Below are 57671 nucleotides of genomic sequence, written 5' to 3' on the forward strand. Positions count from 1 at the left end.
AGCATCACAGCCGTAGCAATCGCTACCTCAAAATGATTGCTGGCCCCAATCAGCGCGGCAGGTGCTGAATCTTCGTAGCACAGGTTGAGTTTTAAAGCTGCTACATAAGAAATCAGGAAAATAAAGTTGGTCTGGATAAACAGAGGCACAGCAATTAAAAGAATATGCAGAGGATTGTTGACAATCAACTCTCCTTTGAAGGCAAACAAAAGAATTAGCGTAATCAAAAGGGCAGCCGTAGCAACTGGACTCAGATATTGCATAAACTCTCGTTCAAACCATTCTCGCCCTTTATGTTTAAAAATCCAGAAACGGCTATACATTCCGGCCGCTAAGGGCAAACCGACATAAATCAATACAGACAATACTATTGTCTGCCAAGGAACAACTAAATCATTGGCTGCTAACAGCCATCTGCCTAGTGGTGCATATAAAAACAGCATTGCTAGGGAATTAATGGCAACCATAACGAGGGTATGTCCTTGATTGCCGTAGGACAGATATCCCCACATTAAAACCATCGCCGTACAAGGGGCAATTCCTAATAATATTGTACCCGCAATGTAGGAACTAGCGATGGAGACTTCACTGCCACGAATTATTTCTGTGCCGGTAATGAGGGGGCGAAATAGCCAACCTAAGAAAAACTGAGAAAATGCTACCATTGTAAATGGTTTGATGAACCAGTTGACGACTAATGTTAAAATCACTGGTTTGGGCGTTCGCGCTGCATTAGCGGCTTGGGTAAAGTCAATTTTTACCATGATGGGATACATCATAAAAAATAGACAAATGGCAATAGGAATTGACACCTGATAAAAGCTGAGAGCATCAAGGGTGACGGCGACGCTGGGGAATAGTCTACCGAGAATAATACCGCCTAAAATGCAAAGAAATACCCAAATGGTGAGGTATCTTTCAAAAAAACTGAGCTTGCTTCCTGCTTTGACAGGTGAGTTAGTTGCTTGAGGATGGTTCATTTTAGTTAACTGATAAGTGAAAGTTTATGAGAAAAAATTAAAATTTTGCCTCTTTTCGTAATAACTCTCCAATGGTTAAGTCAAACCTAGCTTGACCCTCGAAAAAAGTCCCAACTTTGCCATTGTAGAAATTCTTGTAAATCAGTTGATAGCCTTCGCTTGGTAGGGGAATGTAACCGACCGACTCGACTAAAGTTGGTGCTTTTTTCATGTAGAATTGCACAAACTCGCCCACCTCTGGTTTATTTTGGACAGCGGTGTAACTGACATAGATAAAAAGAGGTCGGCCGAGGGGTTGATATTGAGCGTTTTCTACAGTTTGTATGCTGGGTAGAACAGGCCCTTTACCATTGTCTATTCCTAATGCTTTTAATTGAGTTTGATTGGTTTCGTAATAGCTTAAGCCAAAGTAACCCAAGGCATTTGGATCTTTGATAACTCCCTGGGCTAAAACATTATCATCTTCACTAGCTGTATAGTCGGTACGGCTGGATTTCGCAGTACCTACTGTTGCTTCTGTGAAGTAGTCAAATGTACCGGAATCTTTGCCTGCACCGTAAAGGGTTATAGGTTGATTTGGCCAATTAGGTCGAATCTGATTCCAGCGGGTAATTTTTCCTTGAGCGGCGGGTTCCCAAAGTTTTTTTAGTTCGGCTACTGTGATGTCTTTTGCCCAGCTATTGTTGGGATTGACTACAACTGTAAGCGCGTCAAAGGCGACTGGTAATTCGTAGTAGCGGATGCCTGCTTTGTTGCAGGCTTCCATTTCCCCTGGGCTGATGGGTCGCGAGGCGTTGCTGATGTCAGTTTCGCCCGCACAAAATTTTCTAAATCCTCCACCAGTACCGGAGAATTCAACAGTAATTGATGCTTTTTTGGAATTGGTATTTTGATATTCTTTGGCGATCGCATCCGTAATGGGATACACGGTGCTGGAACCGTCTATTTTAATGCTTTGCGATTCTGGCGACTGGACTTGTCCGCAGGAGTTGAGAAGCCCGATCGCACCTATCGTCAAAGCAATTATACTTAGTGCGGAAACCTTGGGCTTTTCTGCTCGGTTCATTGACCTCACCCAATGCCATAACTAAGGGGTACATTGGAATCATATCAAGAAAATTTGATATGTCAAGTATGAGAGAAGACAAACAGGCAATAAATACATTAAGAAATGTTGATGGGTTAATCTGTGTCAGAACAAGGGCGTGCCGGCAGGATCTGGCTGAAGCGGCGGTATTCGGCGAGGTACTGTTCGAGGGCGACAAACTGAGCTAAATTGAGGCTGTAGTAAATCCAGCGACCTTCTTGGCGGCTGCGGACTAAAGCTGCATCCTTCAACGCTTTGAGGTGAAAAGAGAGTTTAGGCTGAGGGACAGAAAGTCGATCGCACAATTCGCAAACGCACAACTCCTGTTCTCGCAGCAACTCCAAAATCTGAATCCGCAGGGGGTCAGAAAGAGCGTGAAAGCCAGCAGCAATCAATTTATCTGCAACAGGTGGCGCGATCGGAGAATTTTTAACCATAAATTACCCTTAAATTTTTATTCAAAAACTCCCGGCGCGATTTCTTGTTTTTACCGTTAGATTTCATAACGTTATCCTTTGATGGCAATCCCAAATCAACTGCGAACTCATTCTCTTCTAGGACTAATATCATGTCCGGTTAAATAGTTATAATACTTTTGTCCCATCATGCCCGATGCCCGATGCCCGATGCCCGTATAGGATTTATAAGTAATTAACCGGACTTGATATAACGATTAATTCTCTTACCGATGCAACACCAAGTAAGCACAGCCGCTGATTAGCGCAGCAATTGGCAAGGTCAAAATCCATGATAGTAGAATCTGATAGAAAACGCCCACATTAGCTTTTTTTGAAATCAATCCGACCCCAAAGATTGAACCTACCGAAACATGGGTAGTAGAAACTGGAAGTCCATAGCGACTGGCAGCAATAACTAAAAATCCCGTCACTAAGTTTGCCACCAGCCCTTGACCAGTATTCATTGCTGTCAGCTTTTTGCTCATTGTTTCTGCAACTTTTTTAGCATTCAATAAACCGCCGATCGCCATTCCCAAAGCAACTGCTAAACTTCCCCACTGAACTGATATTGATTGACCGACCAACATGAGCGAAACAATTTTCGGCGTATCGTTCAATCCTCTGGCAAAACAGACGATTCCCGCACTCATAAAATGGCAAATATCTACTAACTTTTGGCTGGGAATTTGTAGGAAATTTCCCTGGTATCTTTGCGTGCATTTATCTAGAGAATCGACGGCAACATCAGCGGTCGTGATGCACTTCAGTATGTTAGTTGCATCGGGCTGGGGAATGGGAATAATCTGTTGAATTTGACCAGCGCAAATACACCATTCTTTCTGAATTCCTAAATAAACTCGCAGGTAGCGAGACAGCCCATAAATTAAAGCTCCTAATGGAATCGCAATCATGGGAGTCAGCAATAAAGGCATTAGAAAAGTTTTCTGCAATGCTGTAAAATTAACTTCAGTAGAAATTGCTACTAAACCTGCACCGACAAGCGCACCTGTAAGACCGTGAGTTGTGGAAATAGGGAATCCAGTTAAGGTAGCAAGAATAACGGTTAAACCCGCAGCGATCGCGACTGCCAAATGAAAATCTGAGCCATTGGCGATCGCGTCTGGAACTAGCCCTTTTCCCGAAAAGCTTTTTACCAGCGTTTCTGCTAGAAAAATAGAAAATACTGAACCTGCAAAAGTTGTAATCGTGGCCCAACCAATTGCTGTTTTATAATTCGTCGTCTGACTACCAAACAGTGTCGCCACTCCTTTAAAATTATCATTAGCACCATTGCAGTATGCTAAAAAAAAGGTGGCGATAAATAGCGCAATAAGTAACATTCTATTACTCAGAATAAGTATGGTTTATTTGAAACATTTTTTAGTTCAAGCCCCTACAGCACCGCATTTGATTGTAGAGACACAGTTGCCTCAAATAAAATAATTAAAATATTAAGATTTGTTTGGAAGGCGAGCGATCGCGTCTTAATTTCGCGCAAGCAACATGGGCGCGATATTGAACGATACTATAATTAAGGATCGGCGATCGCTTCCGGTACGCTCAACCCACCCATTCACTTAGGATTCTGTACCCTTGCCGGCACATCAGTGAGTCCGGCTTTCTGCATCAGCGAAATCACCCCTATAGATAGAATTCCCCCAATAATTGCCCCGACAACTACCAGGATAATAAAGACTTTTTGCAGAGTTTTTTTAGTGGCCGGGTGGTACTGTCTCGGCAATGCTTCACCTTGATCGTCAACTTCTTGCTCCAAGGGGTCTAGCGGATTGGAGGGATTTGAGTTAAAGGGATTGGGTGCTTGATTCATGGGTAGTTTGGGTTAAAGGAGATCGACAACTATTTTAACTTGGGATTTAGCCTCGCAGCTTAAATAATACATTCTGGTTTTACTGAATACTCTATAAATTTTATTAAGATTGCTAACATACGGATTAACCCGGTTTATTGAATAAACCGGGTTTTTCAACATACTAAAAGTTTTATGTCACGCTTCTGCTTTTGACAGGCGATCGAGAGAAATTGTTGCCGCCTCAGATACTTGAGAATTGCTATCTTTTTCTAAGTATTTCAAAGCCGAAACGCTCTTAACACTCGGTAAATTGCCCAAAGCTTCAGCCAGCCGCTGACGGATCAGCCAATCTTCCGACTGAGCAAAATTGAGGATGCGATCGATCGCCCCAAGATCTTTAATTTCCCCCAAAGCCGAAATTGCCGCCTGCTGGATCACCACTTGCTCGCTGTCGAGAGCTTTCAGCAGCACATCGCGGGCCCGGGGATCTTTGAGATTTCCCAGAGAAACAGCAGCGCTGAAGCGCACCAGCCATTCAGTATCTTCGTAAAAAGCGCGCACCAAAGCATCAAAAGCTCTGATATCTTCCAGATAGCCCAAAGCGCCTGCAGCGTCAGCGCGAATGCCGTAATCCGGGTCTGTTTCTAGCAATTTGACTAGAATAGGATAGCACTCTGCTGTCGGTTTGACCCCAAGAGCAAACACAGCCATCGATCGCACCTGCAAACTTTCGTCGTTCAACACCTTTTTAATCAAAGGCACCGCCTCTGCAGCAGGCACATTCCGCAAGTTGGCCAAAGCCACCATTCGATCGGCTGAATTTTGGCTTTCTAACTTGGCTGCAATTTGCTCTAAGCTTAAAGTTGTCATTATGGATAAATCTTGTAGTAAAACTTTACATTCGGGTTATTTTGATTATAGGGGAGTCTCAGGGGAAAAGCAGGCAGTAAAAACCGCCCTGCGTATTTGAGATGAGTAAGATTGCGGATTAGTGAGACGATTAATCTAAAGCTCAGATTGCGTGGAAATAATCAATGAGAAAGTTTATTATTTAAATCCCAAGCACAGGCGAGGTGTTTCTGCCGTTCCCTAAGGCTTTGCCCGATAGTTAGCCGCCCTCTGACAACCTGCAATCCACTATGCCGTTCTACCACCCGCCATTTTACTCCTCAGCCTTAGAACAAGCGATCGATCGCTACCCCCTCACTGCCGGGCCAGAAACTTCCTTAGCAGTGGCGATCGCCCTGATGAGTCAGTTGCAAAACAGTTGTCCCCTAGTCAAAACACCTGTACCCTCAGACCGGGGGGCGATGACCGAAACATCCGCGCCGGAAAAGGCGCGGGCCCGCTGCGTGTTCGTCGTGCAGAACCAGCAGACTATTACCACAGGCAACTTATCCGACAACCCCAGCCGCGGACTGTTAATGGGCATATTAACTCCCGCCGACCTAGTGAGGCTGATAGCTTCTGGCACAATAGACAGCCAGCACAAAGTAGCCCTGCACAAAATACCAATCTCCGAAGTGATGTCCCCGGTGTCGGTCTCCCTCACAGAATCCGATGACCAAGACGTGTTTACCGCCTTATCCTTATTTCGCCAGCACAAAATTCGCTATTTGCCGATCGTCAATCAATTTCGCCACTTGGTAGGAGTGCTGACACGGGAAAGAATTCGCCAAGTATTGCAGCCTTCAAACATTCTTAAATTGCGGCGGGTAGCAGAATTAATGACTACGCCAATTACAGCGCCTCACACCGCCTCGCTGCTGAGCATAACCGAACTGATGTCAGAGCATCAAGTCAGTTGCGTAGTGATTACAAAAAACAAAGAATTAACAATGGAGAAGCCCAAAGATGACTATACCTCCATTTTTCACTATTCCTTTCACCAACCCCTGGGAATTATTACCGAATATGACATTGTGCAGGCACAGTTTCTCGAACTAAATTTCAAGCAAACCCCAGCTCAAAAAGTCATGAGAACTCCCCTGCAATTTCTTCAACCCTCCGATTCCCTATGGACGGCGCACAAAGAAATGCAGCAGCAACAAGTGCAGCGCTTGGTCGTGTGCGGCGGGCGCGGAGAACTGTTGGGAATTATTACTCAGACCAGCTTGCTCAGAGTCCTCGACCCCACCGAAATGTACCGAGTTGTCAAACAGTTGCAGCAGTCGGTTTATCAATTGCAAGCCGAAAAAGTGGAACTGTTGCAAAGCCGCAACGCCAAACTGGAACAGCAGGTGCGGGAACGGACTGCAAAACTCCATGAACAATTGCAGCGTGATCGGCTGTTAACTCACATTTCCTTGCGGATTCACCAATCCTTAAACCTCGAAGAAATTCTTAACGCCAGCGTCGATGAAGTCCGCCAAGTTTTGCAAGCTGACCGAGTAGCAATCCTGCATTTAGAGTCCAGCAATTACGGCATTGTAGTGGCAGAATCCGTTGCCGAAAATTGGCCTTCAATCTTGGGAGAAATCATGCCGGATAATATTTGGCAAGAATCTGCTTCCGTGATCGAACAGGAAATTTATGCGGTTCCGGATCTCGACCAAGCCTGTTTGAGCGCCGAAAAATATGCACGGTTCCAGCAAGCGCAAATCAAAGCTTATTTGATTGTACCAATTTTGCAAGACGGCAATTTGTGGGGGATGATGTGTGTCCATCAGTGTGCCCAATCCCGTCAGTGGCAGCCTTCGGAAGTGGATTTGCTGCTGCAACTGGCAACTCAAATCGCGATCGCCATTCAGCAAGCCCAACTCTATCAGCAAGTCCAAAATCTCAACACCGACCTCGAACGCCAAGTCCAAGAACGCACCGCCGAATTGCAGCAAAAAGTTCACGAACTCCAGCATTTAAACGTCCTCAAAGATGAATTTCTCAGCACCGTTTCTCACGAACTGCGGACGCCTTTAGCTAATATAAAAATGGCTATTCATATGCTGAGAATTTCTCCCACACTAGATCGACGCCAGATTTATCTAGAAATTTTAGAAACAGAATGTACTAGAGAAACAGATTTGATTAATGCTTTGCTAGATTTGCAGCGGCTCGAAGCTGCAACTTGTCCGATCGACCTCGAACCAGTAAACTTAGAAGTCTGGCTGCCTACTATTATCGACCCGTTTTATACCCGCGCCCACGACCGCCACCAGGATTTGCGAGTAGAGTGCGATCGTCACCTCCCCACGATCAGTTCCAACCGCGCTAGTTTGGGACGAATTTTAGCCGAGCTCCTCAATAATGCCTGCAAATATACTGCCAATGACGGCGAAATTTTTCTGAAAGTTGAGTGCAAAAACGGAGACTGGGAACAAGGAGGACAAAGGACAAATTCGCGACAAGCAAGTGCTGTGGCTTCAGAAATCCAATTTACACTCAGCAATCAATCGTCCATTTCCATAGAGGAATTGCCTCGAATTTTTGAGAAATTTTATCGAGTTCCCAACGCCGATCCTTGGAAACAAGGAGGTACAGGTTTGGGTTTAGCTTTGGTTCAAAAACTTGTGGAACAGTTGCAGGGAAAAATTGAGGTTGAAAGCAGGAATGGCTGGACTAATTTTATCGTCACATTTCCTATCAACCCGGAAGGAAATTAGTCCGCCATCAATCAATTGTAGATTTAAAATTTTAGATTTTAGACTTCGACCTAAGAGGTTCGACAGAGCGCGAGCGTCAAGTCGCGCTCTGTCGAACGATTTTAGATTTTCGATTTACTCCACAGACGAATCTGGGAGATTGAACAAGAGTCTAAAATTTTTGGATTTCCATGACTCCTTTCGGGGGCTAGTCTCCATTTTTTTGGGGTCATCTTTGTTGGATCTCACTCTTTTTTAGGAGCTAGTTTGCGGATGGGAGACGGTGCTGGTGTCAAATTCAAATATTCATTTTTATCTTCAACAACTGAGGATCTCGATGCTGGATACTTCCTGCGTTTAGGGGCATGATTCGCAACTGTGCCCAAGCATGGTATGCCAAAATTTTCTAATTGACTGAAAACTTTTTGGACTAAAGAAAAGGGAACCTGCTGAATTCCTACAACCATCAGTATGCCATCGGTGCGCGCCGCTAAAAAATTAGTATCTTTACTGTCCGCCAGCGGCGGCGTATCGTAAATAACTAAGTCAAATTTTGCCTGAAGTTCTTCCATTAAATACTGCATCTGAGATGATGCCAGCCGTCTGGCAGTACCAGGATTCGGGATACCAGCAGTTAATACAAAAAGATTATCTGCTAGATGCGATCGTTGGATAATGTCATGGGGTTCGTTTTTATGGTCGAGCAAGTTGCTCAATCCCTTGACATTAGGCAGTTCCAACAGCAAGTGCAGGCTGGGCGAATGCAAATTCGCGTCTACTAACAACACTCGCTGACCCGCCAGCGCTGCCACGTAAGCTAAGTTTAAAGCAATGGTAGATTTGCCTTCGCCAACTGTAGCCGAACCAATTGCCAAAGAGCTAATCGTTCGATTTGAAGAAAGAAAGCGGATATTAGTATAAAGAGAGTCAAAAGCTTCTATAAATTCCGCAGCATTTTTCTTATTACCCTCTTTTCCTTCAAGATAAGCATAGGCATTAGCAATAGAAGGCGCCAATTTTCTAGCATTTTTGTCAAGAGGAATTGCTCCCAATAAAGGTGCTTCAACCGCATCTTTAACGTCATCAGCACAGTAGAAAATATTGCGGAACTTTTCAATGAGGATAGCAGCTCCCAGACCCAAAACTAGCGCTCCAAAAACTGCCATGATCAATTTGTTTTTAGCTTTCGATGGAACTGTCATCACATTGCCCTTCTCATCTCGCGGTATGGCTGGTTCAGAAATTATTTCCCAAGGTACTTGGCTTTGAGCTGCTTGGACGCGCAGAGTTTCCCGCTGACTTAAAAGTTGATCGCGGGTGCGGGCGGCTACTTCTAATTGCTGTTGCAGTTCGTTGTAGCGGCGGGCTATGGTGGGGAATTCTGTTGCTTGCCTGTTTAAATTGTTTTTAGTTTGGGTGATTGCTTGAAGGCGAGCTTCTAAGACTTCAACTTGGTTAGCAGTATCAACCAATTGTTTAATCAAGCCTATGCGAATAGAATTTTGAAAATTCTGAACTTTAGAATTAGCTTGGGTTCCTACTAAGTTTTGCCCCAAAATTCGCTCAGTTTGCTGGTTGAGCAAAGCTACTAAATTTGCCCGCTTGCGCTCTAAAGCTTCCACTATAGGGTTAGCAGATTTAAAACGAGCGGTTTCTACAGCAATCTGACCTTCTACTTCCTTAACCTTGGTCAGCAACTCTTTATATTGAGGTTCTTCGCTTAAAGCTGAAGCGGCAATAGCTTCATTTGGTGTAAAATCTAATTGTTTTTGCAAGTTAGCGTACAGCGTTTTCTGTTCTTGCAGTAGCCTTTGATTTTCTAACTCTAAAGTTTCTACTGCCCGAACTTGCTCGATTAATTGCGCGCCTTGTTCTTTAGGATCGGTAATCTGTTGCTCCTGCTGTATAACCTGTAACTCTGATTTCAGCTTGTTTACGCGGTTATTGAGTCCCGGAAGCTGGTCTTCAATAAATTTAACACCTTCACCAATCCGAGTCTTGCGTTCCTCAAGACTGTACTTTAAATATTTCTTTTTAGTTTCTTGTAAAACGAACTCAACTAATTTAGGGTCATCCCCCATGAAGCGAACTTGCAAAATTTTAGTGAGCGTCATCATATCTTCTCCCATCCGCAAAACGACTAATTCTTTTTCAAGAATTTTTTCGGTAACTTTTGGATATCGTTTTTGGACTTGTTTGGCAATAGCAGAAAGCATCTGAGGACTCTTGAGAATTTCAAGTTGAGTTGCGTAGTCCAAACTAAAAAAATCTCGATTAGGTACTCCTCCCCCCTCGCTGCGATTGGCTAGGGCAGAGGGATCAGCAATTCTGGCCTCCGTTGTCACGGGTTCCACTAGCATCCGAAAATCGCCTTGATATGTTTTCTTGCCTCCCTTGATCTGATAAACAACTCCACCGCCTACTAGAGCTATAATCCCAATAATGATGAGGGATTGTCGCTGAAAAGTCCTCAAGAACGGCTTTAGATTCAATCCTTTCTGAGGCTGCGCGCTTAACTCTTCTCCCTCGTCAACGGAAAATTGCTGCACCTGTCTGCTCTGGCTGCTAATGGGTACGATATGAGCGTCCTGTTCTCTTTCCATGTTGACCTCTTGGATATTTTGTGGGTAAAATCAGCTTTCTTCTGCGATCCTTCGGGTTGATACTTTGAGCATTGGCTTAAGGATATCACACGAAATTATTGGTTGGTTGAGCCAACTTCCTTCTAATAGTTCTCACTACTTTCACATAGTATACAAAAATAACTAAATCCCTGTGCTATGCCGGTGGCAAAAGTTCTTTTACAACTGCTGGAGAGTTATATCAGACTGCATTTGGGTCTGCTGCGTTGTGCTTGTATTTAGACTTTCCGGGCGACGAAGCAAACTTTTTCAGGTGTCGCTTAGCTTCGCAGCAGGGGGTTCAATAACTTTACCAAACTTTTACAATTGACCGTAACACATCAGCCGCCGCTTGCGCTGGTATTGGTTTGTCGTCTATGCCATTTTTGGGTTTGGAGTCTACGGCAGAAGCACTTGTTAACTTACGCGCTAACTGACCGGCTAAAAGGTTTTGCATTTCCCATGTAGATATAATTAGCCACATTCTGCAGATTTTTGGGAACGGCAACTAATCTAATCAATTTCCGAGAAAAATCTGTTTCTTCTTTTAATTATAAACTTTTTGAGGAACTGGATGATTGATTAAGTATATATACTTGATGAACCGTAGCAATTATATCACAAACTTATCTCTATAGTGCGCCAGAGACATAAAATTTAATCATTTGTGTTCTCAAGCTCGATCGACATCTCGAACAACTCAAGCATTCGGGGTTTGTCTACCGGGGCGAATGGCGCGGCGCTATTTATGTATTTTCGTAAAAAAAACTAGGTTTCTGGGTTCCGGGGCTATTACTAAAACTATCGCTTTTATTCGCCCTCCGAGCCAGCTATAGCAATCCTTTCGGGAAACGCGCAACTGGCTTTTTTTGAATTAACTGATGCAATAAGAAGATGACACATTGTTAAATAAAGAAAAGAGTTCGCACAAGATGGGAGGATTGCTATTAATCTCGCTCGGATTAGCTATTGGTAGTGGTTATTTTTCGAGTTGACTAATGGGAGCATCTCAATGAAAGCAGCAAAGCTCGAAATTGGAATTAGGAGTCAGGAGTCAGGAGCCAGGAGAAAAGAGTCAGAAGGAAGAAGAAAGAAGTGTTTTTGCAAATATGAGATGCTCCCTGACTAATGACCAACTACTCCTTATTAAGGATTACTGATTTTGTGCTTTTCTTTCTCGCAGTTTCAACAAGATTTCTGCATGAACTTCGCGGGTTATAGGATAAAAATATGTAAGAATCATGCCAGCAATTAAAGCAATTGTGGGCAGCGGCCCGATCGCAACTCGAATCGCAAACAGTGCCGACTCTGGCTGTACGGGTGCAGGCTGTCCCGGAACTGTAGATAAAAATCCAGCTCCTTCTAATGCTTGGCCTACCAACCACAAACCCCCTGCCAATCCGATTTTTTGCAGCAGTACCATAAACGAATAGAAAACGCCTTCGCGTCTTTCTCCTGTTTGCAGTTCGTCTAGTTCGATCACATCCGGTATCATCGACCAAGGTATTAGATAAGCCGTGGAAACTCCGACACCTGCCATGACTGCTAATACGTACATTTGCAATACTTGTCCTGGTTGCAGGAAAAACAGTCCAGCTTGGGCAATAATCCACAAACTCATGCCCATAAAATATACGGCTTTTTTGCCGTATCTCTCGCTAACTTTACTCCACACAAATAGCATGATTAATGCAGTGCCTTGAACTGCGATCGCAACCAAGCTAAAAACGTACTGTGGCTGTTGCATCCAGTTAACAACAAAGTAGGGAATAATAGTAGCCGTCAACTGCACTCCCAGCCAAGAAAAAAGATAAATTCCAATGACGTACAAAAAAGGGCGATTGCTAAATGCAATCTGCAACTGTTCTTTTAGTGGCAAGGATGTAGAATTATCTAGATCGGCGTTTTCTAATAGTTGGGCTGCGACGTGCTTGCGAGTTCCCAAAACGCACCAGTACAAAGGCAAGACAGAGATAACTGCAGAGATTGCACCTAATACTAAATATTGTTGATTCGGGTCCTTTTCAAATACACGAAAGATAATTAGAGCTAAGATTAATGAAAAGATGCTGCCGCCAATAGAGAAAGCAAAGCGAAAACTATTAAGGCTAGTGCGTTCGTTGTAGTCTTGAGTAAGTTCTGGAGTCAGGGCAGTGTAGGGAAGATTGACAGCGGTGTAGGCGGTGTTGAACAAAATGCTGATCGCCACATAGTACCAAAATAACACTGTGTGATCCGTGCTAGGTACAATCCACTGCAATAAGAAGAATATGCCGAAGGGAATGCCACCATATATTATCCAAGGATATCGGCGGCCCCAAGGGTGAGAAGTGCGATCGCTCAAAACCCCCACAATCGGGTCATTTATGGCATCCCAAATCTTGCCAACTACCAAAATATTGCTGGCTAAGCCGGCAGGTAAACCAGCGACATTGGTAAAGAAAACTAGGAGGTAAAATGCCAAAACATTAGCGGTAATTGCCGGGCCGAGGTCGCCGGCACCGTAAGCTAATTTTGTCGATAAACTGAGTTTTTGTGTTGCGGGATTGTTGGCGGCTGGTTGAGGCGGGGAAGTGTTGCTCATAAACTTTGATTTCGAGATTTTTTGGCAGTCACAGTATTTCCAGTAGGAGTATAACTCATGCTACGCCCTAATACTAAGTTTTTTGTAGCGATCGGGACGACCCTGAAAATTTGGTAATTGATAATTGGGTAATTGGTAATTGATAGGTTGGTGGGGGCAGGTTTACGAGATTATTAGTCTTAAGCCATTATTCTTAGTAAAACCTGCCCCTACTTAAGGAAACAGTTGCGAAATCTGAACTTCTATTTCGGGAAATGCCAGCATTGACAAAACATCATCTTCATTAAATACTGTTTCTTGTCCGTATTTTGCCTCGCCCGGTTCGCGAAAAACATAAACTTGCCGCGTGTTAACATCAAGTATCCAATAATCAGTAATTTCCCCCTTAGCATAAGCCGGTGCTTTCCGCTGGCGGTCTGTTTCTAAAGTCGTGTCAGCTATTTCTATTAATAATAAAATATTGTCGGGTGCGGGATGAAAATCTTGGTAAAGCCGAGAGTCGATTTGCACTACAGCAATATCGGGTTCTGGTTCTGAATTTATACTTAGAGTAACCGGGTTTTGGATGCGAATTAAAGCAAGTCCTGGCAGCAGATTTCTCAGATAGTCGGCTGCACAGAGATTAGTGGCTGCGTGGGGAGGATTTTTTGCACTCATTGAAATAATTTGCCCGTCAATTAATTCGACTCGTTCATCGGGATTGAGAATGCCAGTTTCGGTCATGCGGCGGTATTCGTCTACAGTCCACAAGCGTAAATCTGTTACAGTCATGGTACAATTTCCTTTGGGGATATTATCTATTATCGATGCACATTCTAGTTTTATATTAAATTGCTAGGTCAACAATCTCGATTTAGCTGTAATTGCTCCCACACACCACAAAATGGCATTGACAATTTCCGATCGCTGAATATCTTCTGCGTCTAAAAAACTTGCAAACTCTTCCTCAATATTCAAATGGTCGGCAAAATCATAAAGTATGCGCTTGTATTCAGTTGGCATCGGTATTAAAGTAGCTTTCACTAAATCGAAAAGCGCGTTCAAACAGTTGAGGATAGTAGCTGACTCGTCAAAATCTTCGGCATCGAGCAAGTACAGGGTTTCTGCAATGTCGCAAATAGCGTCTATTTGTGTGGGTGGCTTTCCCAGTTCGCTGACATCGATATTGCACAATTGGAGAGCGTTAATCGCTAGTTCTGGACGGGTAAAAAATACAAGTTGACCGCCGGCTACTAAGGGCGGCTCTTGTTCTCCATAGACAATTAGAGTATATAGATTTGGTGTTTCGGTGCCGGGGTCGATCCGAAAACCGAACAGCCACAACAATTTTTCTGTATTTGGGTTTGCTGTTTGCAGTGTTGTTGGGAAAATATTTGGTTCTGACATGAATGTTTAATCCCTATAATAGGCTGTTAAACTCGGTTTCTACGCAAATTTTTTGTCTTTTAGGACTTACGCAATCATTCCAGGTATGGGGGCAACCACGGGGGGTTTGCCCCTACAAAACACTATATATTGAGGCGGTGCGTAAGTCCTGTCTTTGTGATAAATCTAGAGATAAACCGGGTTTATAAGGCAAGAGTGCGTAATCTTTTTCCTATAAATTTTGCTGAATTATGTTGCAGCATTCGGCAACTGTTGCTCTTTCTTCCATTGCTGCTACTAGGGCTTCGTAAGCTGATTTGTGGCTTTCGATCAGGTTTTTTGCTCGCAGCAAACCCCAGTTTTGTTTGAGTTGAATCTCGGAACTTGGACGGCGCAGTTGTGTTAAAATTGCACTGATTTTGGTGCGGTCTTCTGCTCCTCCTTCTGCACGGCCGTAAACAAACTTTTCGGCGACTATTCCGGCCATCCAGACGGTACAATATTGGTCTAAAAGTTGGGCTGAAAGTGTGCCGTTTTGGAGTTGAGATGCTAATTGTTCGTCTTCAAATCGGACGCCGCCTTGGGCTGTTTGACCTTGTTTAAATGCTTCCCAAGCGTTGAGGGCGTAGCTGGTTACGGGAATTCCCAACAGGTACGCGACTAGGAAGTGTCCGGCTTCGTGGTGAAGGATACGATCGCGCTTTTGTTTGGAAGTTCCCCCCAGCCAATCTAATAAAATAGTACCGCCTTGACCTTGCCACTGGAAACTGTCAAGGGTGGCTAGCCCCAATAGGCAAAAAGTGGCGATCGCAGGTACGGCTTCTGGCAAGTTGAATAGGGGCCCCAACAATATTGAAACGGTGATGGCAAAGATAGAAATAGCGATAATATTCAAAGAAGTGTCTTTCATAATGGCGAATGGCTAACAGGGAATTGGTAATGGGTAATTTGTAATAGGGAATTGGTAATGGGAATGGGTTTTAGAGGTAAACTCAGGTACGATCGCGCGATCGGTTTGGCAGCGTCGGGTTGATCGCAGCAGCCGGGACTTCCGACCAAAACACCACTTTCCAGTTTGACTGAAAATTGTCCCTCCGAAGCCACCGATATTAAAAAGATATTAAAATAAATCAAAGTCCAGTAAAAGTGTTAGTGGAATCCTTCATGTCAGTTTTGGCAGCGATCGCAGTTTTAGGTATCTTGATTGTCGTTCACGAACTCGGCCACTTCTTGGCGGCGAGACTTCAACACATCCACGTCAACCGCTTCTCTATCGGTTTCGGGCCCATCCTCTGGAAGTACCAAGGCCCAGAAACTGAATACGCCCTCCGCGCCTTTCCCCTGGGAGGTTTCGTGGGTTTCCCGGATGACGATCCAGACAGTACAATTCCCCCAAATGACCCGAATTTGCTCAAAAATCGCCCCGTGTTCGATCGGGCGATCGTCATTAGTGCAGGGGTAATTGCCAACTTAATTTTTGCTTATTTCCTGCTGGTGGTGCAATTGACCACTGTCGGCGCTGCACAAATGAACTACCTACCGGGAGTTAAAGTCCCGGAAGTCGCCGCAGAAGTCAGTTCGGCCGCGAAACAAGCGGGAATTCGATCGGGCGACGTTGTTCTGTCTGTTGACGGCAAGGAATTGGGGGCTTCCGCTGAAGCAAGCAAATTATTGGTCGCAGCAATCGAAAATCATCCCAACCAACCCCTAGCGTTGGAAATTCAGCGCCAAGAACAAAAATTTGTGGTGACAGTGACTCCTGAACTGTCGCCCGAGGGTAAAGGCCGCATTGGGGTGAAGCTAGTTAATAACGGCACTGTCGTGCGGGAGAGGGTCGGAATTGTAGAGGCGTTTAGCAAGGCTGCTACAGAATTTGAGCGGATTGTGGTGCTTACGGTTCAAGGTTTTGGGCAGTTATTTAGCAATTTCAGCCAAACTGCCGACAAGTTGTCCGGGCCTGTGGCGATTGTGGCGATTGGTGCAGGGATTGCCAAATCGGATGCTGCAAGTTTGTTTCAGTATGCTGTGCTAATTAGCATCAATTTGGCGGTGATTAATATCTTGCCTTTACCTGCTTTGGATGGCGGTCAGCTAGCTTTTCTGTTAATAGAAGGACTGCGGGGTTCTCCTCTGCCGAACCGCATTCAGGAAAATTTTATGCAGACTGGTTTGGTGTTGTTGCTGGGTTTGGGAGTTTTCTTGATTATTCGCGATACTGCTAATTTGGCTGGGTTTGATTTGCGAAATTTCATGCAATAGTAAATGATATCAATTCCGGTTGCACCGAACTGATTGTTGACGGTTGACTGTATTAGGTAGTGCGAGCGTCCTCGCTCGCTAACAAAATCGCGAGCGGGGACGCTCGCACTGACCTTATCCAAATATACTATTCCGATGCAACCGGAAACGATTTAACAAATAACTCATAACAAATAACTCATAACAAATAACTCATAACAAATAACTCATAACAAATGACTAAAAAGTTAAGTTTAAAACAACGATCGCTCGAAATTCTGATTCGCCTCAAACGCCTCTATCCAGAAGCTCCTTGCACTCTCAACTACGAAACTCCCGTGCAGTTGCTGGTGGCGACGATTCTCTCGGCTCAGTGTACGGACGATCGAGTAAATTTGGTAACGCCGGCTTTGTTTAAGCGTTTCCCCGATGCGGTGGCTTTGGCAAATGCTGATTTAGAAGAATTGGAAAGTCTGGTGCGATCGACTGGTTTCTACCGCAATAAGTCTAAAAATATTAAAGGTGCTTGTCAGGCGATCGTCAATAAATTTAACAATCAAGTACCGCAGCGGATGGAACTGCTGCTAGAATTGCCCGGAGTTGCCCGCAAAACGGCTAATGTCGTTCTCGCCCACGCTTTTGGTATTAATATGGGCGTGACGGTAGACACTCACGTCAAACGTTTGACTCAACGGTTGGGATTGACCGAACATACCGATCCTATAAGGATCGAGCGGGATTTGATGATATTGTTGCCGCAGCCGGATTGGGAAAATTGGTCGATTCGGTTGGTTTATCACGGCAGGGCAGTTTGTAATGCGAGAAATCCGGCTTGCAATATTTGCGAACTTGCAGATTTGTGTCCTTCTGCTAATAGTTTGGTGTTGCACCAAGGTTAAGTACAGGCAAGATGCCTGTATCACAAAAATGTTGAGTTATTGCAGATTTGTACCCTTTTGCTAATAGTTTGGTGTTGCACCAATGTTAAGTACAGGCAAGATGCCTGTACCACAAAAATGTGGAGTTATTGTGGAACAGGCATCTTGCCTGTTGCTAAAAATGTTGAGTTATTGTGGAACAGGCATCTTGCCTGTTGCTAAAAATATTGAGTTATTGTGGAACAGGCATCTTGCCTGTTGCTAAAAATGTTGAGTTATTGTGGAACAAGCATCTTGCCTGTTGCTAAAAATCTTGTTGACAAAAGAAATAATTCAAATAAAAGCGATCCGAAATCACCAAAATATAGTAAAATAGTAGATTGTGATTAATCTAAGGATATCAACAGATTATGGCTAAGAAGAGCATGGTCGAGCGCGAGAAAAAGCGCCAGAGACTCGTAGACAAGTACGCCGACAAGCGGGAAGACCTGAAAGACCAGTTTGACCAAGCTAGCAATCAGATGGACAAAATGGCGATTCACCGCCAACTACAACAGCTACCCCGCAGCAGTTCGCGGACTCGCTTGCGGAACCGCTGCTGGGCAACTGGACGGCCCAGAGGTTACTATCGTGACTTCGGACTGTCTCGCAACATGATGCGAGAAATGGCTCACGAAGGTCTTTTGCCCGGTGTTGTGAAGTCTAGCTGGTAGCACGAGAAAGAAGGAAGAAGGAAGAAGGAAGAAGGAAGAAGGAAGAAAAAAACTCACAATTAATCGGCAGGATTAGGTTTGGGGTTGATTTTTGTTTCAGACTTATGAGTTAAATTTTCCTCCTTCTTGCTTCACTGGCCACAGCATTTATCGATGCCGAGACTTTCGAGTAACAAGTCGCTGACGGCATTGGCGATCGCAAATTCGCCGTAGAAGCTTTTAGAAAAATCATAAGCCTGCATTTCGGTGACGATCGCAATTACGAGGCTGCCCACGTCATTTTCGCCTTCCATGCGCTGGCGGACATAGATTTGGGCAGCTCTTTTAGCTATTTGCTGGTTGGCTGCTTCTGGGATAAACTCGGAGTCTAGCCATGCCAGCAGCGTTTGTTGGAGCCATTGGCCTTCTTGTTCGGGGTTTTTGGCGGGCGGTAAGGTAATAGGTTCAATGATTTCAGACATGATTATTCCTAATTGCTAATGTTGACTTTGAAAAGTTAACTGAGAAATGACAACTGATAAATATATGCAATATGATATACCGACAATTATACAAGGATACGCGCAAGGCTATTTCTTGATGGCAAATGAGGGCGAGGAAAGTTTGGGGTGGTATTCCAGCCGGCAGCGGGCGCTGATTCCCCTGGATGAAAGATTTACCTATCCGAAATCCCTGCGTCGCCAAATCAATCAAAATCGATTTTCGGTGGCTGTGAACCGCGATTTTGGCGCGGTGGTTGAGGGTTGTGCCGATCGCGAAACGACTTGGATTTCTAAGGAGCTCAAGAAGATTTACTGGGGTTTGTATGAGGCCGGTTGGGCTTACAGCTTCGAGACTTGGTGCGGGGACGAATTGGCGGGTGGTATTCTCGGATTGTCGATCGGCGGTGCGTTTATTGGGGAGTCGATGTTTTACCGAATTCCCGAGGGTTCTAAGGTGGCGATGGTGAAGTTGGTGGAGAGATTGCGCGATCGATCTTATCTGCTTTTCGATGCTCAAATGAACAACCCGCACTTGGAAAGATTCGGCGCTTATACTGTTAAGGAAAAACTGTACAACACTCTTTTGCAAGCAGCTTTGAAGCGTCGCTGCACGCTATTTTGAATATTCTGTTATTAGGGAAATGGCAATGTCATTTTCGGCTCTAATAGTTCCTTCAAACAATAGTCTAATTAAGCTCAGATACTTCTCGGAGACAACCACTATGCAAGTCACAACCGAAGAACTTATTTATCCATCCAGCGACGGTCAACCGATGGCAGATAGCACAATACAATACAAATTAATTGTCACAATCAAAGAAGGTTGCGAATCGCTGTTTGAAGATGATCCCAACGTGTTTGTAGCCGCCGATTTACTTTGGTATCCGGTTGAAGGTAGACCAGATATTTCTCAAGCGCCGGATACGATGGTGATATTTGGTAGACCAAAAGGCGAGCGACGTTCCTACATACAATTTCGCGAAGATAATATTGCTCCCCAAGTCGTCTTTGAAATTCGCTCCCACAACGATAGTAACACAAAAATGAACAAGAAACTTTCATTTTACTATCGTTATGGAGTCGAGGAGTATTACCTTTACGATCCAGAAAAAAATCAGTTAGAAGGTTGGCAAAGAATTGAAGGAATCTTAGAACCAATTGAACCGATGGAGGGATGGATAAGTCCCAGACTGGGAGTTCGGTTTGAGTTACCAGAAGAAGGGTTAGAAATCTATCGCCCTGATGGAGAAAAGTTTCTTTCCTATTCCGAAATAAATGCAGAGCGGCTATTAGAGCGACGGCGCGCCGAACAAGAATTTCAGCGTGCCGAAGAAGCCTCGCAGCGTGCCGAAAAAGAAGCTCAAAAAGCGGAACGTTTAGCCGCCAAACTGCGCGAATTGAATATCGATCCTGATAGCATCTAAGCTCGAACTAGGAGAATAAACCCGGTTTGTCAAAGAAATCGGGTTTCTGGGGATTGCAGTTATTTACTTTTTTCAGGGCGAACGGCGATATTTGGTCGATCGCCCCCAGCTCAAATTACATATACTACAATGTATAATACAGAGATTAGAGCCAAAATCCTTGGAGCTCAGAAAAATCCTAATCGAGGCCCCTTGAATGTGTAAAAATACTGAAGCAAACATTAGTAAATCCTACACGGAGCAATTGTTGTGGATTCCAGATATAACCCCCAATCCATAGAAGAAAAATGGCAGCAGACATGGGCTGAGCAAAACTTAGACCAGATGCCAGAAGATACCCAAAAGCCTAAATTTTATGCCTTATCCATGTTCCCCTACCCGTCGGGAAACTTGCACATGGGCCACGTCCGCAACTACACAATCATCGATGTAATTGCCAGACTCAAGCGAATGCAAGGCTATCGGGTATTGAATCCGATGGGATGGGACGCTTTTGGTTTACCCGCAGAAAATGCAGCCATCGAGCGAGGAATTCCCCCCGCACAATGGACTTATCAAAACATTGCCCAAATGAAAGGCTTATTTCGCCGGCTGGGTATTTCTTTCGACTGGACAAAAGAAGTTACAACTTGTTCTCCCGATTATTATCGGTGGACTCAATGGATTTTCTTGCAATTTTTAGAAGCAGGATTAGCATATCAAAAAGAAGCGGCAGTTAATTGGGACCCAATAGACCAAACAGTCTTAGCAAACGAACAAGTAGATAACGAAGGTCGTTCCTGGCGTTCCGGTGCCAAAGTCGAGCGCAAATTATTGCGGCAGTGGTTCCTCAAAATTACCGATTACGCCGAACAGTTATTAAACGACTTAGACAAATTGCCAGATTGGCCAGAAAGAGTCAAATTAATGCAAGCCAACTGGATCGGCAAATCAGTCGGCGCTTACTTAGAATTTCCGATTGTCGGAATGGATGAAAAAATCGCCGTTTTCACCACACGTCCCGACACAGTTTACGGCGTCAGTTACCTGGTTTTAGCGCCGGAACATCCACTAACTCAGCGCGTGACAACCGCAGACAGAAAAGCTGCCGTAGAAACCTTCATCAAAGAAGTCGCCGCCCAAAGCGAGATCGATCGCACAGCGGAAGACAAACCAAAGCGCGGCATCCCCACAGGCGGCAAAGCAATCAATCCTTTCAACGGCGAAGAAATTCCCATTTGGATTGCCGATTATGTGCTGTACGAATACGGCACCGGCGCAGTTATGGGAGTCCCCGCCCACGACACGCGAGATTTCAAATTTGCCAATCAATATCAACTGCCAATTAAAGTAGTAATTGTGGATGATGATGAAGTTCCGCTGACGGAAGCTTACACAGAACCCGGAATTATGATTAATTCCGAAAGCTTCAACGGCATGGATTCAATTAAAGGCAAAGCAGCGATTATTCACCATGCCGAAAATGCAGGTTATGGCAAAGCCCGAATCCAATACCGCTTGAGAGATTGGTTAATTTCTAGACAGCGTTATTGGGGCGCTCCGATTCCCGTAATTCACTGTCCCACCTGCGGCACAGTACCCGTACCCGCATCGGATTTGCCCGTCTTGTTGCCGGAAAATGTAGAATTTACAGGCAAAGGTTCGCCCTTGGCAAAGATGGAAGAATGGGTAAACGTTCCTTGTCCGAGTTGCGGCACTGCGGCGAAGCGAGAAACAGATACGATGGATACTTTTATCGATTCATCGTGGTATTTCTTGCGCTATCCCGATGCTCAAAATCAAGAGCAAGTCTTCGATACGGCGAAGACCAACGATTGGATGCCCGTAGACCAATATGTGGGCGGCATCGAACACGCAATCTTGCACTTACTGTATTCGCGGTTCTTTACCAAGGTTTTGCGCGATCGGGGTTTGATCAATTGTGACGAACCATTTAAACGCCTGTTAACTCAAGGCATGGTGCAAGCAATGGCCTATAAAAATCCTGTTACTGGCAAATACGTTCCCCCAGCAGATATAGACCCCGCAAATCCCAAAGATCCTCAAACTGGCGAAGCTTTGGAAGTCTTCTACGAGAAGATGTCCAAATCAAAATACAATGGTGTTGACCCCTTGGAAGTTATGGGCAAATATGGGGTAGATACGGCGCGGATGTTTATTTTATTCAAAGCGCCGCCAGAGAAGGATTTGGAGTGGGACGACGCCGATGTGGAAGGGCAATTTCGCTTTTTAAATCGCGTTTGGCGCGTGGTTACAGAGTTTGCTGGACGAGTCCCTGCCACCCCCGCTCAAGCAGGAGAGAATGCTGAATTAAGTAAACCTGAGAAGGATTTGCGGCGGGCAATTCACACTGCAATTAAGGAAGTTAGCGACGATTTGGAGGGTGATTATCAGTTCAATACTGCTGTTTCGGAAATGATGAAGCTCAGCAATGCTTTGAATGATGCTAAATTTAAAGATTCGCCAGTTTATGCAGAAGGAATTAACACTTTGATTCGATTGTTAGCGCCTTTTGCGCCGCATATTGCTGATGAATTGTGGCACAATACTGGTAACAGTGAATCGGTGCATACGCAAACTTGGCCGAGTGTCGATCCATCTGCATTAGTTACCGATGAAATTACGCTGGTAATTCAAGTTATGGGCAAGACTCGCGGCACAATTCAAGTTCCTTCGGGTGCTGATAAAGCTGCTTTAGAAAAGTTTGCTCGCGAGTCGGAATTGGCCAAGCGTCACCTTGAAGGTAAGGAGATTAAAAAGGTAATTGTAGTGCCTGGAAAATTGGTTAATTTCGTAGTATCTGGATAAACATGAGAAACCCGGTTTATTAAATAAACCGGGTTTCTGAGACTTGCTGTTAAGAAGTAGCAATGCCAAAAATGAGCAAGCTAAACAAGACAAAAAAAACTTTTTTGAGAGGGCTATCGTCTTTAGTGAAAATTTTGGCGATCGCCTACATTGCTTCCTGTATACTCTTGTTTTTTCTGCAAACTCGTTTGATCTTTCAGCCAACACCTACAATCGCCAAAACACCGGATGCTTTTAACATTCCTTACCAAGAAGTTTGGTTGCCAATTAAGGGTCGATCGCCCAAAATTGAAAAACTTCACGGTTGGTGGCTGCCCGCCGCAAATCGACAATCATTAGGAACTCTATTGTACCTGCACGGCAGGGGTTTGAACATCGGTGCGAATATCAATCAATCTTACCGCTTTCGGCAATTGGGTTTTTCTGTATTGCTGATTGATTACCGAGGTTACGGCCGCAGTCAAGGCAGTTTCCCGAAGGAATCACAAGTATATGAAGATGCTGAAATTGCTTATAATTATTTAGTTAAGCAGCGGCAATTATCACCCAGAGAAATCTTTTTGTACGGTCATTCGATGGGAGGTGCTGTTGCTGTGGAATTAGCGATCGCACATCCGGAAGCTGCGGGATTAATTGTTCAAAGTTCGTTCACTTCAATGCTGGATATGGTAGAACGCTACAGTATGATGCGGCTGTTTCCGCTGCGGCTGCTGCTGACGCAAAAATTTGATTCTTTGGCGAAGGTTAAATTGCTGCGAATTCCGGTTTTGTTCGCCCACGGGACTGCTGACCCTTTGATTCCCAGTGGGATGAGTAAAAAGTTGTATGCTGCTTCTCCTGAACCTAAGCAAATTTTACTTGTTCCTAATGCTAAGCACAATAATGGAGATCTTTTTTTTAACATGAGCGAATACCGCCAAACAATGGTTGATTTTGCAGAGAAATATAGAATGAGATGAAAGCGGATTACGAGTTCTATCTGTAAATTATTTGTACTTTATCTCCAAATTCTAGCTGCAATACTGATTGAGCGCTGCCGCGATTAACGGCAATTTCTAGCCAACCGTCAGAACCATTTATGGCAATTAAATCGCCCGGTTCGCTGTCGCTGTAGGTTTTACCGCTGGGGATGCGAATTGGATCACAACTATTGCTAATTGTCAATGACCAATTGTTACCTATAATGCAATTATTGGGGATATTAGTAATTAGATTGCCAAAGCGATCGACATATTGAATGCAGCCTGCTGCACCTGTGGCAGTAACGGCACAATTTGGTATCTCTAACTGCACTAAACTTGCAGGGTCGATCGCCCCTCCCAACTCTTCCAATGCCACCCCGTTCGCCAAGTGAGCGCCCGCTGCTGCAAAAATATCGCGACCGTGAAAAGTGCTGCTGGGTTGAGGTGTGCGCCAGTATAGGGAATTCGTGAGCTCGACAGATGCGATCGCACTTTCCCGACTCAACACCCCGCTAAACAACCCGTTATCCGGCCCCACAAGCCAGCAATTAGCACATTTAATCGCAACAGGGCGTCTCTTGCTTCCCACCCCCGGATCGACGACAGCAATATGTACGGTTTCCGGCGGAAAATAAGCAAAAGCAGTCATCAAACAAAACCTCGCCGCTGCAATATTTTGAGATGGTATTTGGTGCGTAATGTCAATGACTTTTAACTGCGGGTTAATTTGGGCGATCGCACCTTTCATCACTCCCACATAAACATCGCTTAATCCAAAATCCGTCAGCAGAGTTATAATTCTATTTTTAAACATATATCCAAAGGTAAAAACATGGTATCACAATGGGAAAACTTTCTGCAAAACTTGGGAGAATGGCACGGTTCCTTCACTCAGCTATCGCCGCGAGGAGAGGTACTTCAAGATATTCCTAGCATTATTTCTCTCGAAGGTTTCAATGACAACAAAACTGTGCGATTGAATCTCCGTCGGTTTTACCCAAATCCTAGCGGTGTCGGCGAACCGGAAGTCAACGAACTTATTAGAGAATTTCAAGCTTTGGGACGAGATACCCTATTTTTTGAGAATGGAGCTTTTTCTCAGGGTACTATTCAACTAGCGCCTTTTTCTGAGTGCGGTGCCGAGTTGGGTTTTATCTACAATTATCGCCGGTTGCGCTTCCCTATGATATACAATACCGACGGCAATTTATCCAAACTTACCTTAATTCGGGAAAAGCAGCTTGATAAAAATGTCCCCGAACGTCCGCCTTTAACTGTTGAAGATTTGCTGGGAGAGTGGCAGGGCGAGGCCGTGACAATGTATCCAGATTGGCGTTCTCCTGATTCCTATTCTACCAATTTACAATTGCATTTGGATGGAGCCGATCGCCTACAGCAGAAAATTACTTTTGGCAGTAATGCTACTGTTATCAGTTCTAGCGCCAGCATTGACGGTTCAGTTCTGCACTTTAACGAAGGTGCTTTGCCCGTGCAAGTTGTGCTGCTTCCTGACGGCGGTTCTTGTACTTTACCTGTCAAAATTGAATCCAGAAAACCTATATTTTTCGAGGCCGGTTGGTTGGTAGAACCTGACTTGCGGTTTCGGATGATTCGGAGTTACAACGATCGGGGTGAATGGGTAAGTTTGACTTTAGTTACTGAACGGAAAGTTAGTCATTAATCCCGATCAGTTGTTGATGATTAAGATTGAGTTTTTTGGGCGGGCTATAAGCCCAACCCTACTCCCCACAATAAACTTAATGTATTGTGGAACGGGCATCTTGCCCGTTCTAAAAATAGTACAACATCTCAGAATTACAAACATTTTTCCGATTTAGGAACCGGATTTTGTTTCCTGGGTTTGCGAGTGAATCACAGCACTCCAGTCATCATTATTAACAGCCGCTTCCAAATCCTTAGCCTGTTCGCCATCACTTTTGGCGGCTGTTTCTAACTCTTTGGTAAGAGTGGAATCTGCCATTGCTTTCCGCAATTTCAGCTTCTTTTCCTCATAAGCTTTTTGTTCTTCCGCAGACATAGCAGCGCGCGCTGCTTGGCCTACCGTAGCCGCCCACATTTCGCTTTCCGCACCGTTTCCAGGTGGAATGCTGCCAATTTCTGCTATCCAAGCATCCCGCAAACTTTCCATTTCTTCCCGCTTCGGGAATTTGAAAGTTTGCACGCGCAGGAAAGCACAATTTTCAACGCCATTTTGGGCGATGTGACCGTTGATTGAAAGCAGGATATTTCGCGAATAACCTATAAACTGAGTGTTGCGGGAAGTGTCCATTACAGCGTAAACGCCGGCGACTTTCGCGTTAGTTGCCAAATCGCGCCACGTATCAATCGACATTACTTGCGTGCCGTCATTTTCTAATTCAGAAATAGCGGCTGCTGCGCTGTGTTCTGAGTCGGAACTGTATAAAAAGTTGTGCAGTCCTTCATGGGCGACTGGTACGTTTTGATGTTCAATTGCTACGTCTCGATCTGCATTCATTTGATTAGCTTCCATTAAATTAAATTCCTCAAAAAATGTCAACTTTACTCATTAAATCCCACTTTCAAGGGCGGGTTTTTCAACCCACCCCACAATTAAGTTCTCTTTGTGGAACAGGCATCTTGCCTGTTCTATTGTTTTTTTTGCCCTTATATACTTAACTTACGGCAATTTGTTGCAATTCCTCGTCAGTCAATTTAACTTCGAGCGCCCGCACAGAGTCTTCAATACTCGATACTTTGGTCGCACCGGGAATCGGAACGATGCAGGGGGATTGGGCCATCAACCAAGCTAATACTATACAGTAAACTGAAACGTTTTTTTCTGCGGCTAATTTGGCGATCGCGGGCATATCTTGCAAGCTTGTGGCGCGGCGGCTTCCTCCTAAAGGGCTCCAAGGAAAAAATGTCAGTTTTTCGGTTTCGCAATATTCCAGCACGCCGTCTGATTCTGGCTGTCGGTGCCAAGGATTATATTGATTCTGAACTGAGACAATTTCTACTGTATCGCGGGCGCGTTTGATCTGCTCTACAGAAAAGTTGGAAACTCCAATAAATCGAATCATTCCTGCTTCTACTGCTTCTTTTGCGGGTGCTAGGGCTGCTTCGATGGTATAAGCGGGATCGGGTGAGTGATATTGCCAAAGGTCGATCGGTTCCTTGCCACCCAATGCTTCAAAACTTTCGCGAATTGTCTTGCGTAAATGGTGGGGGTTGCCGTTGCGCGTCCAAGCACCTTGAGGCCGCATTAATCCGCCTTTAGTAGCCACAGTAACGGCCCTAACATCTCCGCTGTACTGTTCCAAAGCTTTGGCAATCAGGTGTTCGTTGTGGTGTTTGTCGGATTGATCTTGGCAGTAGGAATCTGCGGTGTCAATTAGGGTGACACCCAAATCGAGGGCGCGGTGAATTACCGCAATTGATTGATCTTCTGGCGGCCGGCCGCTTAAGGACATTGGCATACCTCCAAGACCGATCGCGCTGATAGTAAAATTACTGTTACCCAGTTTTTTTCTTTTCATTGGTTTTCCTTCGTTTGCGTGGTTTATTTCCAGTTTACATTTCAAGGATAGGTTGAAATCTTAAATTTATTTAACTATCTAAGTAAATAGAAAAAATATTTTTAGATAAGCTGTTTTGCCTTGAAAATGTACATTTCAATTCCCTATTACCCGGTGTCAAATCCTCTCCCTCTCAAACATAATAGACAATCTAGATGTGCAGCAGCTTACCTACCGACTTAACTAGCTGGAAGCGCTGGTGTAAAAGCGGAGGGCAAATTGCCAGAAATAGCGGGAGAAAAATAACAGCCCGATCGCCAATATTCCCGCCCCTGCGATCCAAACGATTTCACCTCTACCCAGCATGGCTTCTGCAGGCACAGTCGTCAAGAAGGCAACGGGAACTACGAAAGTGAAGAAAAATCGATAAGCTGCAGGATAAGCTGCCATTGGAAATCTACCCGCTTCTAACAATCCTTCGAGAACTTCGGTAACATTGTAAATTTTGACAAACCAAATGCTGGTTGCCCCTAACATAAACCATATACTGTAAAGAGTAATAGTTCCGAAGAACAGCGGTATTGCTGTTAAAAAATAGTTGCCGATTGCTACTCCCAATTTGTTGGCAGCATACAGCAGCAATACGGTGCCCAAGATTAAATCTGGCATTCCCCAAGGCGACACTGTGTTTGCAGATAGCCAGAATTGGGAACTGATGGGTTTGAGGAGTACGAAATCGAGAGTACCTTGCTGGACTCGATCGACAATACGGCTGAGATTAGGTGCGAGAAAGGTTGACGAAAACCCCTGCAAAATCGTGAAAATACCGAGTACAACTAAGGCCTCTTCCCATTTCCACCCAGAAAACGTGTAACCCGTACGGTAGAACAAAAACAGCCCAAACAAGCTGCCCGCAAGATTGCCGAGGCTGCTGATAGCCGCGAGGACAAAGTTGATTCGGTATTCTAGTTCCGCTGCGATCGCCGCACCCCAGAACAATTTCAGTACGTGCAAATATCGTCCCATGTTTGTCGCCATTTTTTGCCGTTAAAATACTTAGATTTCATCCTATTGTAAAGCTTGTGTAACGTTAACTGCTGTAATGGCTGCTCTTTTCACTATAATTTTAAATTATTTAGACCGCTTAGTTAAGTAGTTTTACTAACACGCAGTATTAACTTATCTAACAATATTTAAACAAAGATTACAATTATTAATTTCTGTTTATATTAAGCCCATATCTTTTGGCAATTATTAAGAATAATTGATATTTTTACACCAATAATCGCTTGATTGATTGGAAATATTAATGTGTTACAAGTCTTAATCTTATAAAGATTTGACAAATATAGCAATCCTAAAATTTATAACTCCTGCAAGGATTGCTATATGATAAAAGTTGAGGGTAAAAATACAAGATTAAGGCACCCGGATAGCGCGTATAAACGAAAAATTCTTGTTATTCTAAATTAGACAACAACTTTGATATTCAATTCAATTACTAATTCACTATCTAAAATTTGCAGATGTTCTAATTCCGTATCAAAATCAAAGAAATCATTTTCTGCGTCCGCGATCTCATTATAAGTTTATCATACCTTGATTCAGCAACGCCTAATTTTAATTAACATCCTGTCCCTCCCTTAAGCAGGGCTGGGGGGACAGGATGAAACGGGAAACGAGACTTAAAGCGATCGATAAACGCGATAGTTAATTTCAGGGAAAATATTATCAATCTCCTCAACCTTCTCCAACCAACCCGAATCAACTTTCCCTTCTTTCACTTCATCGTAAAGCTTGTGAAAGCGCATTAAGTGCGATCGAGTCCGCCGCACTGCATAGGGCACCATCGTTCCTGTACGCATGATAAATGCCCAGTCAGAAGATTGAGCTAGCAGCACTTCCCGCGCCGCCTGGTTCAAAGCCCGCCACTGCAACTCATCCGCAGGTTCCATGCTTCCCAACTCAATCATCCGTTCCGCAGCTTTGTGCAAGTGCGGGTAAATCCAAGCATTGGTATCGTTAAGCCAATATTCGTGGAAACCCCGGAAACCCCAGCTAGACTGAGACGGGCGACACACTTGCTGAGTCGGATTTCCCCGCAAATAATCGGCTAAGTGCGTCATATCGTAGGTATTTTGGTCGTACCAACTCTTGCGGAACAGGTAATCTAAGAACCAAGGCCCTTCGTACCACCAGTGACCGAAAAGTTCGGCGTCGTAAGGCGAAACAATAATCGGCGGACGCTGCATAATGCCGTTGAGGTGTTCGACTTGGCGTTCGCGGTTAAAAGCAAAGTTGCTGGCGTGTTCGGCTGCTTTTTCCCGTGCCCAGTAAGGATCGTACAACTGTTTATCGCCTAAACCCAATCCGCGACCGGTGATTTTGTGATATTTAATCCCGGTATTTTTCCGCTGACCGTTGGGCATGATGTAGGGCTTAATGTAATCGTAGTCAGCTTCCCAGCCCAAATCTTTGTAGAATTCGCGGTATTCGGCGGCGCCGGGATAGCCGACTTCGGAAGACCAAACCTGCTGCGAGGATTCGTGATCCCGGCCGAAGGCTGCGACTCCGCATTCGGTGAAAATTGGGGCGTAGCTGCCGTAGCGGGGACGCGGGCGGGCGTAGAGGATGCCGTGACCGTCTGTGAGAAAATAGCGGAGGCCTGCGTCGGCTAACATCCGTTCTAAGCCTTCATAGTAGGCGCATTCGGGCAGCCAAATGCCTTTTGGTCGGCGGCCGAAGTTTGCTTCGTAGTTGTCGCAAGCTACTTGAATTTGTGCCCAAACTGCTTCGGGGTACATTTTCATCAACGGTAGGTAGCCGTGGGTGGCACCGCAGGTGATGATTTCGAGGTTGTTGGTATCTTGGTGTTCTTTGAAGGCTTTGACTAAATCTCGATCGTACTTTTCCCAAAAGTTGCGGACTTGAGAGAAATGGGCGGCGTAATGTTCTGCCAAATAGCGGAGGTGGCCGTTGCCGCTATTGTGTTCGATTTCGAGATCCGCTAATTCTTCGAGTTTAGCCAAGTGGTCGTCGAAGCGGTCTTGCAGCAAGGGGTCGCGCAGCATGGCAACCAAGGGCGGCGTCATGCTCATGGTAATTTTAAAGTCGATGCCGTCGCGCTTGAGCCCTTCAAAGACTTGCAGCAGGGGAATGTAGGTTTCCGCGATCGCCTCAAACAGCCATTCTTCTTCTAAAACGTAGTCGCTTTCGGGGTGGCGGACAAAGGGCAAGTGGGCGTGGAGAACGAGGGCGAGGTAGCCAATAGTCATAAAAAAAAAATTCCGTAAGTGGGAAACTCAGCGTCTTTAGACCTGAGAGGGAAACGGCTAGGCGGTTTGAACCGCCGTGAATCTTTCCATTACACGAGGATTGCTAGATGGGAGTGTACTTTTGTAATGTACTTTCAGTGGGACAATTACCACTTCCAACCTCGCAACCCGCGATCGCATAATGTTCGCTCCATCAGGAGCCCCTATAAGATGGGTAATGTTAGCTTGCGCCTTAGTTAAGGGCCGATACTATATTTAGGACACTGATTTAACCCAATAAGTCTATTTAATCCTAAATTTCGCTTGGCAAGGAACTAGCTTCGCACTCCCTGGTAGGTCTTTAACTCTTACCGTTAACGTAGTACGCAGCTACACATTTGGTCAACTATCGTTGAAGTCTGAGGCTGGAAGCCCAGTATCTTTAGATATGGGTCGTTGACATTGATTTGGATGCCGTAGTTATTAACTGACACCAGTTAGGGACTGTTTTAAAATATTTTAAGATTTTATGCTGAAACGGGACTCACAAAATGCCGTGTTTTTTTAATGGCCTTTCTCTAACAAACTAAATGTCAGCAAATTCTGATTTTCTGCTTGCTGTCGGATTAGGGCTGCTGCTGTTTGAGAGTCTACTGCCTTTGAGAAAAAGAATCCCTGGGCATACTCACATTTTAACCCTTTTAGTATAGATAGTTGCGAGGCTTCTTCGACTCCTTCGGCTACTACATCCATGCCTAAATTGTGGGACAAAGTAACGATCGATCGCACAATTTCTGTCGGATCAATCCCTCCTTTACTGAAATCGAACTCACCTCCCATCCTGCTAACAAAAGAGCGGTCTATTTTTAAGGTATTGGTGGGGAAGCGGTGCAGGTAGGAGAGCGAGGAATACCCGGTGCCGAAGTCGTCAATGCACAAGTGTATGTTTCGGGTTCTGAGCTGCACCAGCATTGCTGTTACTGATTCGGAATTTTCTATGAGTACGCTTTCGGTAATTTCTAGTTTTAAACTGCTGCCGTCGAGGTGAGTTTCTGCGAGAACTTGGTCGATGTATTCGATTAAATCTGGCTGAGAAAATTGTTTGACAGAAATGTTGACGCTAACACTTAAGGGGGGATTGCTGGGAAATAGCTGCTGCCACTGGCGGATTTGGTGGCAAGCTGTGCGAAGTACCCAGCGGCCCAGCGGTACGATCAAGCCGGTTTCTTCGGCGATGGTGATGAATTCACCGGGGGAAACTAAGCCGCGTTCTGGATGCTGCCAGCGCACTAGGGCCTCAAAACTGGTAATTGTGTTATTGGCGATCGACACGATCGGCTGGTAGTGAATAATAAACTGGGGCGCTGGGGATAAGGGAGGTAAGACTGATTCGGGGGATGGGGGAAAGTCTTCTTCTCTCGCCGGCTCTCTAATTGATTCGATCGCCCGCCGCAGGTCGTTTTCTAGCTGCAACAGGCGCAAAGCGTGGGCGTGCATGGAACTGTTGAAAACTTCGTGTCGGGCTCTGCCAAGTTCTTTGGCGCGGTACATTGCTGTGTCAGCGTCGCGCAGCAGGGTTGTCGGTTCCAGGTATTCGCCAGAACTCAAAGCTATGCCGATGCTGGCGGTGATAAATACTTCGTGTCCGTCTAGAAGGAGAGGGGAGGTGATTTTCTTTTGCAGGCGGTTGACAATGGTGGTAGCTTCATTGATGCCCTCGATGTCTTCTAGCAACAGCACAAACTCGTCTCCTCCGAGGCGGGCCACTGTATCTCCGACCCTCAGACAAGCTTCCAGACGCCGCGCGATCGATACTAGCAGTTGATCCCCGATGGCGTGGCCGAGGGAATCGTTGACTACTTTAAATCTATCTAAATCGAGAAACAGTACGGCAAACAAGTAGTCTTTGCGGCGTTTTGCCAGCCTCAGAGCGTGTTCCAGCCGATCGGTAAATAGCGATCGGTTGGGCAATCCGGTGAGGGCGTCGTGAAAAGCATCGTGCAGCAGTTGTTCTTCGGCGAGTTTGCGTTGAGTGATGTCGTGACAGTTAATCACGATTCCCTTGACTGCGGGATCGTACAGCAAGTTGGTGGCTACAGCTTCTACATAACACCAGGAACCGTTGCGGTGGCGGACTCGGTACTCAACTGGGCACTGGCTTCTTTTGGGGTTTTTAATGGCTTTGTGGAGGGTTTCGGTGATCGTGGCGCAGTCGTCGGGGTGAACTATTTCTAAGGCGCTGCGGCCGATCGCCTGGTGGGGCGCGTATCCTAAAATTCGCTTGACGGAAGGGCTGATGTAGCGGAAGATTCCTTCGGCGTCGAGAATGATCGTGATGTCTGTGGCGTTTTCAATCAGCGATCGAAATCGCTGTTCGCTTTGGCGGAGGGCTGATTCTGCTTGTTTGCGATCGCTGATGTCGAGGGCTACTCCGTCTATAATTACGTCGCCGTTTTCGTTTTTGGAAAATTTAGCGCTGTCTTGCACCCACTTTACCTCCCCCGATCTCAGAACGATGCGGTACTGGCGATCGCACGGCAAAAGAGTCGCTTTCGATGCTGCTACGCGGCTGTCAGACGAGCTTTTGTCCTCTGGATGGATGATTTCGGTCAAGAGTTCTGGGTGCGAAATCACTTCTTCGGCCCCGAACCCAGTAACTTCGCGCACGCCCGGACTGATGTAGGGCATGGACATTGTGCCATCTGGATGCAGCACAGTGCGGTAGACTGAGCCGGGAATGTTGGCTGCCATTGTGGCTAGCTGCTGCTGGATGCCGCAGACTGCTGCTTCGGCGCGCTTGCGTTCTGCGAGTTCGGTTTGGGCTTGTTGGTAGAGTTCGGCTTGGTGGATCGCGATCGCGCACTGATCGGCTATGGCTGTGAGTAGGGAGAGTTCTTCGACGGTCCAAGAGCGCGCCCGATCGCACTGATAGAGGCTAATTCCTCCCAAAAATGACTGCTGGTAGAGCAGTGGGGCGATCGCGACGGAGCGAAACCCTACCAACTGTGCTGATTCTTGCAGCGACGGGCACAGGGTCGATAAATCGTCGATAATCAGGGTTTCTCCGGCCGCGAGTCCCGATCGGTAGTGCTCGGCCACTTTGCAATTTAGCCCGACGAACCGTTCTCTGTGGGATGCTTTGCTGATGTAGCGAACTCTGATGCCGTCTTCAGCATCTGGCTGCAAGATCGCGCAGGCGCTGATTTCGAGAGCTTCGTGCAGTTGATCTGCGGTGGTTTGCAGCACTTCGTCGAGTACAAGGGTGAAGCGCATGGCTTGGAGGATGCGGTTGACGATCGCTTCTCGCTGAGCTTGCCGCTGAATTTGGGAGATCGCTTCTTGTTGCTGGCGCCGCATTTTGTATTCTTGGAGCGATCGTTCTAAGACTGTTGGCAACCTAAACAGTCGCCCTTTTAATACGTAATCCGTCATTCCGGCTTTGATGCACTCTACGGCAGCTTCTTCTCCCAAACTTCCCGTTACTAAAATCAAGGGTATGTCTTGCCCTAATTCCTGCATTAATTTCAACACTTCTAAACCGTTGAAGCCGGGGAGGCGGTAATCTGAGAGTACAGCATCGTACTTGCAATTTTCGAGCAGTTTTCTGCACTCTGTTGCTGTTTCGGCCGTGTCGCACTTAAAATTTACCCCCCCCGCTTCTAAGGCGAGCACTATTAATTCCATATCTTCTGCCATGTCTTCGATAATCAACAAGTTTAATGTTGATTCCGCTACCATTTTTAGTAGATAGTTGGTCTGATTTATATCTAACATAAGGTATTGGGGATGTTTTCAATTGGTTATTCGTGTTTTTGCTAGTAATTTTTTAGACGGAATTTGGTTGTTGATTTTATCTCGATATTTTTAGCAAAATCAATTATATACTCTACTCTCAAAACCTTTATTTAGCATCGACCGTCGAGGGCTGACCGAACCGATTGGGGATCATCCCAATTTTTTAAAGAGCTTTTTTTAGGAGTACGAGCATCTTGCACATCTAGCCTATATCTTTCGCTTCCATCCCTGACAGTGAACATTCCTGTCATACCAAAATTCTGATGATCTCACCGATTGTGACTTATTTAAGTGTATAAGAGTTTTAAATTATCAATTTAAAACTCTTATACACTTAACTTACGAATCTATACTACCGTTTGAGATTGTTTGCCCTAGTTTAAAGTAAAAGGTGGCTCCTTGACTAGGTAGGCTTTCGGCCCAAACCGTGCCGCCGTGGCGGTGAATAATCCGCTGGACGATCGCCAAACCGATGCCCGTACCTTCAAATTCTCTCTGGGAGTGCAGCCGCTGAAATGCTCCAAACAGGCGATCGGCATATTCCATCGGAAAACCCACCCCGTTATCCTTGACAAAAATCGTCCCATCCGGTAAACCCTCAATAACTATTGTAGCCGGAGTGCGTCCGCGACTGAACTTGACGGCGTTGCTAATCAAGTTGCTGAACACCTGTTGCAGCAAGGTTGGATCTCCCATTACTGTCGGCAAATCTCCGACGGCAAATTCAACGCTGTGGGGAGTTTGGGCCGGATCTGCTACAGTTGGTGGTTTAGTCAATTTAATCGCATTTTGTACCAAACGGCTCAGATCGATCGGAATTTGCCTCAACTCGGTGCGAGTCACCCGCGACAGGGCGAGCAAACCGTCAATCAACAGGCTCATTTTTTGGCTGCTGTCTTCAATTACTTCCATATAGTGAACTATTTTGCGATCGCTCAAAGCCTCAGTTAATTCTAGCCGCTGTTTCAACGCTTCTACAAAACCTGAAATATGTCGCAAAGGTGCGCGCAAGTCGTGAGAAACTGAGTAAGAAAAAGATTCTAATTCTTGATTTGCAGCTTCTAATTGCTCTGTGCGTTCTGACAAAGCTTGTTTTGTCTCTACCAACTCAGTGATATCGCGAGAAGTGCCAATTAAAGCATAAACCTCGCCGTCGATATTTCTCAGCGGAATTTTAAAAGTATCGTAGTAGGAATGACCACTGGAACTCACAAATTTTTCCTGAAAGTGCAGAGTTTCGCCTGTTTCAAATACCTGCAAATTTTCCTGGCAAAATCGTTCAGCGAGTTCGGCGGGAAAACATTCAAAAACTGTTTTGCCCTGCATCTCTTTGCTGCTGTTGAAACCGCAAATCCTGGCAACTGTTTTGTTGACAAAAGGCTGGCGCATATTGGCGCGTTCTACCACAAAAATGCGATCGGGCAAAGCATCAAAAAAAGTCTCTAATTCTGCGGTACGCTGCGCGACTTGAGCTTCTAAAGTTTCGTTGAGTTCTTTGAGTTTAAATTCTACTCGTTTGCGTTCGGTGATATCTTGACCAATGCTGATACAACTGCCGTCTGAAAGACGAACATTTGCCCAAGAAGTGTCGATAATTCGCCCGTCTCTAACTTGTGTTTTGAAGTCGCTCCACTTCTGATTGGCTGCTTGAATTTCATCCCAAACATATTGACGGTATTCTGGCTGCGGATAAAATTCTGCCAAGATATCACGGTTTTTGATTTCTGCCAAACTCCAGCCTAGCACTTGTTCCCAGTAACGGTTTACCCAGTTTATTTGACCGTTTTTATCTAAAAATGCCAGCATAATCGGCACGTTGTCGAATATAGTTTGCAGCAGTTCTTTTTGCTGGTTTAATGATTCTTCGGCTTGTTTGCGAGCGGTGATGTCGAGTACGGAGCCGATAAATTGTAAAATTTGTCCGTCCGGGGTTATTTTGAAAATTTTAGAGCGATCGTGTACCCAGCGCCATTCCCCATTTTTGTGTTTGATTCTGTAGTCTCTGTCATCTGTTTCATAGGGATTCCTGCTGTGTTTTAGTCGCTCCATACCTGTAATTAGCTTTAACAGATCATCGGGATGAACTAAGTTTGCTAAAGCGTCTTTACCTAAATCTTGCAATTCTTGGGGAGTGTATCCCAGTATGGCTGTGAGCGATTCATTTGCATAAATATTTTGGTTTTCTACTGCATCGTAAATGTAGAGAAAGTTAGGAATAGTTGTAACAATACTCTCTAAAAGTTGCTCATGTTTTTGCAGTTCCAATTCTGCCTGCTTGCGCTCGCTTAAGTCCAACACAAAACTGACGCCTAACTGCTTCGTTCCTTCTAAAAATGTGCTGCCCAGCAGCACAGGAACGCGGCTACCATCGGAGCATATAAATTCTTTTTCAAAGGGAACAACCGTATTTCTAGCCTTCAGTTCGGCAACTTTTTCTGTATCTAAACTCACGTATTCTGGTGGTGTCATTTCTTGCCAGTTAACTCTTCCGGCAAGCAGCTCGTCCCGCGTATAGTTTACCGTGTTTAAAAACGCCGCGTTGGCATCTGTAATGTGGCCATTAAGATCCCAAAAAATTAAGCCGATCATATTAGAATCAACTATGGCTTTAAATTTGGATTCGCTTTGTCGCAACTGATCTTCGACTTGTTTTAGTTCTGTGATGTCGCGGGAGATGGATAAAACTGTCTCTACTGAATTGTCTTCACCAAACTCGGGAATGACTCGACAGTGGTAATGTTTTATACCATCGGAAGTGGGCAACTCAAATTCTATGGTTTCTTGTTTGCCACTACCAAAAACTTTCATAAATGCCTCATCCCACAGGCTGCACAAGTGCGGTGGCATTCCTGATTCTTGGTTGGTTTTGCCAATCAATTTTTCAGCGGGTTTTCCAATTGTTGATTCTACTGCTGGGTTGATGTAAAGGAGGCGTAGTTTGCGATCGAACCGGGCGATAATATCGGTCGCATTTTCGGCGATGGCGCTGAAAGCTTGTTCGCGCCGATGCAGTTCTTCTTGAGCGCGGTGGAAATCGGTTATGTCTCTGGCAAAAGAGAGAATTGAAACTACTCTTCCCGATTCATCGATTAGTGCAGAATTGTACCATTCGCAGTAAATTACTGTGCCATCTTTGGTATAGTTGCGGTTGCGGGAAACGTTGCGTGTTTCTCTGCTGTGTAACAGTTGATTGGTGACGCCGCACACTTCCTCGAAGTCTTCTTGATGAACTATTGACCATTCGTGCCAGTATTTGCCGATTACTTCTGTTGCACTCCAGCCAAATAGTTGTTCTGCCATTGGCGACCACCGCACTACCCGAAATTCTTTGTCCCACTCTACAACTGCCATTGGTGAGTTTTCTAGATGAAATTCCCGCCGCGAGTTGGCTTTTTTTATTTGAGTTTGAAGTTGCTGGCGGAGTTGCTTAGCCTCGGCAAAGCGATCGCTAATTTCCTGTATGTTTGCTGAGCCGAGGTTGGCAATGTGAGCAATGGTTTCTGCTGTTTGTTTTTCGAGTTCGTTCCAAGCGAGTTCGAGGGCTGATTCCGCCTCCTCTAGCTCAGTGATGCTGTTCTGAAACAGTGTGGCACTTTTAACTGGAATTTCACGCATAGTTTTGACACTTAGGCAAGTGTTACTTTTAGAATTCAAAATTTAAAGTTTAAAAAATAAAAATATGTAATTTCCTGTTAAATTATACATTTTTAATTTTTAGTCTGTGCGTGGAGCCGATCGTTGGAGGCGGCGGGCGTTATTAAATACTGCCAGTAAAAGGATTTGGGGTCTAGATTGATCAGCAATTGTGGTGGATGGATCTAAAAATCTCCTGGGGAAGGGTGCGGGCAGGAGCTGGCCCTAAGTATATTTTTGCACAGAGTTGTTGTTTGGGGGCGCTCAAAAGGAGATCGGCGTGGCTGCGGGCTTGGGTCGATCGCGAATCTGTAGCAGGGCGTGGCCTATGCAGATCCCCATTTGTCTCAACTAAACACGCTTTCTCCAAGTCCGGCAGGGGTTTAAACCTGCCGAACTAAGGGTTTGACGCGCTTGTTGACACCAATGAAACCGCCGCTACCTACAAATACTCTCCAATCACTTTGGTCAATAAAAAGCTAAAATAAAATCTAAAGTTATTCAGTCTTTTAAATCGCTTATGACTGCTGCTGCACCCTCTTCGATAAAAAACCAAACTCAGTACGAAGCCATTATCGGTCTCGAAACTCATTGTCAATTGAGTACGAATACTAAAATTTTCTCCAGTTCTTCTACAGAATTTGGCAATGCCCCAAATACTAACATTGACCCAATTTGTATGGGAATGCCGGGAGTTTTGCCAGTATTAAATCAAAAAGTGCTGGAGTATGCGGTGAAAGCAGGGCTGGCTCTCAACTGCGAAATCGCACCTTACAGTAAGTTTGACCGCAAGCAATATTTCTATCCCGATTTGCCGAAAAATTATCAAATTTCTCAGTTCGATTTGCCGATCGCTACTAACGGTTGGCTAGAAATTGAACTGGTGGATGAGACGGGAAATTCTACTAGAAAAAAAATCGGGATCACTCGCTTGCACATGGAGGAAGATGCCGGAAAATTGGTTCACGGCGGCAGCGATCGGCTCAGCGGTTCAACTTATTCAATGGTGGATTACAACCGTGCCGGTGTGCCTCTAATCGAAATTGTTTCGGAACCGGATTTGCGATCGGGCGCGGAAGCTGCCGAATACGGTCAAGAATTGCGCCGGATCGTGCGCTACATCGGTGTTGGCGACGGGAATATGCAGGAAGGTTCGCTCCGGTGCGACGTGAATATTTCGGTGCGCCCCGTGGGCAGAAAAGAGTTCGGCACGAAGGTGGAAATTAAAAATATGAACTCTTTTAATGCGATCGAACGGGCGATCGATTATGAGATCGAGCGGCAAATTCAAGCTGTGGAAAATGGCGAAACCATCGTTCAAGAAACGCGGCTGTGGGATGAAAACAAGCAGTGTACTTTCAGTATGCGGGTTAAGGAAGGCGCGAGCGATTATCGGTATTTCCCGGAACCGGATTTGCCTCCGATCAAAGTTTCGACTGAGCAATTGCAGGATTGGCAAGCTCAACTGCCAGAATTGCCGGCGCAAAAGCGCAATCGCTACGAAACTGAGCTCGGTCTTTCTCCCTACGACGCGCGGGTGCTGACTGACGACAAAGCGGTGGCGGAGTATTTTGAAAAATCGATCGCCGCCGGTGCTGTGGCTAAACAAGCTGCGAATTGGGTGATGGGCGATATAACTGCTTATCTGAAAAATGAAAAACTGGCGATCGCAGAAATTCCTTTCCAACCGCAGGATTTAGCCGAACTGCTGGGGTTAATTGAGGCCGGTACGATCAGTGGCAAAATCGCTAAGGATATTTTGCCGGAGTTGCTGGCAAACGGTGGTTCGCCTCAGAAGTTTGTTGAAAGCAAGGGTTTGATTCAAATTTCGGATACTGGGGCGATCGATCAAGCCATCGATGCCGTGTTGGCAGCCAATCCCAAGGAGCTCGAACAGTACCGAGGCGGCAAAACTAAGCTGCTGGGCTTTTTTGTCGGCAAGGTGATGAAGGAAACGGGCGGCCGAGCTGATCCCAAACTGACCAATGAGCTGCTGGCGGCGAAGCTTAACGCCCCAGGCTAAGCAGTCGTTAAGGGGGTCGTGTAGCGGATACAGCGGCGGGCGATCGGTTTTTCCTGAGTTCGCCATTCTCGCTGGCTCGTAACTTTATAATTAATCTACATTTCTTTACAACATCTTCACGTTTGGGGGTGACACCCCTCATCCTGATAGTGTTATATTGTGTTATGTAGATGCACCCTGATGGCAGAGAGAGTTACTTAGGTAGCTCTCTCTTTTTTTGTCTTTTTTTTTGTACGGACGTGAAAATACGGATGGGGAGAGGGGGATGGGCCATACTGATCCCCGATTACCGATTACCGATTAGCAATTACCGCTTTGAGTCGATTAATATCAATTTTAGTTATTAACTAATTTTGACATTATGAGCGAACAAGCTAGCGAGCTAATCAAGCAGGGGATTTCGCAATATCAGGCGCGCCAATTTGAGGCGGCGCTGGGTTGTTGGCAGGAAGCGCTGGCGCTGTATCGCTCAATGGACGATAAGCGCCGATCGGGTGCGGCGCTGGGTAATATGGGCGTAGCTTACGAAGCGCTGGGAAATTATGCTCAGGCGATCGACTGCTACCAGCAACATTTGATGTTAGCGCGGGAAATTGGCGATCGCCGGGGCGAGGCAAATGCTTTGGGAAATCTGGGCAATGCTTGCTGTGCTCTTGAGGATTTTTCTGGTGCTATTGATTACCAGCAGCAGCGTTTGGCGATCGCGCGGGACACGGGCGACGGGCGCTCTGAGCTCGAAACTTTGGGCAATTTGGCGCTAGCTTACGATGCTAAGGGAGATTTGCCTGGTGCGATCGAATGCTATCACCAGCAGTTGTCGCTCGCCCGCACTAGCAAGGACGATCGCATTGAGCGCAATGCTCTCAAGAATTTGAAGCTCGGTTACAAGTATTTAGCAGATTACGAGAAGGCCGACGAGTACCGACAGCAGCAATTGGCGATCGTCCGGGAACTGTTTTTAATTGATAAAAATAAGAGTTTTTTACAACTTGCAGAAACAGTTGGTTTGAATCCGATTGAGGATTTTGCTGGGGCTAATTTAAGCGGTTTTGACTTGCATTACACTGATTTTAACGGTGCGGATTTGCGCGAAACCAACCTCCGAGGCGCAGACTTGACTTTGGCAGATCTCAGCGGTGCTTTGCTGAGCGCTGCTATTTTAATTGATGCTAATTTGTGCAATGCTAATTTGCGGGATGCTGAGCTCAGCAGCGCCAATTTGAGCGGTGCTGATTTGCGGACAAAGCTGCCCAGGGCGAATTTGAGCGGTGCAAATTTAACCGGCGCCAATTTGAGCAGTGCTTATTTACCGAATGCGATTTTAGTAAATGCTAATTTGACAAATACTGATTTCAAAAATGCTGATTTAAGCGGTGTTAATTTGAGTGGAGCGAATTTAAACGGTGCTGATTTGAGCCGCGCTGATTTGAAAAATACAGTGGTTAAAAATGCGAAGTTTTTGGGTTGTGTCGGAATTTCGGAAGCCCTGAAGGTTGAATTGATGGCACGGGGCGGGATTTTTGAGTAGAATTAATTGGAAAGGTTGGTAATTGTAGAGGGTAAGAAAAGCTATGACTGCCGTAACTGCAAAAAGATTCTCGATCACTGAATATCACCGTTTGGGAGAACTGGGATTTTTCGCCCCCGATGACCGAGTTGAATTGATTCGCGGAGAAATTATCATTATGTCTGCTAAAGGTAGGCTGCACTCTTTTTGTAACAGTCTTTTAGTTCAGGAGTTAATCATTTTACTGGCAAGACGCGCTCTTGTGCGCGCACAAGAGCCGATTACTTTGACGGATGATAGCGAACCAGAACCCGATGTTGTGATTGCCCGCAATCGTTCGGACAATTATTTATCTTCTCACCCGCAGCCTGCGGATATTTTGTTGGTAATTGAGGTTTCCGATTCTACTTTGAAGTACGATCGCAAAACGAAGTTGTCTCTCTATGCGGAAACTGGGATTTCTAATTATTGGATATTTAATTTGGTCGCTCGTCATCTGGAAATGCACAGCGAACCTTATCGGAAACAAAACGGGAGTTTTAGTTATCAATTGCAACGAGTTGTTTTGCCAAATCAGATGGTGGTAATTCCGGGTTTTCCAGAGTTGTCTCTGGATTTGTCTTCGGTATTTCCCGCGCAGATTGGTGACTAAACATTCTGGCTCGACCGCACATATTTTAACTCAGTAATTAAAGAGCGATCGAGCTTTTTTCGATATAATCTAAAAGTGCAAAGGAATGATATTATGTCCGGTCGATTACCCCTAATACGGTAGGGGCGGGTTCACGAAAAATATCTGCCAATAATTGACAATCTCAAAAACCCGCCCTTTTAATCGCTATCATCCAAAACAATTTGGTTTCTGACCCCTAATTTATTCGCGGGAGAAATCTAAAATCTAAAATCTAAAATCTAAAATCAGATGACTGCTCAAACTCTCTCCCCGCCGGAACAAATCGTCCACCTATCGGGTATCAGTTGGCAAACCTACGAAAATTTGCTTGCCGAAATCGGCGATCGGCAAATTCGACTGACATATAATCGTGGCAATCTGGAAATTATGGTACCTTCTCCAGAACACGAACGCTTCAAACAAGTATTGGGTCGATTTGTTGAAACCTTAGCGGAAGAATTAGAGGTGAGAATTGAACCTCTTGGATCTACCACATTTAAACGTCCTGAACTCAGCGGTGTAGAACCGGGTGAATGTTTTTACATTCAGAATATTAGTGCAGTTAAAGGCAAAAAAAGAATCGATATGACTCAAGATCCGCCGCCGGATTTAGTGGTGGAAATTGATATTACCAGCCGTTCGGAAAATACCTTGCAGGTTTATGCGGATCTGGGAGTGCCGGAAGTTTGGATTTATAATGGATCGCGACTCAGAATCAACAGATTAGAAAATGGAGAATACGTTGAGGGCGATATCAGTTTAGCATTTCCCAGCTTACCGATATTAGAGATTGTCAGATTTTTGGAACAAGCAGAAACAATGGATTATTTGGAATTAGTAAAAGCATTTCGGAATTGGGTAAAAAGCCAAATTCAGCCAAACCTATGAGTTGCGGATAAAATTAAACAAAATTTACAGTTTCAACCCACGAAAAAAAACTGTGTTGTGATAAAATAGAGATGATAAACTAATTTAAATATCAATTACAGGCTGGTAGTGCCAGCAATTCTACCCGATATGCGATCGCTAGATTCTCACAACAAATACCCAGATTGCTTGTGGATGCAATTTGAAGCAATTCCAGTTCCATCAGTTGCACCCCAAACCCAGCAGCTCGACATTCACTTGAGCCTGAATTTTAACGAGCATTGGGAACCCCTGCTAGGTGGTCGCGTCAAATTTGGTCTGCAAGGCGGGACGCTCAAACTCTATCTAGAAAACTGCGAAATACCCGTAGCCTCACGTCAGTTAGTCGGTTCTTTCAAGCTTTTGCCAATAGAAGAAACCCTGGCAATTCAAAGCAGTGCAGAAAATTTAGTAACTGAAAGTCAGCGGGCAGTTCCGGGGGGGGAGAAGGCTGAAAAAACTAAGGAAATAGAGAGCATATTTTGTCACGTTTCCACAATCAGTGATGATACAACGCCAGCTTGGATTTTTGCAGTAGAACAAGGCAAATCAGTATTAAAAGGTTTGCTAAAAAGTGCTAAGCTGGGAGAAATTGCTGCCAAAGAATTTCGGATGGCGGCCGCTTTTGAAGTGGCTAAAGAAGATATTTATCTCACAGATGCGGAGGGTTTGTGGCCGCACGAAATCACGCCAAATCAACATTCGGTTTTAGAAAGAATCCTGACTATATACCTGCAAGAAAATAAACTCAAACCTGCTCTCAGTTGGGCGCTATTATCCTACAATTTGCCTCCGGTTGAACCGCGCGAAGTGGAAATTGTCCCGGAAGCTGAATCGGAATTGCAGGAAATGGTCGATCGCATTATCTCCGCTGAAACCGACAATTTTGTAGAGTTGGCACAAATCGCCAATCTCAATCCAGCACTAGATTTCGCGGGTAGCAGCTTGCGGGGAACGACTTTAAGTGCAGTGGATTTTAGCAGCGCCAATCTCGATCGGGCAAATTTCCGGGGCGCAACCTTAAACGATGCCGATTTCAGCGACGCCAACCTGCAAAATGCCAAATTCGGCGGTGCAGATTTGAGTGGGGCTTTCTTAGGAAATGCTGATTTAAGTGGCGCAGATTTGCACAAAGCAAGTCTAGCTTTAGCTAACCTCAGCGGTGCCAATTTGAGCGGCGCAAATCTGCTGGAAGTGAACTTAACAAATACTAATTTCAGCGGTGCGAATGTCGAGTCAGCCAGATTCGGGAACAATTCAGGAATGGATGAGGAGATGCAGGTGAATCTACAGCAGCGAGGCGCGATTTTTGAAGAGGTTTAGCCCGTAAGTGCGAGATACCTTTTATTCATCAGCCTCCATTGTGGCACGGGCGTCACGCCTGTGCGATGGGATTTCACCTTAAAACTATCGCCTCTGAAAAAATTTGCTTCTTAATCCTTAAGTCTGTAACTACATTTATAGAGAGAGATGAACCGTAGCTGTTAAGAGGGTAAACAGGCATTTCTTGCCAACACTGACGGCACAACCAGTATACTTGACTTTGGCGAACGTGACGCAGCATTTGATTCGTGCAGCAAGGACAGCTTGTCATAAAAACCTCTTTTTTATAGATGAAAGTGTATTTGTCTCTTGTTGCCAAGTGCTGTAAGCTGCGTAGAAGCAGCAACTCTATCAATGTAGAGTTAAAGTCTTAAGAATCCTGCATCTGCCATACCAGGGAGTGTCAATCATCCCATCCCAAAATCTCTCTCACTTTTCCCGGCAGGATGGTGGCTTCAAATGGTTTGGGAATTACCCCAGCAACACCCATTTGGGCAAATTGAGCCATATCGGTTGACATAACTCTTGCTGTCAGCAGAATCACTGGAATCGATCGAGTTATGGGATCGGATTGGAGACGATCGTACACAGCAAACCCATCCATTCCTGGCATTGATAAATCCAGCAAAATAGCATTAGGTCGTTCTGTTTGTAGGATTTGTAAACATTCTTCTCCTGATTCGGCCACCAGGGTGTTCCATCCCGCGAGGTCTTCCAGGCACAACTGTACCAGTTCGCGGAGGTGCTCTTGGTCATCAACGATGAGAATTTGCTTCCCTTTCATCTTGTTTTCGGACAGGAGACTGCCCTCATAATTAGCTACTTGCAAAGCGTTCATTTTATTTTGGTTGATTAGGAATCTATTTTTCGGTTGCCAATTTTGTCTCAAATACACATCTTTAAGCAATCGCTCAAAGATGTGTATTTGAGAGTTGAATCCGAACTTCGGATGGCGGAATTCTCAATGCTTTAGCAAGCTGAATTGTTAAACCATCCTGGTGTATTTCAGTCCCATAGATTTCAGGATGTACGCGGTGGGGCAACGGGATGAGAGTTTGAAATCCACTAGGAAGGAAATAACCTTCTACTCCAGCCACTTCGGTAGGTTGACCTTGGATTAAAACAGTTTCTGGAGTGATTTGGAGATTCAATTTGACAAGATGAATGTCAGAAATGTCAACTTTAAGGATAAGTGTCACATCCTTTTCTTGAATTTTAATACCTGCGATCGGTTTTTCCTCTGTATGAGCAATCCCAAGTGTGCATTGCTGACAAGCAGTGGGCAAACCGGAAAATGAACCTCCGAGATCCTGATTTACATCATTCAAAGCCTGAAAAGCATTCATTGAGTCTCCTCCTAATGCAAAGAACTTTTAGCTGCATAACAGGAGACTAAATAGCAACGGTAAGGAATTGGTAAAGATTCCGTTATTGTTACAAAAATTGACAAAAATGGTGAAAGCTATTCATCCCATCCCAAAATCTCTGCTACTTCTTCCGTCAGGGTAATGGGTTGGATGGGTTTGGCAATTACCCCAGCTACCGCCATCTGGGCAAATTTAGCCCGATCGCTGGGCAAAACTTTCGCTGTCAGCAGAATCACTGGAATCGATCGGGTAATCGGATCGGATTGGAGGAGCTCGTACACGGCAAACCCATCCATTCCCGGCATAGAGACATCTAGCAAAATAGCGTTGGGTTGTTCTGTTTGCAGTATTTGTAAACATTCCTCTCCCGATCCTGCCCCCACGGTTTCCCATCCGCCTAAATCTTCTAAGCAGGCTTGCACAAGTTCCCGAAGGTGTTCTTCATCGTCAACAACTAAAATTTGTCTGTCTGTCATGGGATTTTGGATTGGAGATTTTGGATTTGGGATGGATGCTACAGATTAATCTCAGCGTTATTCAATGATGGCTAAGGGTAGGGTGAAGCAAAATGTGCTGCCTTCACCTAAGATACTTTCCGCCCAGATTTTTCCACCATGCCGCTCAACTATACTGCGACAGATTGCTAAACCTAAACCGGTGCCTCCTTTTTCACGGGAGTCGGAGGCATCGACTTGCTGAAATCGCCCAAAAATGAGTTCTAGTTTATCGGCAGGAATGCCTCGCCCGCGATCGCTAACTTGGAACAGCACAAAGTCTGTCTGGTTTTGGGCACTCAGATCAATTGTGGAATTGGCAGGTGAGAATTTAATCGCATTACTGAGCAAATTTGTTAAGGTTTGGACGATCGCATCTCCTGTTGCCCAGACTTCTGCATCCGTGGGGGTAACGATTAATGAGATCCGTTGTTGAGTAGCGATCGCCTGAATGCTATCTACTGCTTGCTGCATCAAATCGGCAGCTTTGCAAACAGTTTTATCCATAATTCCCCGCCCGGAGTCTAGGCGCTCCAAATCTAAAATATCATTAACCAGGTTCACTAAACGATTGGTATCGAGGAGGGCAATTTCAATCATGCGTCTAGATTTTTCGGGCTTTTTATCATAAACCCCACTTTTTATTAATCCCAATGACATTTGAATTCCTGTCAAAGGAGTGCGAAGTTCATGGCTGACAATGCCAATGAACTCATCTTTAATATGTTCTATCCTTTGTCGTTCGGTAATATCTTCCCCAATGCTGATAGTTCCAATGATGTTTCCCTCTGAATCTTGCAGCATGGTATTGTTCCACGCAATGAACCGTTCTTCACCAGATTTTGTCACGATAAAATTTTGATAATAGGGATGAAAGTTATGGGCTAAAACTTCCGAAAAAACAATTTTAACTGATTCTTGAAGAGAACCGGGTAAGAAGTTTTCAAACCAATTTTTCCCAACCACTTCTGCGTGAGTATATCCCGTAATTTTTAAGAAAAAAGGATTAACGTAATTGACATTTCCCTCTATATTAAGTCCGACCACAATCAACTGCACGTTATCCAAGAGCGATCGCCAGCGGCGTTCGGCTTCTCGGATCGTGGCTTCGGCTTGCTTACGTTCTTGCAGTTCTAGCTGAAGTTGTCGGTAGAGTTTGGATTGCTGAATGGCGATCGACAATTGGCTGGCAATCTGTTCAAGTAATTCTATTTCCCACGATTGCCATTGACGAGGTGCAGCATTTTGGTAGATAGCTAACAAACCCCAGAGATTTTCTCTCAAAAATATCGGGAGAACCGCATAACTTTTTGCTTGAAATTGTTCCACTAGCTCGATATGACATGGTTGAATTTCATCGCGGTAAATATTATTAATAACAAAAATTTCATGATTGCGGAATCGACCGCCTTGAGTTTCTTGCAGATAGGTATCTACACAATTTTTTTGAAGATCGCTTCCTATCAGTTTTACCCAACCCTCACCAACTGACTCCACGACAAAATCACCACTCCAATCAGGATTAAAGCGGTAAATGGCAGTGCGATCAGTTTGTAATGTCTGCCTGATTTCAATAACAGCAGTATTTAGAACAGCATTCAGATCCAAAGATTGGCGAATCCCTTGAGTAATCCTCCATAGCAAATGTTCCTTTCTAGATTTCTGTAGTAAGGCTGCTTCCGCCTCTTGTCGAACTTCTTCGAGGTGCTTCGCTACTGTGATATCTTGATGAACTGCCACCAGAACATCGCCATAGTCGGAATGATTGAATACACAGCAAGTGGCACTACACCAAAATGGAGTCCCATCTTTCTTGACATTGTGGACTTCATAGCTAAATTCACCCTTTTGTAAAACGGCAGACCGAATAGCTTGATTTACATCTTCAGGATTGACCGATTCGGTGGCATAGTTGAGAATCGAAACGTGTTGACCGTTGAGTTCGCCAGAGTCATAGCCAAACATCTGCTCAAATTTAGGATTGGCATAGACAATAACTGCATTATCTACTCTTACTAAGCAAATTCCTTCCGCCATGTTGCGGGTAATGACAGCCTGAAGTTCCAGCATTTGTTCGGCTTGTTTAAGTTTAGTCAGATCGCGCAGACTGACGATTACCCCTACAATCTTTTCGCCTATATCACGTAACGGCGTATAGGTAACGCTCAAAAATTGCCTGACTAAATTGGGAGAGTTAAACCAGTTTTCAGACTGAATTGTTTCGCCAGCCAAACATCTGTCTAACCTAGGTTTAATCATATTATCGAACACGTCTGCATCCAGGATATTTCTAACAGAATTTCCAATAACTTCGCTTTCAGATTTGTTGCACCACTTCAAATAAGATTGATTAACTATTTGATAAATATAGTTGCTATTCATCAGTACAATCATATCGGTTGTATGGAATAGGATTCGTTCATATTGGCGGAATGCTTCTTCAGTACGTTTGCGCTCGGTGATATCAAATACGCTAGAACGACTCATCATGAAGTTACCTGCTTCATCATAAATTGCTGTAGCATTTAAGTTAACCCAAATGGGTTTTCCGTTTTTATTTAAAATTTGAAACTCTAAATTATTGATGTACCCTTGTTTTTTAAATAAGGGAAAGTTTTGATAAAAAATATTTTTGCTTTCAAGTGTAATTAAATCAACAAATTTCTTTTTGTAGACCATTTCCTCGCGGGTATAGCCTAACCACTTCAGTTCCGTATCATTAATCATAATTATTGTTCCTTCTGCATCTAGGGAATGATAGCCACAGGGAGCATTATTATAGAGGTCTTCAACTTGAGTGAGATCGTGTTGCAAGCTATGGTTGACTTCAGTGAGTTCTGCTGTCCGTTCTATGCCTCGTTGTTCGAGTTCAGTATTGAGATGTTGTAGGGCAATTTCTGCTTGTTGGCGCTCCCTCACTTCCGTTTGTACTTGATCAAATAAATCAGCTTGCTGAATAACAATTCCAGCTTGAGTTGCTAGCTGTCGCATGAGTTCAATTTCGGAGGGTTGCCATTCGCGAGGTGCTGCACACTGATGGGCAATCAATAATCCCCAAAGTTCTTCTCCCTTAAGGATAGGAATAACCAGGTTAGCTCTAACTTTAAAAGTTGCCAGGAATTCCCGGTGGCAAGTATCAATTCCAGCAGAATAAATATCAGATTTAGAGGTGAATAAGCCTTGTTTGAAGGGTTCGATATAGCTTTCAGCCAAGCAAGGATCGTGTATCTCAGTGGATAAGATTGCTGTCCATTCTGAACCAACTGACTCTACGACCACCTTTCCGCTCCAGTCAGAAGCAAATTGGAAGATAATTACGCGATCGCATTGCAGAACGTTTCTGAGTTCCGTTACCGTAGTGTTGAGAATATCTTCTAGTTTTAGGGATTCGGAGACAGAAAGTGCTGTTTTAGCAAGGATTGGCTGTGGCTGTTGTTGCCATTTCCCATAATCTTCATCAGTATGTTCTATCATTAATCTACTTAATTAATTACATTTTTTAGCTGGAGGCAGAAACCGGGTTTTTAGCCCTCGTGCGTAATACCAATTTAATGTGAAGTTGCACATATCTCGATCCCCCTAAATCCCCCTGATTGTTGGGGGACTTTGAGCGGAATCTTGTCCCCCCCTTATTAAGGGGGGCTAGGGGGGATCGGATTCTACGGGGCCTCATAAAAAATTGGTATAAGTTCTATTTAAGTATTCCCAGGCTTAAGTAAAGGACGAGTGCGCCTGATTCGGCTGAGTACCCGCGTGACTAATTCAGGCCCTAGTACCGGCTTGGTAATAAAATCATCGGCTCCCGCTGCAAAAGCTTGTTGGAGAGATTCTGGATCGGTATGGGCTGTCACCACTAAAATCGGTAAATTTTCCCATTGGATATCTTGTCGGACGACCTGACACAATTCTAAGCCGCTGACGATCGGCATTTCTAGATCCAGCACTACTAAATCGGGCTTAGTGCTAATTAACACCTCCCAAAATTTCTGTGGTTCTTTGAGATTTGTCACCTCAATTCCCCAAGGAGTCAGTAACGCTGATAATTTAACCAGCATCACAGGGTCATCATCTACGATTAAGACTTTGGCTTCTGAAGTTTTAGGACTGGGTAGAACACGGGCTATGGCTCGAAAAATTTGCTCGGTGGTTGCAGGTTTGTGGAGAAATTGCTTAGCACCTAAGCGCGATACAGCCAAGCGATCGGCAAGACTATCTCGTCCGGTAAAAACGATTATAGGAAGAGTAGGCGATCGCTCGTTCAGCTCTCGCAGTAGCGTCAATCCATCTTCCTCTGTCTCTGCAAAGCTTAAATCTAGTAACATCACATCGGGCATTGACAAAGCAAGACGCGATCGGGCAGCAGTAATATTCGGCGCAATTTTCATCCGCAATCCCCAAGCTTCGGATTCTACTTTCAATCGCTCCGTTAATGCAGCATCATCATCAACTACCAAAACCCGATAGTTAAAAATTGAAATAGTAGAAACTGGTACACCCGTTGATGTAATCGGTGTTTTGGCTAATTCCTGCTGTAATCCTGTCACCAATTCCGAAAAGCGGGTAATTTCCTCAGCAGTCCAAGAGCGATCGTTTATTAGCAAATGCTCTGCAGAGCGTGCCAATTTCGAGCCTTCGGGATAACCAAACGATCCCAGAGAGCCGGCTAATTTATGAGCTTCACGTTTTGCAGATTGCTGTAATTCTGTTTCTAACTTTCCTGCTAACATAGCAGTTTTTGCCTGATCCAATACACCAATTTGTTGGTTGAAGCCTCCCCGAAACCGCTCTAAAACTTTGTCCATCTCGGACTTATCTACCCCGCGAGATTGAGGTTTTTGGGTGCGCTCAATCCCAGGATTATTTGAACTAGACGACGCAGATGGGGTGTACGGTTTCAGTCGATAGCCCATGCCATAAATTGTTTCGATGATTTCTTCAGTTAAGCCGCCGGCCTTCAGTTTCTTTCTGACATCCTTAATATGAGTGATAATGGCGCGATCGGTTGGTGCGTCATCAAATCCCCACAGCCGATCCAAAATAGCACTGCGACTAAAGATGCGATCGGGATTTCGCAGTAATAATTCCAGCAGATTATATTCTGTCGCTGTCAGTGAAATTATTTCTTCGCAAAATGTCACTCTACCAGACTCTAAATCTAAACAAAGATCTCCCCAAGTCAATGTATTAGCCGCTGAATTGGGAGTAGAACCTCCTGGGGAAAGTGCTTTACTGCGTCGCAATAAAGTTCGGATTCTTGCCAGTAATACTTCCGTAGCACAAGGCTTGCTGATGTAATCATCGGCTCCCGCATCGAAAAGAGCCACCACCTCCGCATCTGAATCATTTGCAGTCACTAACAGGATCGGTTTGTGGTAGCCTTGCGATCGCAATTGCCGACATAGACTAATTCCATCTAGTTTGGGAACCTGCACATCTAACAAAATCAGGTCATACTCAATTGCTGCTGCCAAGTCTAGGCTAACTTGTCCATCATTTGCCCGATCAAACCCGTAATGATTTGCTTCCAACACCTGTGCCAGTGTTGCACTCAGCCCTCCATCGTCCTCTACGAGCAGAATTTTTATCGGAGACTTCTTCATTTTGGCTGTGCGGTTCAATTCCCATGCGATCGACGCGCTTTGATGTCAGGCCGAAGCGTGCCTTTTAACTAAATCACTGCTACTCATTACTACTGCTTTTATCTTACCCTTTTTACAGTCCCATAACCTAAAAATTGCTGTCACTTCCGCAGTTTAGATAAAACCGATCGCCCCTTCATTCATCTGCGTCCATCCGCGTTTATCCGCCTGCATCTGCGGTTCAAAAAAAGCGAACGCCCCCAAAAAGAGCGATCGCCCTCCCCAACAAATTATCCCTCATCCTCCGACTTTACAGGAGGACGCCCAGAAATCACAATAAATCCCACAGACTCCAGAGTCATGTGCGGGCGGCGAATACCAGCTAAAACCGCTTCACTCAACAAACTTTCGGTATTGATTTCATCAGCCAAAACCGATTCTAAAAGTTGTTCGGATTTAGAAAGTCGATTCAATCGCAATTGCAATTGATTCACCCGGTTTTCGAGTTGGATTGCAGCAGTGACAGCAGATTGCTCGCACATTTCCACAAAAGCCGATCGCCCGCGCAGCAACTCCTCCGATACCACCCGTCCCTTTTGACAAAAATCATCCCATTCTAGCGGATCGACAAAACTGTCAATCAGCGACGTGCGATTTTTCGACAAATTATAATCCCGATTTTGCGCGCCTTTCCCCTTATAAGCCCGCTGCAAAATCGCTAGAATTTCCGCATCTTCCACCAGAGACATCTGCTCGCTGCGAGCATCTACAAACACAGTTTCAAAAATTGGGAGAAACAGAGCATCCGCGCGGCGCTGCAAAGCTTTCAAGTTGTAATTTTCGATGTTTTGTGCTTGCAAAATTTGCTGAGCCGGCTGCACATCAGTCTGGATTGAATAATTAAACTGAAAGCCGAACCACTCCTTCCCAGGCGCAGCATCCCAACTTTCATCATGCCGCCACATAGCAAAAGCTTGACCGCGATCGTCCCAGCGAATATAAGAGCTAATTGCATCGATCAATCCCTCACCAATGCGGTAAAGAGCGACATCCGCATTCTGATAAGCAATACGGCGATTGTAACTACCATATTGCTGACAATAAGGAACCAATCTGGTCATCAAATCGTTCGAGGGAATTAACGTTTTTTGAGTAGGTTTATAGCGCATCAACCCCGATACACTCGGATGTTCGATTTGTTTGAAGTGAAGAGCTTGACACAGCCAACCTTCAGTAGCCCGCTGCATTTCTTTATGCTTAGCATCGCAGTTGTCGAGAGATTCAAAATACTGAGATGCGCTGTCATCAAGAGTATCAATTTCATCGAGAACGTACTGTTCGTCAATTTTGATTTTCTCTTGTTCGATTTCAGTTTTAATCGCTTCTATTTCGCTGGATAAGCCCTTGCCTCCCTCAGCAAACAACTTTTCTTCAAGTTTGAGAAGTTTTTCCTCAGCATAAAACTGAAGGCTGGCAATAGATTTGTTGAAGATATCAAACCCATCTTTTAAAACTTGAAACCAAGCTTCGTGGGGACTCTCTGGCAAATCCGGGCCTGCAAACAAACAAAATTGCACTCCCATTTTGCTGCCAATGCGATCGACTCTGCCGAGTCTTTGTTCTAACTGATGGGGAAACCACGGCAAATCGAAGTGAACTAACCAATCTGTCAATTGCAGATTTACCCCTGCTTCTGCAGATCGATCGCACACTAAGATAAAGCAATGGGGTTCAGTCTTAAACCGCTTGAGACTAGACTCAACATCATCAGCCGATTTGCTCGTGTCATGGCTGGCGATCGCATTTTTACCAAAAATTTTCGCTAAATTTTCTGCAATCTCTTTACAAGTTGCAGTAAAACTGGTAAAAATCACAATTTTCGGGAAACGTTCGCCCGGAATCGGCCGTTTAATTTGCTGTTGAATTCTCGACAGCAAATCGCGAGGTTTGCTGTGATACTCGCGCGGAACCTTCAAAGCCACTGCCAGAAATCGGAGAATCGCGATTCGTAACAAACTCAGTCGATCGAGTCCTTCCTGGGGCTTTTCCAGGGTATTGAGCAAGGTTTCCAGCATTTCCCTTTCTTCGGGAAACAGCTCCGTTTTGGTCAAAATTGCCGTGTCATTTTGTCCAAATTCGCGATCGAGTTCTGGAGTCGATTTTTTCTGCAAGCGAGCTTTGACAACCCGTTCTAAAACATTCAGCCAAGTACCCGAAGCGCGGAAAAATAGCAGAAATATTCTCTGATATTCGCTCGACTTGGGAGCGACTGTGCGCCATTTATCGAGTACGGTTTGAATTTCCGACCACTGTTCATCATTCAGATCATACTCAGTTTTGGGGACAGCATCTCGATCGAAAATCACATCCTCAACCGCATCCCGGCGGTTGCGAAGGATGCGACGATGCAGGCGGTAGGTATCTCTAACGTGAGTGCGAATACTTCGGACCAGCCCAGCCTGTTCTGCGGTTTCTTTAGTTTTCAAACAACTTTCTAACTCGGTTGCTAATCCGATTAAATAATCATCTTTGGCAAAAAGAGTGCGAAGTTGAGCGAGTTTTGTTTGCAAAACAGCAGGCTTGGCGTTTTCTCGAAAATCAAGCAAAGCACGACCGATTTCTTGACGGTTTTGCACCTGTTCTTTGAAGCTTTCCAGGTCATCAAGACGGTAAGTTGCGGGATCTAGCAAGTGCAGCATCGTTAGAAAATCTTGCTCATGGCCGATAACTGGCGTTGCAGATAATAACAATACATTTTTGCTTTTCTGAGCTAGTTTCTGACAGAGTTCAAAGGACTGCTGCTGAGCGCGATCGCTCGAATTTGCCATTGCCGCCACATCATGCGCTTCATCCACAATCAGAAAATCTAGGTTAGCGTTGCGGCTAATTTGATTGATGTCGCTAACAGCCACAAGCTGCACTCGGTCAGCAAAATGAGACAAATAGAATTTATTTTCCAACTCCTGCCGCCACTGTTCGAGCAAGTATTTCGGAACCAGTACCACAGCGCGTCCGTTGGGTTCATCAAGCAGAAATTGGCGGAGAATTGTCCCGGCTTCTACTGTTTTTCCGAGTCCTGGTTCGTCTGCCAATAAATAGCGCACGATTGGGTCTTCTAGGACGCGCCGGACGACTTCAACTTGGTGCGGATAGAGGTCTATGTTAGCAGAAATTAAACCTGTCATGCCGCGGCTGACGGCCCGCTGTTCGATCGCAGATTGAACAAATGCCAATCGGCGATCGTGAAAATACGGCGTTTCTTGGCCTTTGACTGCTAAAATGTCGATCGGATCGGCGATCGGAATATTGCAGCGAACGTAAAGTTCGCTTTCAACAGCTTGCAAACTTTGGCTGTCGGGCAGGTCAATTTCGTACTCTAATTTATCTTCATCCCAGTCATAAACTCGCCCAATTATCCATCTTTCCTGAGTGGTACTCCAGAGGTAGCAGCGGGTTTGGCGCTGAAGTCTCGCTTCTTGCAGCAAACCCAAGGCTACAGTTTTGCGGATGCGCTTTTTAACTGAGCAAAAATATTCAACTACGGCATCAGTACGCGATACCTCGACAACTTTTCCGACTCCCAAATCGTTTCTGGGCGATCGAACTAACGAACCAACATCAATCATAGTTTTAGCCTGACAATACTTACTAGATTACAATAAATCCTTTCCAGTTAAAAATTCTAGCAAAATGCGATTTTTGCCTGCGTCACTTTTCTAGTCAAATGACAGGAAATCTTGTATTCTGAAAAAAATAAGTTTAGCACGGTAACTAACATTTTGCACCATTCTCAAGAACGGGCAAGATGCCCGTTCCACAAAAGATAAATTTTCTTGTGGAACAGGCATCTTGCCTGTTCCTAAAAGGCTACTTGAGAATGGTGCAACATATGTGTTAAAACTAACATTTTGCACCATTCTCAAGAACGGGCAAGATGCCCGTTCCACAAAAGATAAATTTTCTTGTGGAACAGGCATCTTGCCTGTTCCTAAAAGGCTAATTGAGAATGGTGCAACCTATGAGTTAAAACTCACATCTTGCACCATTCTCAAGAACGGGCAAGATGCCCGTTCCACAAAAGATAAATTTTCTTGTGGAACAGGCATCTTGCCTGTTCCTAAAAGACTAATTGAGAATGGTGCCAGATATAAGGCATGGTAACTAACATTAGAAAACGTAGTGCAACAATCTCAAACTCTTGATTCAACGCCCTTAAGTGCGTAAGTCCTGAATAACTAATTACAAGGAAGGAAAAATAACGCCTGGATGACCGGATTCCCATTTCGGATATTTCTGCATCACACTGCTATAAATCTCCGAATCTGTGAACCCTGCTAACCAAGCTTGTAACGGTGGCCAAGGCTGTTCGTTGAACCAAGTTTGATCGGTATGAGCAAATTGACGAACAAAAGGTGCGATCGCCATATCAGCCAATGCTATATTGTTACCAAATAAATATTTAGTGGCGCTTAACTGTGAATTTAGTTTTTCCAGGAATAAAGAACCTTCATAACGATGTACTTCGGCATCAACACCGGGATAACGATCGGGGTACTTATAACGGTCAAGATGATATTTAAACCTATCATCAAATAGAGCGATTAGTTCCAGCATTTCTGTAACAGAACCTTGCTGTGGCATCAACCATTTTTCAGGATCATGTTGTCTCAATGCCCACAACATGATATCGATACTTTGATCGAGTACACGCCCGTCAATATCAATCAATATCGGTACTGTACCTTTGGGAGATACTTCCAACATCTCTGGTGGTTTGTCTCGCAAAACAACTTCCCGCAACTCACACACCCGATTGCTAACCATCAAGGCCAAGCGCGCGCGCATAGCATAGGGACAGCGGCGAAAGGAATACAAAATCGGGTATGTTGCTGACATATAATATTGATTCCCGTTGCACCGGAATAATTGTTGACTGTTGACGGTTGACTGTTGACTGTAAATCAAAAAAATGAAAATTTCGCTAATTTTTGTTAGCAGCTTGATTCAACTTGATCAGGACGATGAAGCGGGGATTTGATATCATTCCGATGCAGCCGGAATTGATATAATTAGTCGATCGCGCGATCGGGTTTTTGGGTCAGAAACCCCGTTTATTCGTAGATTTCTAGTCGCTAAACAAGATTTTTCGTAGAAACGGGGTTTCTTTAAGCTTAGTGAATAATAATATTAGTCGATCGCACCATCTACTTTTTCCTTCGCATCGTAGCGCGCGCCTATATGTACTTGGTTGCGACGCTTAGCAAGCTCAATCTGACGTTGACGTTCATATAAAGCTTCTTTTTTGGTTTCAGTTTTTGAGTCATGACAATGAGGACAACTCACACCAAGCACAAATAATTCAGAAGCCTTATCTTCCTGACTAATCGGGTGACGACAACCGCGACAAAGTTCATAGTTTCCAGGCTTTAAGTCCTGACCAACAGAAACCCGTTCATCAAAGACAAAACATTCACCTTCCCAACGACTTTCTGATTCCGGCACCGTTTCCAAATATTTTAAAATTCCGCCTTCGAGATGATAGACTTCCTCAAAACCTTGACTACGCAAAAAAGCAGTAGATTTCTCGCAGCGAATACCACCCGTGCAAAACATTGCCACCTTGGGTTTATTG

Annotated in this window: 43 protein-coding genes (2 of these 43 cut by a window edge); 15 read left to right on the top strand and 28 right to left on the bottom strand. The window is 44.9% G+C overall.

Annotation, left to right across the window (positions count from 1 at the left end):
• The 6 genes from arsB to QUA83_RS04640 form a co-directional block, all read right to left on the bottom strand.
• Positions 1-980 carry the 5' portion of an ACR3 family arsenite efflux transporter gene (arsB, locus tag QUA83_RS04615; protein WP_333291859.1) on the bottom strand. 172 nt of this gene lie to the left of the window's left edge, so only the first 980 of its 1152 coding nucleotides appear in the window; its start codon is at positions 978-980; its stop codon lies beyond the left edge, outside the window.
• 37 nt (positions 981-1017) lie between these two features.
• Positions 1018-2046: a PstS family phosphate ABC transporter substrate-binding protein gene (locus tag QUA83_RS04620; protein WP_333291860.1), complete on the bottom strand. Its 1029-nt coding sequence runs from the start codon at positions 2044-2046 to the stop codon at positions 1018-1020.
• 116 nt (positions 2047-2162) lie between these two features.
• Complete coding sequence (locus QUA83_RS04625; protein WP_333291861.1) at positions 2163-2504, bottom strand: metalloregulator ArsR/SmtB family transcription factor; 342 nt, start codon at positions 2502-2504, stop codon at positions 2163-2165.
• A gap of 245 nt (positions 2505-2749) precedes the next feature.
• Positions 2750-3865, bottom strand: coding sequence for an inorganic phosphate transporter (locus QUA83_RS04630; RefSeq protein WP_333291862.1), 1116 nt, complete (start codon positions 3863-3865; stop codon positions 2750-2752).
• 233 nt (positions 3866-4098) lie between these two features.
• Positions 4099-4353 carry a hypothetical protein gene (locus QUA83_RS04635; protein ID WP_006633832.1) on the bottom strand — a complete coding sequence of 85 codons (255 nt, stop codon included), beginning with the start codon at positions 4351-4353 and terminating at the stop codon, positions 4099-4101.
• A gap of 177 nt (positions 4354-4530) precedes the next feature.
• Positions 4531-5205 carry a HEAT repeat domain-containing protein gene (locus QUA83_RS04640; RefSeq protein WP_333291863.1) on the bottom strand — a complete coding sequence of 225 codons (675 nt, stop codon included), beginning with the start codon at positions 5203-5205 and terminating at the stop codon, positions 4531-4533.
• Positions 5206-5474: 269 nt separating this feature from the next.
• Between QUA83_RS04640 and QUA83_RS04645 the strand changes: the two genes are divergently transcribed.
• On the top strand, positions 5475-7934 hold the full coding sequence (locus QUA83_RS04645; RefSeq protein WP_333291864.1) for a CBS domain-containing protein: 2460 nt from the start codon (positions 5475-5477) through the stop codon (positions 7932-7934).
• 224 nt (positions 7935-8158) lie between these two features.
• Here QUA83_RS04645 and QUA83_RS04650 read toward each other — a convergent pair whose 3' ends face one another.
• The 6 genes from QUA83_RS04650 to QUA83_RS04675 all read right to left on the bottom strand — a co-directional run bounded on the left by QUA83_RS04650 (position 8159) and on the right by QUA83_RS04675 (position 15393).
• Entirely contained in the window at positions 8159-10516 is a 2358-nt protein-coding gene (locus QUA83_RS04650) for a polysaccharide biosynthesis tyrosine autokinase (RefSeq protein WP_333291865.1), read from the bottom strand.
• 328 nt (positions 10517-10844) lie between these two features.
• A complete protein-coding gene (locus QUA83_RS04655) occupies positions 10845-11018 on the bottom strand; it encodes a hypothetical protein (protein ID WP_333291866.1) in 174 nt (57 codons plus the stop codon).
• Between the two features lie 669 nt (positions 11019-11687).
• Positions 11688-13118, bottom strand: coding sequence for an MFS transporter (locus tag QUA83_RS04660; RefSeq protein WP_333291867.1), 1431 nt, complete (start codon positions 13116-13118; stop codon positions 11688-11690).
• Positions 13119-13331: 213 nt separating this feature from the next.
• Positions 13332-13889, bottom strand: coding sequence for a Uma2 family endonuclease (locus QUA83_RS04665; RefSeq protein ID WP_333291868.1), 558 nt, complete (start codon positions 13887-13889; stop codon positions 13332-13334).
• A 63-nt stretch (positions 13890-13952) separates the two neighbouring features.
• A complete protein-coding gene (locus tag QUA83_RS04670; RefSeq protein ID WP_333291869.1) occupies positions 13953-14504 on the bottom strand; it encodes a hypothetical protein in 552 nt (183 codons plus the stop codon).
• Between the two features lie 211 nt (positions 14505-14715).
• Positions 14716-15393 carry an ATP-dependent Zn protease gene (locus tag QUA83_RS04675; protein WP_333291870.1) on the bottom strand — a complete coding sequence of 226 codons (678 nt, stop codon included), beginning with the start codon at positions 15391-15393 and terminating at the stop codon, positions 14716-14718.
• Positions 15394-15647: 254 nt separating this feature from the next.
• Between QUA83_RS04675 and rseP the strand changes: the two genes are divergently transcribed.
• From rseP to rpsN, 3 genes are all read left to right on the top strand, one after another.
• A complete protein-coding gene (gene rseP / locus QUA83_RS04680) occupies positions 15648-16742 on the top strand; it encodes an RIP metalloprotease RseP (protein WP_333291871.1) in 1095 nt (364 codons plus the stop codon).
• 215 nt (positions 16743-16957) lie between these two features.
• Positions 16958-17620, top strand: coding sequence for an endonuclease III (nth, locus tag QUA83_RS04685; RefSeq protein ID WP_333291872.1), 663 nt, complete (start codon positions 16958-16960; stop codon positions 17618-17620).
• A gap of 389 nt (positions 17621-18009) precedes the next feature.
• Positions 18010-18312, top strand: coding sequence for a 30S ribosomal protein S14 (rpsN, locus tag QUA83_RS04690; protein WP_333148712.1), 303 nt, complete (start codon positions 18010-18012; stop codon positions 18310-18312).
• A 131-nt stretch (positions 18313-18443) separates the two neighbouring features.
• On the opposite strand, the gene QUA83_RS04695 is transcribed toward rpsN, so the two are convergent.
• Positions 18444-18773 carry a hypothetical protein gene (locus QUA83_RS04695; RefSeq protein ID WP_332980099.1) on the bottom strand — a complete coding sequence of 110 codons (330 nt, stop codon included), beginning with the start codon at positions 18771-18773 and terminating at the stop codon, positions 18444-18446.
• 46 nt (positions 18774-18819) lie between these two features.
• On the opposite strand from QUA83_RS04695, the gene aat reads away from it, so the two are divergent.
• The 4 genes from aat (at position 18820) to QUA83_RS04715 (ending at position 23985) form a co-directional block, all read left to right on the top strand.
• Positions 18820-19416 (top strand): leucyl/phenylalanyl-tRNA--protein transferase, encoded by a 597-nt coding sequence (aat, locus tag QUA83_RS04700; RefSeq protein ID WP_445301760.1) that lies wholly within the window; start codon positions 18820-18822, stop codon positions 19414-19416.
• A 100-nt stretch (positions 19417-19516) separates the two neighbouring features.
• The gene (locus QUA83_RS04705) at positions 19517-20218 is read left to right on the top strand and encodes a Uma2 family endonuclease (protein WP_333291873.1); all 702 of its coding nucleotides are present in this window, start codon (positions 19517-19519) and stop codon (positions 20216-20218) included.
• A 249-nt stretch (positions 20219-20467) separates the two neighbouring features.
• Positions 20468-23026: a leucine--tRNA ligase gene (leuS, locus tag QUA83_RS04710; protein WP_333291874.1), complete on the top strand. Its 2559-nt coding sequence runs from the start codon at positions 20468-20470 to the stop codon at positions 23024-23026.
• A gap of 71 nt (positions 23027-23097) precedes the next feature.
• Entirely contained in the window at positions 23098-23985 is an 888-nt protein-coding gene (locus tag QUA83_RS04715; RefSeq protein ID WP_333291875.1) for an alpha/beta fold hydrolase, read from the top strand.
• A gap of 16 nt (positions 23986-24001) precedes the next feature.
• Here the strand turns inward: QUA83_RS04715 and QUA83_RS04720 are convergent, their stop codons facing one another.
• The gene (locus QUA83_RS04720; protein ID WP_333291876.1) at positions 24002-24802 is read right to left on the bottom strand and encodes an SAM-dependent chlorinase/fluorinase; all 801 of its coding nucleotides are present in this window, start codon (positions 24800-24802) and stop codon (positions 24002-24004) included.
• Between the two features lie 18 nt (positions 24803-24820).
• On the opposite strand from QUA83_RS04720, the gene QUA83_RS04725 reads away from it, so the two are divergent.
• Entirely contained in the window at positions 24821-25669 is an 849-nt protein-coding gene (locus QUA83_RS04725) for a DUF3598 family protein (RefSeq protein WP_333291877.1), read from the top strand.
• Between the two features lie 153 nt (positions 25670-25822).
• On the opposite strand, the gene QUA83_RS04730 is transcribed toward QUA83_RS04725, so the two are convergent.
• From QUA83_RS04730 to QUA83_RS04755, 6 genes are all read right to left on the bottom strand, one after another.
• A complete protein-coding gene (locus tag QUA83_RS04730; protein WP_333291878.1) occupies positions 25823-26500 on the bottom strand; it encodes a GIY-YIG nuclease family protein in 678 nt (225 codons plus the stop codon).
• A gap of 142 nt (positions 26501-26642) precedes the next feature.
• On the bottom strand, positions 26643-27506 hold the full coding sequence (locus QUA83_RS04735) for an aldo/keto reductase (RefSeq protein ID WP_333291879.1): 864 nt from the start codon (positions 27504-27506) through the stop codon (positions 26643-26645).
• A gap of 222 nt (positions 27507-27728) precedes the next feature.
• Positions 27729-28523 carry an ABC transporter permease gene (locus QUA83_RS04740; RefSeq protein WP_445301761.1) on the bottom strand — a complete coding sequence of 265 codons (795 nt, stop codon included), beginning with the start codon at positions 28521-28523 and terminating at the stop codon, positions 27729-27731.
• Between the two features lie 647 nt (positions 28524-29170).
• Entirely contained in the window at positions 29171-30760 is a 1590-nt protein-coding gene (locus tag QUA83_RS04745; RefSeq protein WP_015175045.1) for a glycoside hydrolase family 57 protein, read from the bottom strand.
• A 543-nt stretch (positions 30761-31303) separates the two neighbouring features.
• Entirely contained in the window at positions 31304-34513 is a 3210-nt protein-coding gene (locus QUA83_RS04750; RefSeq protein ID WP_333291880.1) for an EAL domain-containing protein, read from the bottom strand.
• 360 nt (positions 34514-34873) lie between these two features.
• Positions 34874-38149, bottom strand: a complete 3276-nt coding sequence (locus QUA83_RS04755) for a PAS domain S-box protein (protein ID WP_333291881.1) — start codon at positions 38147-38149, stop codon at positions 34874-34876.
• 538 nt (positions 38150-38687) lie between these two features.
• On the opposite strand from QUA83_RS04755, the gene gatB reads away from it, so the two are divergent.
• The 5 genes from gatB to QUA83_RS04780 all read left to right on the top strand — a co-directional run bounded on the left by gatB (position 38688) and on the right by QUA83_RS04780 (position 44599).
• Positions 38688-40190, top strand: a complete 1503-nt coding sequence (gene gatB, locus QUA83_RS04760; RefSeq protein WP_333291882.1) for an Asp-tRNA(Asn)/Glu-tRNA(Gln) amidotransferase subunit GatB — start codon at positions 38688-38690, stop codon at positions 40188-40190.
• 361 nt (positions 40191-40551) lie between these two features.
• A complete protein-coding gene (locus tag QUA83_RS04765; protein WP_333291883.1) occupies positions 40552-41718 on the top strand; it encodes a pentapeptide repeat-containing protein in 1167 nt (388 codons plus the stop codon).
• A gap of 43 nt (positions 41719-41761) precedes the next feature.
• Positions 41762-42349 (top strand): Uma2 family endonuclease, encoded by a 588-nt coding sequence (locus QUA83_RS04770; RefSeq protein ID WP_333291884.1) that lies wholly within the window; start codon positions 41762-41764, stop codon positions 42347-42349.
• A gap of 270 nt (positions 42350-42619) precedes the next feature.
• Complete coding sequence (locus QUA83_RS04775; RefSeq protein WP_333291885.1) at positions 42620-43258, top strand: Uma2 family endonuclease; 639 nt, start codon at positions 42620-42622, stop codon at positions 43256-43258.
• Positions 43259-43366: 108 nt separating this feature from the next.
• Complete coding sequence (locus QUA83_RS04780; protein ID WP_333291886.1) at positions 43367-44599, top strand: pentapeptide repeat-containing protein; 1233 nt, start codon at positions 43367-43369, stop codon at positions 44597-44599.
• 403 nt (positions 44600-45002) lie between these two features.
• On the opposite strand, the gene QUA83_RS04785 is transcribed toward QUA83_RS04780, so the two are convergent.
• The 6 genes from QUA83_RS04785 to dpdE all read right to left on the bottom strand — a co-directional run bounded on the left by QUA83_RS04785 (position 45003) and on the right by dpdE (position 55665).
• A complete protein-coding gene (locus QUA83_RS04785; protein WP_333291908.1) occupies positions 45003-45383 on the bottom strand; it encodes a response regulator in 381 nt (126 codons plus the stop codon).
• 127 nt (positions 45384-45510) lie between these two features.
• Positions 45511-45945, bottom strand: a complete 435-nt coding sequence (locus tag QUA83_RS04790; protein WP_333291887.1) for a hypothetical protein — start codon at positions 45943-45945, stop codon at positions 45511-45513.
• 116 nt (positions 45946-46061) lie between these two features.
• Positions 46062-46442 carry a response regulator gene (locus QUA83_RS04795; RefSeq protein ID WP_333291888.1) on the bottom strand — a complete coding sequence of 127 codons (381 nt, stop codon included), beginning with the start codon at positions 46440-46442 and terminating at the stop codon, positions 46062-46064.
• A 57-nt stretch (positions 46443-46499) separates the two neighbouring features.
• Positions 46500-49934 (bottom strand): PAS domain S-box protein, encoded by a 3435-nt coding sequence (locus QUA83_RS04800; protein ID WP_333291889.1) that lies wholly within the window; start codon positions 49932-49934, stop codon positions 46500-46502.
• A 221-nt stretch (positions 49935-50155) separates the two neighbouring features.
• Positions 50156-52060 carry a response regulator gene (locus QUA83_RS04805; protein WP_333291890.1) on the bottom strand — a complete coding sequence of 635 codons (1905 nt, stop codon included), beginning with the start codon at positions 52058-52060 and terminating at the stop codon, positions 50156-50158.
• 269 nt (positions 52061-52329) lie between these two features.
• Positions 52330-55665 carry a protein DpdE gene (dpdE, locus tag QUA83_RS04810; protein ID WP_333291891.1) on the bottom strand — a complete coding sequence of 1112 codons (3336 nt, stop codon included), beginning with the start codon at positions 55663-55665 and terminating at the stop codon, positions 52330-52332.
• A 223-nt stretch (positions 55666-55888) separates the two neighbouring features.
• Here dpdE and QUA83_RS04815 point away from each other — a divergent pair, with 223 nt between their 5' ends.
• Positions 55889-56200: a hypothetical protein gene (locus QUA83_RS04815; protein ID WP_333291892.1), complete on the top strand. Its 312-nt coding sequence runs from the start codon at positions 55889-55891 to the stop codon at positions 56198-56200.
• A gap of 78 nt (positions 56201-56278) precedes the next feature.
• Here the strand turns inward: QUA83_RS04815 and QUA83_RS04820 are convergent, their stop codons facing one another.
• Both QUA83_RS04820 and trhO read right to left on the bottom strand, forming a co-directional pair.
• Positions 56279-56935: a glutathione S-transferase gene (locus tag QUA83_RS04820; protein WP_333291893.1), complete on the bottom strand. Its 657-nt coding sequence runs from the start codon at positions 56933-56935 to the stop codon at positions 56279-56281.
• 291 nt (positions 56936-57226) lie between these two features.
• Positions 57227-57671 carry the end of an oxygen-dependent tRNA uridine(34) hydroxylase TrhO gene (gene trhO, locus QUA83_RS04825; RefSeq protein WP_333291894.1) on the bottom strand. It continues 503 nt past the right edge of the window, so only the last 445 of its 948 coding nucleotides appear in the window; the start codon falls outside the window, past its right edge; it ends in the stop codon at positions 57227-57229.

The organism is Microcoleus sp. K1-B1 (assembly GCF_036704705.1).
Lineage (GTDB): Bacteria > Cyanobacteriota > Cyanobacteriia > Cyanobacteriales > Microcoleaceae > Microcoleus.

Coding starts and splice junctions, on each gene's coding strand:
- QUA83_RS04640 (WP_333291863.1), bottom strand. CDS start 5,205: ATGACAACTTTAAGCTTAGAGCAAATTGCAGCCAAGTTAGAAAGCCAA.
- QUA83_RS04625 (WP_333291861.1), bottom strand. CDS start 2,504: ATGGTTAAAAATTCTCCGATCGCGCCACCTGTTGCAGATAAATTGATT.
- QUA83_RS04695 (WP_332980099.1), bottom strand. CDS start 18,773: ATGTCTGAAATCATTGAACCTATTACCTTACCGCCCGCCAAAAACCCC.
- QUA83_RS04775 (WP_333291885.1), top strand. CDS start 42,620: ATGACTGCTCAAACTCTCTCCCCGCCGGAACAAATCGTCCACCTATCG.
- nth (WP_333291872.1), top strand. CDS start 16,958: ATGACTAAAAAGTTAAGTTTAAAACAACGATCGCTCGAAATTCTGATT.
- rseP (WP_333291871.1), top strand. CDS start 15,648: ATGTCAGTTTTGGCAGCGATCGCAGTTTTAGGTATCTTGATTGTCGTT.
- QUA83_RS04670 (WP_333291869.1), bottom strand. CDS start 14,504: ATGTCAGAACCAAATATTTTCCCAACAACACTGCAAACAGCAAACCCA.
- gatB (WP_333291882.1), top strand. CDS start 38,688: ATGACTGCTGCTGCACCCTCTTCGATAAAAAACCAAACTCAGTACGAA.
- QUA83_RS04745 (WP_015175045.1), bottom strand. CDS start 30,760: ATGACTATTGGCTACCTCGCCCTCGTTCTCCACGCCCACTTGCCCTTT.
- QUA83_RS04635 (WP_006633832.1), bottom strand. CDS start 4,353: ATGAATCAAGCACCCAATCCCTTTAACTCAAATCCCTCCAATCCGCTA.
- QUA83_RS04770 (WP_333291884.1), top strand. CDS start 41,762: ATGACTGCCGTAACTGCAAAAAGATTCTCGATCACTGAATATCACCGT.
- QUA83_RS04660 (WP_333291867.1), bottom strand. CDS start 13,118: ATGAGCAACACTTCCCCGCCTCAACCAGCCGCCAACAATCCCGCAACA.
- QUA83_RS04790 (WP_333291887.1), bottom strand. CDS start 45,945: ATGAATGCTTTTCAGGCTTTGAATGATGTAAATCAGGATCTCGGAGGT.
- QUA83_RS04735 (WP_333291879.1), bottom strand. CDS start 27,506: ATGAAAAGAAAAAAACTGGGTAACAGTAATTTTACTATCAGCGCGATC.
- QUA83_RS04655 (WP_333291866.1), bottom strand. CDS start 11,018: ATGTGGCTAATTATATCTACATGGGAAATGCAAAACCTTTTAGCCGGT.
- QUA83_RS04800 (WP_333291889.1), bottom strand. CDS start 49,934: ATGATAGAACATACTGATGAAGATTATGGGAAATGGCAACAACAGCCA.
- QUA83_RS04675 (WP_333291870.1), bottom strand. CDS start 15,393: ATGAAAGACACTTCTTTGAATATTATCGCTATTTCTATCTTTGCCATC.
- QUA83_RS04795 (WP_333291888.1), bottom strand. CDS start 46,442: ATGACAGACAGACAAATTTTAGTTGTTGACGATGAAGAACACCTTCGG.
- QUA83_RS04805 (WP_333291890.1), bottom strand. CDS start 52,060: ATGAAGAAGTCTCCGATAAAAATTCTGCTCGTAGAGGACGATGGAGGG.
- QUA83_RS04765 (WP_333291883.1), top strand. CDS start 40,552: ATGAGCGAACAAGCTAGCGAGCTAATCAAGCAGGGGATTTCGCAATAT.
- QUA83_RS04650 (WP_333291865.1), bottom strand. CDS start 10,516: ATGGAAAGAGAACAGGACGCTCATATCGTACCCATTAGCAGCCAGAGC.
- QUA83_RS04820 (WP_333291893.1), bottom strand. CDS start 56,935: ATGTCAGCAACATACCCGATTTTGTATTCCTTTCGCCGCTGTCCCTAT.
- QUA83_RS04750 (WP_333291880.1), bottom strand. CDS start 34,513: ATGTTAGATATAAATCAGACCAACTATCTACTAAAAATGGTAGCGGAA.
- QUA83_RS04715 (WP_333291875.1), top strand. CDS start 23,098: ATGAGCAAGCTAAACAAGACAAAAAAAACTTTTTTGAGAGGGCTATCG.
- QUA83_RS04755 (WP_333291881.1), bottom strand. CDS start 38,149: ATGCGTGAAATTCCAGTTAAAAGTGCCACACTGTTTCAGAACAGCATC.
- QUA83_RS04620 (WP_333291860.1), bottom strand. CDS start 2,046: ATGAACCGAGCAGAAAAGCCCAAGGTTTCCGCACTAAGTATAATTGCT.
- dpdE (WP_333291891.1), bottom strand. CDS start 55,665: ATGATTGATGTTGGTTCGTTAGTTCGATCGCCCAGAAACGATTTGGGA.
- QUA83_RS04630 (WP_333291862.1), bottom strand. CDS start 3,865: ATGTTACTTATTGCGCTATTTATCGCCACCTTTTTTTTAGCATACTGC.
- aat (WP_445301760.1), top strand. CDS start 18,820: ATGACAACTGATAAATATATGCAATATGATATACCGACAATTATACAA.
- QUA83_RS04730 (WP_333291878.1), bottom strand. CDS start 26,500: ATGGAAGCTAATCAAATGAATGCAGATCGAGACGTAGCAATTGAACAT.
- rpsN (WP_333148712.1), top strand. CDS start 18,010: ATGGCTAAGAAGAGCATGGTCGAGCGCGAGAAAAAGCGCCAGAGACTC.
- QUA83_RS04665 (WP_333291868.1), bottom strand. CDS start 13,889: ATGACTGTAACAGATTTACGCTTGTGGACTGTAGACGAATACCGCCGC.
- QUA83_RS04645 (WP_333291864.1), top strand. CDS start 5,475: ATGCCGTTCTACCACCCGCCATTTTACTCCTCAGCCTTAGAACAAGCG.
- QUA83_RS04740 (WP_445301761.1), bottom strand. CDS start 28,523: ATGGCGACAAACATGGGACGATATTTGCACGTACTGAAATTGTTCTGG.
- QUA83_RS04785 (WP_333291908.1), bottom strand. CDS start 45,383: ATGAAAGGGAAGCAAATTCTCATCGTTGATGACCAAGAGCACCTCCGC.
- QUA83_RS04705 (WP_333291873.1), top strand. CDS start 19,517: ATGCAAGTCACAACCGAAGAACTTATTTATCCATCCAGCGACGGTCAA.
- QUA83_RS04720 (WP_333291876.1), bottom strand. CDS start 24,802: ATGTTTAAAAATAGAATTATAACTCTGCTGACGGATTTTGGATTAAGC.
- QUA83_RS04725 (WP_333291877.1), top strand. CDS start 24,821: ATGGTATCACAATGGGAAAACTTTCTGCAAAACTTGGGAGAATGGCAC.